Origin of the sequence: Mangrovibacillus sp. Mu-81 (assembly GCF_036867415.1) — a bacterium.
Taxonomy (GTDB): Bacteria; Bacillota; Bacilli; order Bacillales; family Bacillaceae_B; genus Rossellomorea.
The window spans coordinates 115,343-173,013 of the sequence record NZ_JBAJHU010000006.1 but is presented as its reverse complement, the minus strand read 5'-3'; the positions used below and the strand labels follow the sequence as shown (position 1 = coordinate 173,013).

The following is a 57,671-nucleotide window of genomic DNA, read 5'->3' as shown; positions in this document are numbered from 1 at the left end:
AAAGAGACAAACGAAATCTTTTCTTTCGTTTGCAGCGTCACTTCCTTTATCGCTTTTATGACCGCACGGAAAATTTCTTCAGGATCTTGCTCCGCTGTTCCCGGTGCAGGTGTATGTAAGGGATATTCCACTCCATGACGGCAGACGGCTTCCCCCTTTTCGTTAAAAAGGACTGCTTTCGTACTGGTTGTTCCGATATCTACGCCAATCATCTGTGACATGTTTTCATTCCTCCTAGTAGAGACAAGCATTGCTGTGACAAGTATAAAACGGGAAAGACCAAAAGTCATCCGTTACGAAATAAAATAGAGAAAAGGAAGAAGCATCACTGCCCTTCCCTTCCACTAGTATGAAACCTTTAGGTGATAAAAATACCCAGGATAAATGCGACCGCGAATCCGACAAAGCCAATCAGTGTTTCCATTACGGTCCACGACTTCAATGTATCTTTTACATCCAGACCGAAGTAGCGGTTAACCAGCCAGAAACCACTGTCATTAACGTGTGAGAACACCGTTGCACCGGACGCGATGGCGATGACCATCAATCCGAGTACAGGTCCTTCCATCCCCAAAGTTGAAATCAACGGACTCATCAGACCTGCTGCCGTGACCATTGAAACGGTCGCAGACCCTTGTGCCACACGTACGACCATTGCAATCAGGAAGGCAAGTGCGATTGGAGGAAGGCTTGATCCTGCCATCATTTCACCAAGGACCTCCCCGACACCGGAGTCAATCAATACTTGCTTGAAGACTCCCCCGGCGCCGGTTACAAGGATGATGATCCCTGCTGGCTCAAGGGCTTTTGTCGCGATTTCCTGTACTTCATCCCTCGTGTATCCCCGCTTCGTCCCAAGAAGAATGAATGTAAGAATCGTTGCAATTGTCAAGGCAACAAACGGATGACCAAGGAACGTCAACACTGAACGAAGTGTATTTCCTTCATCTAAAAGAACACCTGACAATGTATTAAGCAAAATCAACACTAATGGGATAGAAATCAATGATGCAATAAGACCGAAGCCTGGAAGTTCCTTATCATATTCAATTTCTTCGACTTGCATATAGTCAGGCACAACGGCATGAATTTTTTTCGAAATATATTTTGCGAATAATGGTCCTGCGATGATCATGGACGGAATACCGGCAATCACACCGAACAAGATAACCCAGCCAAGATCTGCCCCGATCAGATCAGCTACCGCGATTGGTCCAGGTGTCGGCGGGATGAAGCTGTGTGTGACGGCAAGTCCTGCCAGTAATGGGATACCATAATAAAGCAATGACTTTCCTGTTTTCTTAGCCAGCCCGTAAACGATCGGCACAAGAATGATGAAACCGACATCGAAGAACACGGGAATCGCAACCAGGAACCCTGTAATACCAAGAGACCACTGTGCTTTGTCTTCTCCAAATTTGTTAATCAGTGTCTGAGCAAGGCGCTCTGCGCCTCCGGAAACTTCAAGCATACGCCCGAACATCGCACCTAAACCAACGACAACTGCGACGAATCCGAGCGTGCCCCCCATCCCGTCTTGTATCGAGGTGACAACCTCGCCAAGCGGCATTCCGGCTGCAATCCCCACGATTAAACTTACAAGGAGCAGCGCAACAAAGGCATGAAGCTTTGTTTTAATGACTAAAAATAATAGTAGAAAAATTCCTGCTAACGCAACCAATATCAGCATTTGATCTGACATAATGACCCCTACCTTCTTTATTGAATGATTTTTTTCCTGCTTCCAACCGGCATCATTTAAGCGGTTACATAAATCGTTATGTATTCGGACACTCCGACTCTATTAAAATAAGAAAATATTTTCGGAATAATGATCTGTTGGGGAAAATTATTTTTTCTTGATATCTCTATTATAAAAAATATTTTTTTATTTGCAACCGTTTACAAAAAATATTTTTCTTTTTCTTTACTTTTAGTATAATAAAAGTATGAAAACCCTTACAGGAGTGTTGTCCATGATGAAAGAGCATCAGCATTGTCTGGCAAGCATCCGCTCTCATTATCCACAGTTTAGTGAGACGGAACGGAAAATTGCCGATTATATACTGGAAAACCCCACCCACATCATCCATTCCACCATCAATGGTCTGGCTGAAGATTTAGGTGTAGCCGATTCAACAGTCTTCCGCTTCTGCAAGAGAATCGGCTTTAAAGGCTACCAAGCTATGAAAATAGCATTGGCGTCTGAAATCGTCACCGGACTCAAAGATATTCATGAACGCGTAGATGAAGGCGACACACCACAGACGATTGCCTCCAAGGTATTCCGGTCCAACATCAAAACGATCGAAGACACATTGATGGTCGTTGACGAAAATAAACTTCAGGAAGCCGTGGATGCGCTAACCGGATCCGAATCGATCGAATTCTTTGGGAGCGGCGGGTCAGGCGTCATTGCTCTTGATGCCTATCACAAATTGATCCGTACCGGACTACGCGTCCGCGCCACTTCAGACAGTCATATCCAATTGATGACCGCTTCCCAAATGACCGAAAAAGATTGCGCAGTCTTCATTTCCCACAGCGGGTCCACCAAGGATATCCTCCAAGTATTGGAGGTCGTGAAAGAGAACGGCGCAAAGACAATCTGCATCTCGAATTTCGCGAAATCCCCACTGAGCCAAGGGGTCGATATCCCGCTCTACACCGTATCCGAGGAAACAGACTACCGCTCAGAAGCCCTGTCTTCACGAATCGCCCAGCTCACCCTGATCGATACCCTTTACGTCAACATCATGATGAGACGTGAAGCGACCGGACAGGAAGCATTGAAGAAGATGCGGAGCGCGATTTCGGTGAAAAGGATATAGAAACGAAAAAGAGGCTGTGACAAAACTAAAATACGATACTCTAAAGACGAAAAATCTCAGGTAAAATCTTTTTTTGTCGCTGTTAAATACCGCTAATGATTTCTGTGCAAGACTCCGCTTTCCGCGGGCGGGCGGTGAGCCTCCTGATATGAACGAAACTGTCAAGATACTCACCCCACAATGATTTGGTTTGTTTTTTAGGCAACCCTAAATAGAGAAGCTGATTTTGACTTCTCAATTAATTTGATTCCTTACATCACCGCTATTGATTTCCGTGAAAAACTTCGCTTTCCGTGGGCGGTTGGTGAGCCTCCTCAGTCGTACCTCCCTGTGGGGTCTCACCTAACTCGCTTCTCCCGCAGGAGTCTTCGTTTTGCACTCCAATCAACCGCTGGAATCGGTTTTGAATGTGGATAAGACTACACAAATAAACCCTGAAAATATGGGTGGTAGCTTATCATAGTTCGACTGGTTCCTCCTTTTTCTTTGATGGAACAGAAGGTAAGAACACGGCACGAAGGCAAAAATCTCTACTGCGGTTAGCACTCTGATATTCGTGGGTTTTCACATTTTATCTTTCCGTATAAAGGTCTGGTCCACTAACTCGTCGCGTGAGTTAATCTATTTAGATATATCACATAGGAGGCACGTGGATTTTCCTTTCCGGTTTTACTCTTTGCCTTCGAGCCCTGTTCTCAGGTTTCTATTTAATTTCTATTTATTTCCAGTATGATCTTATAAACAAAGCATTAATTATTAAGCATTTGGAGAACGTTCAACTTCCTGCATAACCGCCCAAATAAAACCGGCTAATTCTCTCGCTACCGCCGTTATGGCTTTTCCGGGATTTTTGCCTCGTGAAACTAGACGGTAATACTTTTGGTGGAGACGATTTTGTGCTTTCCAGGATATTGCTTGAATCGTAGGTGATTGCCCATGTATCCGTTTCTTAAGTTCTCCTTTTACGGCAGGTTGAAAACGATAGCTCCAAGCAGCTTCCACCAATAAACGTCTTACATGGCGATTACCTGTTTTCGTGATGTTTCCCTGCTTCCTGCTTTCTCCACTCGAATATTCACTAGGAATTAACCCAACATAGGCCATGAATTGTCGCGGGGTGGTGAAACGTTTGAAAGACCCAATCTCAGCTACAACACTTGTCGCCGTGATAAGAGCTACTCCTCTTAACGCTTGTAAGGCTTGAACCTTTGGAGCTTGTACACCTTCGGTGGATTGTAGTCTAATCTCTTTTTCCAATCTAAGAAGTCGTTGTTTTAGCTCTTTTAGCTGATGGTAATATTCTTGAAAGACGATTCTTAAATGGGAGCTTTCAAATTTCAATGTATCCAGCCAATTAAAATATTTTACTGTCCATTTGTTTACACCCGAAGGTGGCTTAATGTTATTTCGTAGTAAAAACTTACTTAAACGGTGCTTGATTCTGAGTTCATCCTCTTTTGCGTCTTCCCGGCATCTGACCAGATCTCTTAATGCTTCGTCCTCAGGTGTAGGGACATAAATAGAAGTTAGTTCGCCAGCTCGATATAACTGTGCCAGGCGAAGAGAATCTCTACGATCTGTTTTGATGCGTTCTCCCGGTCTTTGAGGAATCAAGGATGGCGCAATCACCTCACAGTGAATTCCTAAAGCCAGAAAAAGTCTGTATAACGGGTAGCCTGTTGGTCCTGCTTCATAACAAACTCGCAGATTTTCGGCAGTGCCCAGCTTCTTCATTAATTTTTTTACTGCCCCTGAAGTATGAGGAATCATTCCCCAGTATCGTGGTTCTTGTCGACCCTCTTCCGCAATAGCGACCGCAATTTTTTCTTTTGATACGTCTAAACCTACATATTTTATGGTATCCTTCATAATAACTAGCTCCTTCCGTAATGTAGCTCTGATTTGGTATTTGGTTTTCCTAAAAACAGTTTTACCAAATTAACCTACGATGTTACGGGTAAGGAGCTAGTTTCGTTCATGATAACTCGTCGCAAAAGCTCCTGCGGGTTAGAAAAGCGGAGGGGCTTTGCTCAGAGGCGGGTGGCATAAGGCGAATCGGCCACGAAGGCGTTCTTTTCCTTCTTGGACGAGTCGACTTATGACATGTGCCTCTAAGCCCCGGAGCTGGACAATTAGAAAAGCGGAGGCGGCTCGCTCAGAGGCGACAAGCATAAGACAAGCAAGCCGGAAAGGCGCTTTTTGCCTTTTTGGCTTGCTTGACTTATGACCTCGAGCCTCTAGCCGCCGGAGCTGGACAGGTCTCACCTGTCTCGCTTTTCCCGCAGGAGTCTGCGTCTTGCACTCCAATCAACCGCTGGAACAAGCTAAAATGAACAACAACCTTTAACAGGATCTATTAAAAAATCCGAACTAATTCAAATTCTAATTAAAGAATGTAAATTAAAGTTCGGATTTTATTCGGCTAAAACCCTTTTGTCCCAGCCTGTTTTCATCTTAATTGATTTCTTTCTTGTCTTTACTGTAAACAATGATGTTATAAGGATCATCTTTCACCTTGTCTTTGACGTCATCCGATTCAATAAACCGTCGCACTTCTATCTCAATTTTCACTTCATCATAGTATGCTTGCGTTCCCTCAATTCCCACGTGAATCGTCTTTGTTGTGTAGTCAATCCCAAAGTTGCTTACGTTTATATCCTTTTTCGGTCAGAACTTCCATTCCGAATTCTTCAAAACCCGGCTCTTCTGATTGGAATAATTGATTCAAGTATGGAATTTTGGATACCATTTCTGCCATCGTAGGTGATATAACAGTAGAGCCTGCAAGAAGCCCCAAGAAGAAAAGTCTGCTTGTTTCCTTTTTTTGCTTTTTTGATTTTTTTCTCTAAAGACATACCCTCACCTCATTTTCTCCCCGTTAGACTGCCAGGCTGTTTAAAACGTTTCAATTTATTTGTAATTATAAAAAGTCATGTACGGATTTCTATGAAACTTTCACATTCATATTTGCATGGTCAATATGTAGACGAACAATTATTTTACTATTCAAACCATTTCGATTATGATTTTTATAGAAAAAGAAATCTATAAAGGCGGGATCAAGATGTCACCGAAGCTTTCACTGAATCATGCAATAGAACTTGACAGGAGCGATAGCCTCGCTCATTTCAGAGACGAATTCTATATAAAAGACGGTCATTACTATATGGATGGCAACTCACTCGGGTTGTTATCGAAGCGTGCAGAGAAAGCGCTTTATACTTCATTGGAAGACTGGAAGCAGCATGGGATCGACGGCTGGATGGATGGCGTTGAGCCATGGTTCTATTATTCTGAAAAACTGGGTTCGAAGACGGCTCCTTTGGTCGGGGCCAAAAAGGAAGAAGTCATCGTGACCGGTTCGATCACGACCAACCTGCACCAGCTGATCGCGACATTTTATCAACCCGAAGGTAACAGGACAAAGATCCTTGCTGATGAATTGACGTTCCCTTCTGATATCTATGCGATTCAAAGTCAGCTTGAATTGAAGGGTTACGGTCATGAAGAGCATCTTGTTCAAGTGAAAAGCCGGGACGGATACACATTATTGGAAGAAGATATCATCGAAGCGATGACAGATGATATCGCTCTCATCCTCCTCCCTTCCGTCCTGTATCGAAGCGGCCAATTGCTCAATATGAAACGATTGACTGCCGAAGCCCACAAACGCGGTATTGTCATTGGATTTGACCTGGCCCACTCAATCGGCGCCCTTCCGCATACCCTCCATGAAGTCGGAGTGGATTTCGCTGTCTGGTGCAACTACAAATATCTGAACAGCGGTCCCGGCGGTGTCGGCGGCTTATTCGTCCATGAGGACCATTTTGGTAAAAATCCGGGGTTAGCAGGTTGGTTCGGTTCCCGTAAAGACAAGCAATTCGATATGGACCATTTCCTAACACCTGCGGAATCGGCGGGTGCTTTCCAGATCGGGACTCCCCATATATTAAGCAGTGCGCCATTACTTGGTTCTCTGGAACTGTTTGAAGAGGCAGGCATTGAGGAACTTCGCAAAAAATCCTTATCTCTGACAAGATTCTTGATGGATTTGCTGAATCAGGAGCTTCCCGAATGCGGATTCACCATTTGCAACCCGCTGGAAGATGAACGGCGCGGCGGCCACATAAGCCTCAAGCATGACGAGGCAGCCAGGATCTGCAAAGCCCTCAAGGCTAATAAAGTGACACCTGATTTCCGTGCGCCAAATAATATCCGCCTCGCTCCGGTCGCCCTGTATTCTTCTTATGAAGATGTGTGGAACACCGTCCAAATTTTAAAGAAAATCATGGAGAATGAGGAATATAAACAATTTGAAAACGTCCGTGACGTTGTAGCCTAAGGAGGGCCTTATGAAAATCATTGATATTTCGCAGCCGCTTCATGACGGCACACCCGTCTGGCCGGGTGATACCCCCTTTTCCTTCTCACTCAACTGGTCCATGGAGGAAACCGGATCCGTCAATGTCGGACAGCTGAACATGAGCGCCCATACGGGGACCCACGTAGATGCCCCATTCCATTTTGATAATGAGGGACAACGAATATTGGATCTCCCACTGGAACGATATATAGGTCCCGCGGTGGTCGTATCAGTTGAACATGCCGGGAGCATCGGTCCTGAACACCTTTCAGACATTGACTTAACCGCTGTAAAAAAAGTACTATTCAAGACGGATGCGTGGAAAGATCTTCAGGCATTTCCTGAATCCATCCCTCCGATCGAGCCGGAACTGGCACCTTTTCTAAAAGAGAAAGGAGTCCACCTGATCGGGGTGGACCTCCCTTCTGTGGATGAGTTGGACAGCAAGGAAATGGAAGCCCATCACGCACTGACTGAAAATGATATTCTGATCCTTGAAGGAATCGTATTGAAGGATGTAAAGCCCGGGTATTATGAACTGTACGCCATGCCGCTGCCGCTTAAAGAAGCAGACGGCTCACCGGTGAGAGCGGTTTTGATTGATCGGGAGTCATGATGATATTTGTATTTTGGTAAGAAGCAGCCTGCGGGCTGCTTCTTTCTTTGTGGGCGGGAGATGGTCCCTGTCTCAACATTGTACCTGTAACAATCCACACCAAATCCCTCCAAATGTACCTGGTACAATTCACATCAGTCGTACCAGGTACACACAAAAAGAATTCCTACCCACACCCCCACATAATTGATCCAGAAAAAGAAATATATTTCAAAAAATGTTCATAGACTTAACTTATAAAGGTTTAAATTCCTGAAGATATCCTCATAACTGGTAGGGTGGAAGGAGGAAGATGGATGGGTATATTGACGACTATCGGATTCATAGTGTTCCTGGGCATGATATTGGGTGTTCTCATTTATTTCTTAAGACAAGCACTGGATACAAATGATTCAAAACGGATTGATTCCCATAAGGACCACGATCACTTTTCACAGTAAGTGCGGCGTTTTCATCGGAGGAGAAATTTCTCTGGTGGAAACGTTTCTTTAGTGGAGATACAGGATGGTTTTAATTAAAAATAGACAAATTAGAACGTTTTAATGGTCTCTTAGAACTAATTACATGATCACATGAGCATTTATTTTCAACTTTTGTCAATTTATTTTTAACTTTTATTCTTTTATTTTCAACTTTAACCACTTTATTTTCAACTTCACCCCATTTATTTTCAACTCTAAAAATTCACCTTTCAAGCCTGATAACATCACCCTTCCACTCTCTCTGTGTACCGTATAATCCATACAAAAAGGCCCGCTCCCGCACAGGGAACAAGGGCCGATCATTCATTCACGAATTTCTTTCTCTCCAAGTTTCATCACACTCGAACACATCGGGCATTTCTTTTCATCCGATGCGGTTTCGCCGGCTTCGCGTCTCTGCCACGCTATACATTCCGTGCTTGTGCACATCCAGGCGGTGATTCGATTTAGTTTACCGCTCCGCTTCTCGCGGGACCCGCCGCTTTTTATGCGATCCTGATGCGGTTCTTTACTGAAAATATCGCTGAGAAAACGAGAACATTTCTTCGCCTCCCCCTGATAATAAGCAGGGGAGGAGATAAAGAGCTTTTCTTTCGCCCTTGTGATCGCGACGTAGCAAAGCCTTCTTTCTTCTTCAAGTGCACTCTGGTCTTTGTCCACTAAAGAGTCTTTGCTTACTTTGTCCTGAAGTTTATTGGCATTCAGTGCCGAGCTGTGGGGAAGATTCCCTTCTATTGCCCCAATCAGAAACACCACCGGGAACTCGAGTCCTTTCGAGCGGTGGATGGTCATCAGGGAGACGCTGTCACTGTGCTGCTGGTTATCACGGTTACGGTACACATCTTCATACTTGGCTTTCATTTCGTCGATAAACGTAATGAAGCCGGAAATCGTTTCGAACCGCTTTGCTGAGCCTTCGAGCTCATTCAGCATTTCCTTGATCAGTTCCTTTTGCTCGGTCACGACATGCGATTCCTGCGCATCGATGTATTGATGATAGAATTCTTTACGGATTTTTTTAATCGCTTTTTCAGGCGATTCTTCCTGCAATGATTTGACGAATGCCATCCTTGTCTTGATGTTCTTTAATTGAAACGGTTTGAGCCCGTTCATGGTCGTCAAATGGATAAGCGGATATTTCTTTCTCACCTGGGCGTCTTCCTGCAGGATATGTGCCATCCCCTTATCCCTTCTGATAAACATGGTCGGCAGGATGTTTCCGATCGCCTCGAAATTACGGGGAACGATGCATAATCGCAGATAATCGACGACCGGCTTCACCGTCCAATTTTCATAAAACAGGGAATCTTTCTGATTATAGGGATGAAAAGGGATTTCCTTCATCAGAAGCTGCTCGAACACCGCACGCCCGCTGCTCATCGTGCGGTGAAGGATTGTGATATCACGGTAGGCATATCCTTCTTCTATCAACCTTTCAATCTCGTTCGTTATCCAGACCGCTTCTTCATCAGCTGTTGCCGGTCTGGAATACAAAGGCTTAATACTCTCTTCTTTCGTCGCAATCAACCTTTTCTCCCGCCGGTGTTTATTGCGGCTGATGACCTCATTCCCCAAACCGATTATGTAGGCATCGGAGCGATAATTCTCTTTTAGTGTCACAATCTTTGCACTGGGAAACTCTTTATCGAATTCCAGGATGAACTCATTGCGCGCACCGTTAAACGTGTAGATTGTTTGATCATCATCCCCGACAACGAACAGGTTGCCATGGTCGGCGATCATTTTGATCAATTCATATTGAATGAGATTCGTATCCTGAAACTCATCTACCATGACATACTGAAAGCGGTGCTGAAGTCCCTTTAATAGATTGGGATTGTTTCTCAGCACTTCATAGCTCTCTGTCAAAATATCATCAAAATCCATTTTGTGATTCTTTCGTTTCCATTCCTCAAACCTAAGGAGAATATCACGAATTTCTTTTTCGGATTTTGATGATGCCGGCATATCTTTTACATCTATTTTATTTAATTTATAATGTGAAAGCTTCGCAAGTAATGTTTCGGAATCATACGGGTCATAAATGTTCATTTCCCTTTGGATCTGCTTCAGCAAAATCTGCTTGTATCGCTCATTCCCCAGGATTTCCTGTGTGAAATGGCGGGATCTCAGCAGGTAAAGAAACAACGCATGAAATGTGCTGGCATGGACGCCGTGACCGCCATCAGTGCCAGGCAGCGCCGTAATCCTCTGTTTCATTTCATCGGCAGCTTTTTTCGTGAATGTGACAAGCAGGATATTCTGTGGAAAAATGTTTTTCACCGACATTAAATAAGCGGCCCTGCATACAAGGACCGTCGTTTTACCCGTGCCCGCCCCGGCCAGCGTCAAACATGGTCCTGCGCCGTGCCGGACCGCTTCGATTTGGGCTTCATTGAGGTGAATGCCGCTGCCCTCAATCTTACGGAAAAAGAAAGCATCTTCCTCTTCCGGGGATACAAGGTCAACTGAGGTTTGTCCTTTATGCAATGAAGCAGCAGGCACTTCGTGTTTTTCCGCTTCAAATGGATAGATCGAGTAATTGGTCAGTACTTTATTCAACGCTCATTCTCCTTGCTTCACTCGCAAAAGTTTGCTTCTTACTATACGATAGGTAACCTTTCTATCATAACAAGGACCTTCCCTATCCCGCAATGGATACTTCACTGTCTCCCCGTTGGTTTGTTAAACAGTCGTTTAAACTCCTGAAGTATTGGTATATAAGGGTTTCTGGATGTTAATCAAACGTTTGTTTAACATTTTTACTCCAATCATTGATTTAACAGGATTTCACTTAAACACTTGTTTAACTCCTTCAGCTTGTATGGTTACAGGGTTTATAAAGTTTAATCAAACGTTTGTTTAAATCGCTATTTTCTATTGAAGGAGCTGCACTGTTAAAAATCGCTTTTGATTTCCATGGAAGATTCCGCTTTTCACGGGTGAACCCTTTAAAGTACGGATCACAATCTCTAACCTATCAATAGGATTAAAAGACGCCGGAAAAAGGTATAAACAAGTAGGTGATGAACGTGATGTTAACTAAATGGGGTTTTACGCGCCGCAATTCGGTCAAAGCTGAATTTGACCTATTTCCGCATTCACTGGTCATACTCAGAAAAATCAAGTTCTTCTATTTTGTCTACCAGGTGCACTGGTCCTCCCTCGATCCAATCGTCGAGACCCGCCATCTTGAAGAAATGGAGCTCTTGGTAAACAAGGAGCTTGGCTATGAACGGTACTATTTGAACAGAAGAAAAATGTAGATTTGGGAATGTGATTAAAAAAGTGAGAAAGATTACGAAAAAGAAAGATAACGTCCAAAATAGGTTTTGAAATCGCCTGAAATCGGAATATATGGACTTTTCTGAAGATTTGAATAAAGAAAGGAATTTGCTAATATAATCTTAACAAAAGATTTACACCATCTTTAAAGGAAGGCGTGATTCCGATGACGTAGGGAAAGCAAAGCATGTCAACATCACATCTCGCAACTGAAGTCGGCCCGTGAAAACTGATTTCAAGATGTGTGGATATGCGGGAACGCGCAAATCTTATTTCAGGAGATGATTCCAATGAAGAGTGTAAGCGAAGCATGCTAGGATCATGTTGCAAAAGAAGATAGCCCGTGAAAACTATCTTCGCAGCTTGTGGGCATGTGGGGATGCATAGCAAGAAAAAAATAAACTATATAACATGCAACACCATTAATTTAAATTAATTGAATGTTTGGTATGTGTATTAGTAAGAAAGGATAGAACGTGTAATTGAATAAGATTTATTTAAATTGAGGCGCTGTTTATGTGAAGTATACATAAGCAGCGTCTTGAGTTGTTTATATCGGTCAGACAGCCTTCATTGCAGAGTCCCCCTTCCAAAGCCGCTTTTCTTTCAATATGGATCCCTCCTTTTTTGCAAATAAAACTTCCTTCTTGAATATTTGAGTTTTTTCCCAATGATCGGTTTTGTATAATAACAGTAACGAGAATGAAAGGATGAGGCTCTTGAAAGCACAGAAAATATTAAAGAGTGAAGCAGTCTTTACCGGTACCTCTCCCTTCCCATCACCCGGATTTGTGGCTATACGGGAGGATAAAATAATCGGGTGCGGTCCTGTTTCAGAAATGGAAAGCTATCTTGATGCCTCGACAACGGTTCATGATATGGAAAATCGCCTGGTCATGGCCGGATTCCATGACTTTCACCTTCATTTCTTTTTAGGTGCAATGTTTGAAAGTTTCTGTCAGCTGACATTCGGTTTGACTGAAGACGACACAGCAAAGATAGCCGCAGATTATGCTATCGAGCATCCCGATGACGAATGGGTCCTGGGTTTCGGCTGGCATCATGTACGCTGGCCTGGCAGAAAGCTGCCTTCCCGTCATTCCCTGGATCGCTTTCTGCCCCATCGTCCCGCCATTTTATTAAATGAGGAAGCACACAGTGCGTGGCTGAATACCGCAGCTCTTCAGAAACTCGGAATCGACCGTCATACACCCGAGCCTCCATTCGGACGGATCGAAAAGGATGAAAGCGGGGAACCAACAGGGTTTCTATACGAAACTGCCGTAAAGTATGTGACGAGGGCCTTTCAATTTGATGAATGCCTGAAAAGTAAGTTGATGGAAAACATGTTGAAGAAAACGGCTTCCTTCGGGATCACTTCCGTTTCGGACATGCTGCCTCTCCCGGGTTACACCCTTGGGGACCCTGCTTTTTACCGAAGTTTTGAAGAACGGGGAAAATTGACGACCCGGATCCACTTCCTGGATGTATTGGACGGCAACCTGGAAAGAAGCGTTTCTTATAAAGAAACGTATCAGTCGGACAGGCTCCGGTTCTCAGGCTTGAAGCAATTCCTTGACGGTGTCCCTCTTACATATACCGGCTTCCTGCTTGAACCGTATGCTGACATGCCATTAGAAAGAGGAGGCACGATCTTTACGTTTGAGCAATATAAAAAATGGATCGAAGAAGCCGACCGGGCAGGGTTCAGGGTGAGGCTGCATGCTTGCGGCGATGCAGCCGTCAGAATGGGTCTTGATTTGTTCGAGCATGCCGCTGTCACAAATGGCGTGCGTGATTCGCGCCATACGATCGAGCATATTGAAGTGTGCCACCCCGGTGATTTTCATCGTTTTCATGAGCTCGGGGTCATCGCTTCCATCCAGCCCGAACATATGACTTCAGGTTCGATGGACACCCATGCTTATGTTGACCGGTTGGGAAGTGAACGCTCCCAATACACATGGCCGATCGGTTCGCTGCAAAAACACGTTGCCCCTCTTGCGTTCGGGACGGATTTTCCGATTGTGGATTTGAACCCGATGCTCGGCGTTTACCGGGCTGTCACCCGCATGCATGAAGACGGTTCGCCCCAAGGCGGGTGGAATCCAGTTCAGAAGATTTCACTGGGCGACGCACTGAAACACTATACGAAAAGCTCTGCGTACGGAAATTTTCGCGAAAACGAGTTGGGAACGATCGAAGCCGGTAAAAAAGCGGATCTGGTGGTGCTTGACCGCAACTTGTTCGAAGTGGAACCGGAGGAGATACTTGAGGCCGAGGCTGTGTTGACTGTTATGGATGGGGAAATTGTTTACTCAGGATGAGATGATTGGATATATTAAATGGATAGATTGTTTGTTGAAAGTGGCATATTGAATGAAGGCTGAATTTTTGATGATTTCAGCCTTTTTTGTCTTTGTGATGATTGTATGTTGTGTTAATCCGTCAAAGTGGCAGTCTTTCCTGCGAAATGGAAGTCGTTCCTGCCGTTATGGAAGTCGATCCTTTCGAAATGGACGTCGTTCCTTCCGTTATGGAAGTCGATCCTTTCGAAATGGACGTCCTTCCTGCCGAAATGGAACATATTCCTGCCGGTTTACGAGATAATTCTGCCAAAATCAGTATAAATAATGCTATTTAACATTAATATCCAATCCGTGATCCACTCCCAATCCTTTAAAGCAGTCCACAGAAAACGGAATCTTGCCGTTTTCGCTGATAATTTTTCCATTATCAATCATATTTTTGCCGTTCCAACCGTAATTCTTGCGATAATTTAAATAATCTTTCCGAAATCCATGATTTAATTGCCATTTAACATAAATTTCCAAAACAAAGCCCGTCCCTCGCTGCGTTATAGATAATGCATCGAGGGACGGGCCTTCAAAACCGGTGCCATTATTAACGTGGATCCTTCAATCCGCCGCCGTGGATAGTCTTTTCCTGGAATGGCAGGTTGAGTTCTTTGCTCAGTTTCTCGAGGAAGCTTTGTTCACGCTTGGATACGAGTGAAATGACCGTTCCTTCCGCGCCCATGCGTCCTGTTCTTCCAGAACGGTGGATGTATTGCTTCGTGTCTGTAGGGAAGTCGAAATGAATGACGTGTGAAACGTCGGTAATATCAAGTCCGCGTGCTGCAACGTCAGTGGTGAGGAGCATCGGCACCTTCCCTGCACGGAAGCGGTCCAGCGATTGTTTCCGTTCCGTTTTCTTCGATTCCCCTGCCAGCACTTCAAGTTCTACGCTCTTATATTTCAGCTTTTCTTCCGCCTCTGACAGCTTTTCAAGCTGATTGAAGAAGACAAGTGCTTTGATGTCTTTAAAGTAGGAAAGACTTCTCAATGCTTCGATCTTGTCACGGACTTCAGTATACACATAAGTGTGATCGACTTTCGGGTTATCAAGGTTGGCATCCATCTTGACGATTTCGTGATTTTGAAGGAGGTCTGCAGCGACTTCCTCTGTCCTGTCGGAAAGGGTCGCCGAGAAGAACAGTACTTGACGTTCTTTAAGCGTTGATTTGATGATGTCTTTTACTTCGCGGATGTGCTCGGACCCTACCATTAAATCAAACTCGTCGACAACGATCGTTTTGACTTCATGCATTTTCAGTTTCTTCAGTTTCATCAGTTCTATCATGCGCCCGGTCGTCCCTACGACGATGTGAGGCTTCTTTTTTAACTTTTCGACTTGCTTCTTGATGTTTGCGCCTCCGATGAATGCAGCACTTGTAACGTCGCTGCCTTTGCTCCATTTTTGAATTTCCTGATGGATTTGCATCACCAGTTCGCGGGACGGCGCAAGGATGACGGCTTGTGCCTGCTTGCCCTTCGGATCGACCGCTTGTATGATCGGCAGTAAATATGCCAGTGTTTTCCCCGTTCCTGTCGGTGATTCACATACAACATCTTTTCCGTCAAAAATGAGAGGCAGCACACGTTCTTGTACAGGAGTCAGCGCATCAAATCCCGATTCCTCCCAGTTTTTCTGCAGGAACGGTGTTTGAAGCAGTTCAGAGATTGAGTTCATTTGTTCATTTCCTTTCCCTTCGGCAATCGTCAGGATAGTCGGTATCCTTTATCCGCGGTAAGCAGATTTCGACGACTGTGCCTTTTTGTTTTTCACTATGAAAGACAATTTTGCCTTTATGTTTTTCGATGATTTTTTTACAGATGGCGAGCCCCAGCCCGGTACCTTTTTCCTTTGTGGAGTAGAAAGGCTCCCCGATTTTCTCGATTCTTTCCTGTTCCATGCCCGATCCGTTATCAGAGACGACCACGAGTGCGTGTCCCTCTTTTTTATTCAATGAAATGGATACGTTTCCGCTTCGCCCCCCGGGTATGGATTCAACGGCATTTTTTATGATATTAATGAATACTTGCTTCAATTGATTTGCTTCCGCCATAACATAAACCGGCTCAAAAGAATACGGTTTATATTGGATCATAACATTGTCGATGTTCGCCTGTGCTTCCATTAACACGATTACCTGCTGGAGGATGGTATCTACGTTTTCTCGTTGATAATGTAAGTCTTGTTGCTTTCCTAAGATCAGCATTTCCCCCGATATCAAATCGATCCGATCAACTTCTGAAAGCATAATGTCCAGATGATCACGATTCACTGTTCCGGTCGTCTGCATCAGCTGGATGAATCCTTTCAGGGATGTGAGCGGATTTCGGATTTCGTGTGCCACGGCAGCAGCAAGTTGACCGATCACCGACATTTTCTCGGAAGCGATCATCATTTCTTCATTTTTTCTGAATTGAGTGATATCCCTTGCAATGACGAAGACCCCGGTCACTTCCCCGCTGACAATGATCGGGATGAAGGAACACCTGAGAATCTTACTCTTCTTCTTCAAGTGAATGCTGGTTTCAAACATGGATCCTTTTCCTGAGAGCGTTTGAATAAAATGCTCAGTGACAATCTTCACATATTCTTCATCCAGAAATTCACCTAACCGGATATCTTCAAGCTCTTTCTGAGAAGATTCAAGAAGGGCTTCTGCTTCAGGATTGAGAGTCATGATTTTCCCTTTTAAATCCAGTTCAAAGACACCATCCGGGTTATGCTTGAACAATGAATGATAGTGCTCATGCTGAATATACAGCTGCCGTTCTTTTCGTTTCAACTGTTCATTGGATTCTAATACATCTTTCGTTCTTCTGAACACAAGGACATAAAGAATGATTCCCGTGACAAAAATAAAAAACCAGCCTTTGAAGCGCTGAAAGTAGATATACGCTTTCAGTTTTTCATGCGCCAGGATCACAGAAAAATAATCAGATAGGATAATCCACAATATACCGAGCAGAACATAAGCGATAGCGACTCTCAGGGCGATCTCTTTGGCTTTTTTCATATCGAGTGATTCACCTAAATTCACTGTAGTCTTACCTCTATACTTTCACAAATCCTGCCAATTTATCAGTTTTCTTTCTAACGTATACTCTTTTCCACATTTCTCATATATCCACAACCCCCATTATAATAACATAGCGGACCATCAAGGGTATGATAAATAAGAAGAAATCCCATCCCTTTAAGGAAAAAGATCAATATTTCTTCATTCCCTATACACTTCCTGCACTAAACGTCCTTCTCTGCCATATTTCCTATTTTTGCAAAATTCCGTTTAGTCTTTCCAGATTACGGGTTAAAGAGGAAGTATATACTGAAAGAAGGTGTTTCGATATGTTGAGCCAACTGTATGAAAACAAAACCTTCAGCAACAGCGGAATGATCACTTTGCCGAAAAAGTGGAGACAGCAATTCGGACTCATTCCCGGCAGAATGGCGGAGCTCATTTATCAAAACCATTCCATCTATATAAAACGCGCACGCAATGACTCTACAAATAACAAACGATACATCTCTGAAAAAGGAACCGTCCACATCCCCAAAGAACTTCGCGATGAAATGGGCATCACGCCCCAAGATTCTTACAACCTTCACATCAACGTAGAACATAACTGCTTCATCATCACCTATAAAGACCAGTGAACACAAAAGGCCCGTCCCTCGGGTTAAAGCGATGAGGGACGGGCCTTCATTTGATCAGTTTCAAGCAATTCAACTTTACTGCCGGTTGTGTTGATCGTGAGTTTGCGGACATCCATGGCCGGGAAGGATTGCTGCAGCTGTCTCAGTAGCCATTCACCAGCTTCCTGTTCCACGAAGCAGGCAATGGTCGGGCCTGCACCGCTGAGCGCAACACCGAACGCCCCGAATCTGCCTGCGACTTCTTCAACCGCACCGTAGTGAGGAATCAGCTTCTTCCGGTACGGCTGATGGTAGCGGTCCTGCTTCATCATCTTCCCTGCGAGCTCCCAGTCTTGTGTGAGAAACGCCGCCACCAGAACATTGGAAACCGCTCCCGCCGTCACAGCTTCCTTAAAGGTCATCTCTTCCGGAAGAACATTTCTCGAATCGGATGTCTTGAGCTCTGACTTCGGGATCACCGTCACCACCTCGATGGGCAATTGAGCCAGAGGCAGCAGCTTTACGCCTTTCTCCGTCTGACAACTAATGACAAGCCCTCCATACAGGGAGGCACCGACATTATCCGGATGCCCTTCATATTTCGCGGCAATCTCGAGCTTCTCATGTGTAGTAAGATTCAGCCCGCAGGATTCATCTGCAAGTTCAATTCCCGCCACAACTGCTGCTGCGCTTGATCCCAAGCCCCTAGTTAAGGGGATATCGCTGCTCACATAAAGATGGCACGGCTGGACCTTTTTCCCGTACATTTCTGCAACGCTTTGTGCAACCTCGACGATAAAATGCGTTTCATCAGAGGGGAATATCTCAAGCTCCGGTGTCAGGGCCGTCACCAGCCAGGAATCCGACTCTGCAGCTTCCACTGTTAAAAATAGATCAAGTGCCAAACCAAGCGAATCAAATCCCGCTCCTAAATTGGCCGTGCTTGCCGGGACGGTGATTCTCCAGGAACGTGCCCTCCGCTTCTTCATACGCCGATCGTTCCCTTAATGTAATCCTTCACTTTTTCTTTATCATTCGGAAGCTTGACCGGCTGTACTGGACTGTATTCCATGGCCGTCACAGGGTCCTTCAGGCCGTTGCCTGTCAAAACCGCCACGACCTTGCTCCCTTTTTCAAGAATACCTCTTTCCAGGCTCTTCTTAACGCCCGCGATCGAAGCGCAGGAAGCCGGTTCGGCAAATATCCCTTCCTTCTTCGCGAGCAGCCTGTAAGCGTCGAGTATTTCTTCATCTGTCACCTCGTCGATATGGCCTCTGGATTCTTCCAGGGCATTTACTGCATAATCCCAGCTTGCCGGGTTGCCGATGCGAATCGCGGTCGCGATTGTTTCCGGCTGCGGGAACACACGGTTATGGACAAGGGCTGCCGCGCCTGAAGCTTCAAACCCGAACATTCGCGGAAGCGTTGTTTTTTTGCGGAGATGGAACTCTTTGAAACCTTTCCAATAGGCAGATATATTTCCTGCATTGCCGACCGGGATCGCGAGTACGTCGGGTGCCTCCCCCAAGCCTTCGATCACTTCAAACGCTGCGGTCTTCTGTCCTTCCAGCCGATATGGATTGACCGAATTCACAAGCGTCATGGATTCTGTCTTGCTCAATTCGCGCACGATTTCAAGCGCTTCGTCAAAATTGCCCTCGATCGAGATGATCTCCGCTCCGTACATGACGGCCTGTGCAAGCTTTCCTTGAGCGATTTTCCCTTCTGGAATGACGACGATGCACTTGATACCTGCACGTGCAGCATAGGCAGCGGCAGAGGCGGAAGTGTTCCCTGTCGATGCACAAATCACCGTCGAACTTCCATCTTCAATCGCTTTCGCCACTGCGAGGACCATTCCCCTGTCTTTGAAAGAGCCAGTCGGATTTGCTCCTTCAACCTTGGCAAAAAGCTCAATCCCCCATTCATCGGAGAGAGTTTTCAATTCAATCAACGGCGTATTTCCTTCATTCAGGCTTAAAAGGGGTGTCCCGTCCGTGACGGGAAGATATTCACCGTATTGTTCCAGCAATCCCTTCCATTTCATCCCTTTTCTCCTCCTTCCACCCGGTAAGAGCTTTCGATCGAATGGATCGCATGATAATCCTTCAGCTCCATCAAGATATCTTCATAATGATCAAGCGAGGCTTTGTGAGTGATAAGGACGACTTCAGAATATCCTGCTCCATTTAGCGGATTTTGAAGGATTTTCTCAAAACTCACCCCGTGACTAGAGAAAATCGATGTCAGCTTCGCCAGCACTCCGATTTCATCTTGAACATGAAGGCGTAAAAAGTATTGAGACGAAATTTCTTCACGTTCCTTTAATTTTTTCGGGAACTGGGGATTTACTGCACTCTTTCCAGTTACGCCTAATCTCATATTTTTCATGATGCAGACCATATCTGAAACGACGGCTGTAGCGGTAGGAAGACTGCCGGCACCGGGGCCGTAAAACATCGTTTCCCCTACTGCTTCACCGTACACATAAACGGCATTATACTCGTCATTGACGGAAGAAAGCGGGTGCTCATTCAACAATAATGTCGGTTCCACACTCACTTCCACCTTTTCTCCGTCGCGGTGGGCATATCCGATGAGCTTCATTGTGTAACCGAATTGATCTGCATATTCAATGTCTTCTGCGGTCACACCCGTGATTCCCTTCACCTTCACATCGCCCAGATCCACATTCATCGAAAAACCCAATGTCGACATGATCGCCATCTTCCTTGCCGCATCCAGCCCTCCGACATCAGCTGTGGGATCTGCCTCTGCGAAGCCCAGATCCTGCGCTTCTTTCAATACATCCTCAAAGGAGCGCCCCTCTTTCGTCATTTTCGTCAAAATGAAGTTTGTCGTTCCATTGACGATTCCCATCATCTTCGTGATGCGGTCGGATGCCAGACCGTCTACTAAACTCCTTAGTATCGGGATCCCGCCTGCAACACTTGCTTCGTAGAATAAATCACATTCATTTGCCGAAGCAGCTTTCAATAGCTCCGGACCGTGAACAGCCATCAGGTCTTTATTTGCCGTCACCACATGCTTCTTATTCTTCAATGCCTGGAGGAGATGTTCCTTCGTTGCTTCGATTCCTCCCATTACTTCGACCACAATATCAATTTCAGGGTCGGTCAGGACATCTTCTGGATGAAGGGTCAATATTCCATCCTCAATGCTGAGTCCTCTATCCTTTTCCAGTTCCTGAACCAGGGCCTTTTTCACTTTCACAGGACAGCCGATTTGATGCGACAGTTTATCCTGATGGTTCTCAATGATTTTCACTACTCCGGCTCCCACTGTTCCGAGTCCCAAAAGTCCGATTGAAATTGATTCCATAAGTCGAAAACCTCCAATTGTTTATTTCTCGTGTACATTTGTGTTTATATAGAGGACATTATAGTAGAAATAATTTCCTATTACAATACCTAATTTCGTATTTTTTGAATGTAAGAGCTTTCTTGGCTGGTAGATTGGGAAAATAAAGTTCACTTTGAATGGAGCGGTAAACTCTCATAAAACAACTCATTTTAAAAACAGAGGACCGCCCCTGATCTCGGTTTAAGATCGGGAGCCGCCCTTCTTTTATCCGATATAATGAAGTTGACGGACCATCTTGGATAGTTCGCGGTAGACAGGGATTTTGCTTGGATCCGCATTGCCCCCTGAGATGACACATCCGACTTTCTTTCCGTGCACTTTCACTTTATGGCAGATCGCGGCAGCCAGGGATGCTGCCCCTGCGCCCTCTACCAATGTTTTCTCACGTTGCAGCATGAACATCATGGCATACGAGATTTCTTCGTCGGTGACGGTGACCATGTCGTCCACATATTTGCGGATGATCGGGAAGGTCAATTCACCCGGCTTCTTGACAAGGATGCCATCGGCGATTGTGTGCACATGGTTCAGGGATCCTTTGTTTTTGCCTGTGAAGAAATTATAGGTGGCAGGAGCTCCGAGAGCCTGCACTCCGATAATATTCACCTTTGGGTTAAAGGCTTTTACTGCAAGTGCCATGCCCGCAAGCAGTCCGCCTCCGCCTACCGGGACGAGGATCGTCTCCAGATCGCTGAGTTGTTGAAGCATTTCAAGCGCGACGGTTCCCTGGCCCGCCATCACTTTCGGATCATCAAATGCATGAACGAACGTCGAGCCTTTTTCCTTCATTTCTCCAACAGCAGCATGATAGGCTTCATGGTAGGTCTCGCCTTCTAATACGATGTTGGCTCCGTAATGCTTTGTTGCCTCCACTTTTGCAGAAGGAGTCCGCTTCGGCATAAAGATCTTTGAAGACGCGTTCCGCTGTGATGCAGCAAGTGCGACTCCCTGAGCATGATTTCCAGCAGAGGCGCAAATGATGCCCCTTGCTGCTTCCTCTCCGGTCAGCGACATCACCTTATTCATCGCTCCTCTCACCTTAAAGGAGCCGGTTCGCTGCATATTTTCCATCTTCATATAAATCGTCCCGCCTGTGAAAGCATTCAATGTGGAAGACTGCTTTAACGGTGTCCGATGCACTTGACCGCTGATTCTCTCCATCGCTTCTACAACTTCAGCACTGTTCATTAAATTCCCAAGACACTCACCTCATTTTGTTTTTCGTACGTCTCGATTTTTTCCCCGTAATGCATTGTCAGATCGATTTCATCGAGGCCCTTCATCAGCATCGTCTTCCAATATGGATCGACCTCGAACGATGCTATCAGCCCTTCAGAATCACATAACACCTGTGACTCCAGTGACACTTCAATTCGATAGCTTTCCGCTTTCTTCTCATTCTTAAATAGCGCATCCACCGTATTCTCAGGCAGCCGGATCGGCAGGATCCCGTTTTTCAGGCAGTTGTTATAAAAAATGTCTGCAAAGCTTTTGGCAATGACTACTTTAAAACCGAAATCCTGCAGCGACCATGGAGCATGTTCCCGTGATGAGCCGCAGCCGAAATTTTTCCCTCCGAGGAGGAATTCAGCGTCATTATATTGGGGTGTATCAAGCTGAAAGTCTTCTCTCAGTGTCTTGCCGTCGTCTTCAAATCGCCAGTGATAAAAAAGGAACTTCCCGAACCCTTTACGCTCGATTCTTTTTAAAAATTGCTTCGGTATGATCTGGTCTGTATCGACATTGTCACGTTGAAGAGGAAATACTTTTCCTTCAAGATGATTGATTGCCATTGGCCCGCCTCCTTTAGGATATTGTTGCTGCCTTTAATCTTCTTACATCAGTCAGTTTACCGGTCACCGCCGCTGCTGCTGCCATCGCAGGACTGAGAAGATGAGTCCGTGACCCGTTGCCCTGACGTCCTTCGAAATTCCGGTTAGATGTTGATGCACAGCGCTTCCCAGGCGGAACGATGTCATCATTCATCGCCAGGCACATGCTGCATCCTGCCTCTCTCCATTCAAATCCTGCTTCTTTAAAAATGTCATGAAGACCTTCTGCTTCTGCCGCTTGTTTGACTTTGAACGAACCCGGCACCACCAGTGCGGTTACTTCCGTATTCACTTTATGGCCTTTCACCACTTCTGCTGCCGCTCTCAGATCACTCAATCGTGAGTTTGTACACGAACCGATGAATACATAATCAACTTCGATGTCTTCAATCGGCATTCCGGCTTCGAGCCCCATATAGCGGAGAGCTCTTTCCGTGCCTTCCTGGTCGGAAGGATCCTGGAAATCTTCAGGATGAGGGACTGAGCTCGAAATGCCTGCCCCCATTCCCGGATTCGTTCCCCATGTCACATGAGGTTCGATGTCTTCGCCTTTGATGGTGATATGGTCATCGTATACGGCATCATGGTCACTTTGAAGGGAAATCCATTCTGCTTTCAGCTCCTCGTACGATTTGTGTTTAGGCAAATGCTCCCTTCCTTCAAGATAATCGAATGTCACCTCATCAGGAGAAATCAGCCCTGCTTTCGCTCCAGCTTCGATACTCATATTGCAGACAGTCATCCGTTCTTCCATCGTCAGATTCCTGATGACGTCTCCAGTGAACTCTATGACATAACCTGTACCGAACCCCACTCCATAAGCAGTAATGATATGGAGGATGACATCCTTTGCCGATACACCGAAACCAAGTTCACCTGAAACTTCGACCTGCATCGTTTTCGGTTTGGACTGCCAGAGTGTCTGAGTTGCCAGCACATGTTCCACTTCACTGGTCCCGATTCCGAAAGCAAGGGCACCGAACGCTCCGTGAGTCGATGTATGACTGTCTCCGCAAACGATGGTTTTACCAGGCTGTGTAAGACCCAGCTCGGGCCCGATGACATGAACGATCCCCTGATCGGGATGGTGGATGTCAGACAGTTCCACATTGAACTCTCCGCAATTTTTCTTCAGTGTATCCATTTGAAGTTTTGCAATTTGATCCCGGACAATATGCCGTTCCCGGGTCGGTACATTGTGGTCCATCGTCGCATAGGTCAAATCCGGCCTTCTTACCTTCCTGCCCTTAAGCCGAAGTCCCTCAAAGGCCTGGGGAGACGTAACCTCATGAACAAGGTGCAGATCGATATACAGTAAATCCGGCTTTCCCTTTTCTTCGTGTACAATATGTTTCTCCCATATCTTTTCAATGATATTCTTCCCTGCCATGATCTCCCTCCTGTGTTTGTTTTATTTATAGTTTCAGTAGCTGCATTGATCAATGAAGCTGTTTTTGATCGGAATTTCAGTTATATGATCGAAAATCGAAATATATGATCGATATTTCTGTTTTATGATTGAAATGATAAATTTATGATCGAATTACCGATTTGTCGACACAAAACGAACAATTTCGACATTCATACCTCTCGTCCCTACAAATAGGCAGCCAGGATCGAGCTCAACGCATGATCCGCTTCAAGACGCTCTACCACAAGCTGGCTCATCGCCCCTGTCCCGACAACGGTTCCTCGGCCCATTGTCCACAGGTCGCCGGTTCGGTAGCCTGCATTCAATACTTCCTGCACTCCCATTTCGATCATTTCTGCTTCTTCTTTCAAACCGAACGAGTGTCGGAGCATCATCGCAACCGATAGAATCATAGCGAGCGGATTGGCTTTTCCTTTGCCTGCGATATCCGGTGCAGATCCATGGACCGGTTCATATAATCCGAATGAATCTTCTCTTAAACTTGCAGAAGGCAGCATCCCCAGAGAACCGGTGATCATGGAAGCTTCATCGCTCAGGATGTCACCAAACATATTCTCGGTTACCAGTACGTCAAATTGCTTTGGCTGATACATCAGCTTCATGGCCGCTACGTCCACAAGCATGTGCTCGACTTCGACATCGGGATATTCGACTGCTACTTCATTCACGACTTCACGCCACATCCGGCTCGTTTCCAACACATTGGCCTTATCCACGGATGTTAATTTTTTCTTTCGCTTCCTGGCCAGCACAAAAGCTTTACGGACGATCCGTTCAATTTCGCTGCGTTCGTACACCAGTGTATCGACCGCTGTTTCATCGTTCTTGCCCTGACGGCCGGAGGGTTGACCGAAGTATAATCCTCCCGTTAACTCGCGTACAATCACCAGATCAACATCTTCCACTATTTCTTTTTTTAACGGTGAAGCATTCAGTAAGCTTTCGAATGCTTTCACGGGGCGTAGATTGGCAAATAGATTGAATTCTTTCCGGATGGCGAGAAGTCCTTTTTCCGGGCGCTGCTGCTTCGGAAGGTTCTCCCATTTGGGACCGCCGACCGCTCCAAGCAGGACGGCATCACTTTCCCTGCAAAGCTTGATGGTTTCAGGAGGTAAGGGTGTACCGAACCGGTCGACTGCCGCTCCGCCGATGTATCCTTTTTCCACTTCGAATTCATGGCCGAACCAGTCACCCACCGCTTTCAGTACTTCTAATGCACCATCCATGATTTCTTGACCGATTCCGTCTCCAGGCAACACTGCGATTTTTTTCTTCATTAGAACTACCTCCTGTTTTAGTGAAAACACCCGCCTGGCGACAGGTGCTTCCCATATTTTTTTATGAATCTATACGCCTGCTCTAACTGCCACTTTCTCTTTCAACGACGATTTCTGCTGCAGCAATCGATTCACTGCGTTCAGGTAAGCACGGGCGGATGCTTCGAGTACATCCTGCGCCGTTCCGCGGCCGCTTGTGTTTTCTCCGTCATATTCAAGGCGGACATATACTTCAGCAAGGGCATCACGGCCGCCGCCGACTGAGTTGATCTTGTAATCAAGAAGCCTGGATGGAGAAGGGAGCATCAACTCGATTGTGTTGTAGATGGCTTCCACGCTTCCCGATCCGGTTGAGGCAAGCTGCTTCAAGTTTCCGTTATCATCACGAAGCTCGATCGTTGCAGTCGGTATATTATCCATCCCGTACTGAACCTGCATTCTTTCCAGTTTGAAGCCTGCCCCTTCGGCAATTTCCGTCTGCTTGTTTGTCAGGATGCTGAAGAGGTCTTCATCGACGATTTCCTTCTTTTTATCAGCCAGTTCTTTAAAGGTCTGGAATGCTTCATTCAACTTTTCATCTGTCAGCTCGAAACCGAGTTCAACGGCTTTATTTTTAAACGCATGGCGTCCTGAATGCTTTCCTAGTACAAGTCTTGTGGAATTTACACCGATCAATTCAGGAGTAATGATTTCGTAGGTCGTCTTCTCCTTCAGCATGCCATCCTGATGGATACCGGATTCGTGAGCGAATGCGTTGTTCCCGACGACCGCCTTGTTGGCAGGGACCCTCATTCCGGTCAGTTTACTGACAAGTGCGCTGGTTTTCTTAATTTCATCAAGCTTCAGGCGTGTTGTTGCTTCGTAAAAATCTTCTCGGATCCGCAGAGCGACTGCGATTTCCTCGAGTGCTGCGTTTCCGGCACGCTCTCCAATCCCGTTGATGGTACCTTCGATTTGATCGGCCCCATTTTCAATCGCAGCAAGTGAGTTGGCTGTCGCCATCCCAAGATCGTCATGACAGTGGGCCGATAATTTCACTCCGTCGATATTCGGGACGTTCTCCCGTACAAACCGGAATATCTCCCCGTACTCCCGGGGTGACATATAACCGACTGTATCCGGGAGGTTGATGACAGAGGCACCTGCATCAATCACCTTTTCCATGATTTTTACAAGGAAATTCAAGTCCGACCTTCCGGCATCTTCTGCCGACCACTGGACGACCGGGAAGAACTTCTTCGCGTATTTCACCGTTTCGACTGCTTTTTCAATGACCTGATCCGGCGTCATCTTCAGCTTGTGGGTCATATGGATCGGTGAAGTAGCAATAAAGACGTGAAGCCTTGGCTCGGCAGTCGTTTTAAGCGATTCCCATACAGCATCGATATCGCGTATACTCGCTCTCGCCAATCCGGTCACCGAGCTGTTTTTAATCGTTTCACCGATTCGTTTCACTGCATCGAAGTCGCCTTTTGAAGCTGCAGGAAACCCAGCTTCAATCACATCGACTCCAAGGCGTTCAAGCTGCTTAGCCACTTCGATTTTTTCTACGGTGTTCAGGTTTACACCGGCCGATTGTTCCCCGTCTCTAAGTGTCGTATCAAAAATATCAATGGTTCGCACTCGCTACCACTTCCTTCTCCTCTTTTTTAGAAGACTTCGGTTGCACAAACGGCATCATTTTGCGAAGCTCTTTACCGACTTTTTCGATTTCATGCTGGCTTTCACGCTTATTGATGGCGTTGAATTCCGGACGGTTCGCCTGGTTTTCCAGGATCCAGCCTTTTGCAAATTTTCCTGTTTGAATGTCTGTCAGCACTTCTTGCATGCGTGCTTTCGTTTCTTCATTCACAACGCGGGGACCTGAAACGAAATCTCCCCATTGTGCCGTATCTGAAATCGAATAGCGCATGCCTTCGAGTCCTTGTTCGTACATTAAATCAACGATCAGTTTCAATTCGTGCAGACATTCAAAGTATGCAACTTCTTTCTGATAACCGGCTTCAACGAGCGTTTCGAATCCTGCTTTCACCAAAGAAGTCAACCCTCCGCATAATACGGCCTGTTCCCCGAATAGATCGGTTTCCGTTTCTTCCTGGAAAGTGGTTTCAAGGATTCCTGCACGACCGGCTCCGACACCTTTCGCGTAGGCAAGTGCTACGTCGCGCGCCTGGCCTGATACGTCCTGGTGAACTCCGAATAATGCCGGTACGCCCGCTCCTTCTTCGAATGTTCTGCGAACAAGATGACCCGGGCCTTTAGGTGCAACCAGGAATACATCGACGTCTTCAGGAGGAACAACCTGGCTAAAGTGGATGTTGAATCCGTGAGCGAATGCCAATGCTTTTCCGGATGACAGCGCTGGTTTGATTTCTGCTTCATACACCTTAGGCTGATGTTCATCTGGAAGAAGAACCATGATCACATCTGCCTGTTCGCATGCTTCGCGGACTGAATAGACGTCCAATCCATCTTCTACCGCCTGGTCCCATGATTTCCCTTTTCTTAATCCGACCACTACATCAAATCCGCTTTCTTTCAAGTTCTGTGCATGTGCATGGCCTTGTGAACCGTATCCTACAACTGCAACCTTCTTCCCTTTTAAAACCTCTTCCTTCACATCTCCGTTATAATAAACCTTTACCATTTCGCTCATCCTCTCCAATTTTTTTATTAAATTCACGCCGTTTAGCGATGTTTCCTTTAATTTACGATTGAATACTGCTTGAGGTCCGTAACCGATTTCCCATTGCCCCTTGCGAAGGCAGTGATTCCGGTACGGGCGATTTCTTTGATGCCATAAGGTCTTAGTAGATCGATGATGGCTTCAATCTTTGACGTTTCGCCCGTTACCTGGACGGTCACGCTGTCACGCGCCACATCGATGATCGAAGCCCGGAACGGTTCGACGATGCCGTTGATTTCGGATCTTGTCTGGCCGGTGCTCAACACTTTGATGAGCGCCAGTTCGCGGGCGACGACGCCTTGGTCGGTGATGTCTGTTACTTTCAATACGTCGATTTGTTTATGAAGCTGCTTCATCAGCTGTTCTATTTTCCGGTCGTCCTCCACGTTGACGACGAAGGTCATTCTCGAAATCCCTTCGACTTCGGTGTAGCCCACCGAGATACTTTCGATGTTGAACTGGCGCTTCGTGAATAATCCCGTTACCCGGTTGAGAACACCGCTCCGGTTATGCACCAGTGCCGTTACAATCCGCTTCATGGTTTCACCCCTAACATTTCGTGGATTCCTTTGCCTGGAGCGACCATTGGGTAGACATTTTCCTTAGGGTTCACCAGGCAGTCGATCAGGACAGGTTCGTCACTTGTCAATGCTTCTTTCAAAACACATTCCGCTTCTTCCTGGTTTTTCACCCTGTACCCCTTGATTCCGTATGATTCTGCCAGTTTCACAAAATCTGGCTGCAGGGAGAAGAGTGATTGGGAATATCGCTCTTCATAGAAAGTTTCCTGCCACTGCCTCACCATTCCGAGTGTGCTGTTGTTCAGGAGCACCACTTTCACAGGAAGATTGAGTTCTTTTAATAAAACCAGCTCCTGCAGCGTCATCTGGAACCCGCCGTCACCGACAAAGGCAACCACTTTGCTTGCAGGGTTGGCGAGCTGAGCTCCGATTGCCGCCGGAAATCCGAAGCCCATTGTGCCCAATCCTCCCGATGTGACCCAGTTATTCGGCTTTTTGAACGAATAGTATTGGGCTGCCCACATCTGATGCTGGCCGACATCGGTAGTGACGACCGCTTCGCCGTTCGTCATTTCATATACCTGTTCGATCAGCAGCTGGGGGGACAGCACATCATTCGTCTTGGTATACCAGAAAGGATTCTCAAGTTTATACGCCTGCAGATGCCGGTGCCATTCTTCCGTATCCCCTCTGACAGCCTCATGTTCAAGGATCTTCAGGAGTGCTTCCCTGGAGTCTGCCACGATCGGTATGTGGGTCGTCACGTTCTTCCCGATTTCGGCAGGGTCGATATCGATATGAACGACCTTCGCCTTCGGGGCAAAAGTGGCAAGATTCCCGGTTAGCCTGTCGTCAAACCTTGCTCCTATATTGATTAAGAGATCACATTCATAAAGGGCCATATTGCTTGTATAGCAGCCATGCATCCCGGCCATGCCCAGGAATAAAGGATGATCCGCCGGAAAACCTCCCAAGCCTAATAGTGTGTGAATAACAGGAAGTTCATAGAGTTCTGCAAAGTTTTTTAATTCTTCTGACGCTTTACCGTGCAAAACGCCAGCCCCCGCTAGGATCACAGGCTTCTTAGACACTTTGATCGCATCGACGAGTTTCCTTATCTGCAGCGGATTCGGATGCAGGTTCGGCTGATAACCCGGCAGGTCCATTTCCACCTCTTTCACCGGAGGGGCATCCTGTACCGTCAGATCCTTTGGAATATCCACCAGTACTGGACCCGGCCGGCCGGTGGAGGCAATGTGAAAGGCTTCTTTCACGATTCTCGGTAAATCCTTGATGTCGCGGACCTGATAATTATGCTTCGTAATCGGCATCGTGATCCCGACTACATCCGCTTCCTGGAAGGCATCGGTTCCGATGACGCCTGAAGCGACCTGGCCTGTAAAGATGACAAGCGGAAGCGAATCCATCATTGCATCTGCGATTCCGGTAACCAGATTGGTAGCGCCTGGTCCTGATGTCGCAATGACAACACCCGGTTTTCCCGACACCCTCGCGTATCCTTCAGCAGCATGGATGGCCCCTTGCTCATGCCTGGCGAGAACGTGCCTGATCGGGGCTTTGTACAGAGCATCATAGATTGGCAGGACTGCTCCACCCGGATACCCAAACAGAATATCAACTTGTTCCTCCCTTAAAGCCTTCATGAGCATGTCAGCACCGTTGACTTTTTCTGCCTGTGCCTGTGAAGCTGGTTCTGCCTCTAACTTAGCTCTCATTTTTAATCTCCTCCTTTTATTCGAAATGCGCAGCCGTTAATCTGCTGCTTCAACCCATCACTCAGCAGTTGACTCGTTCCAGTTGATTTCCATATAAAAAAGCCCTTCCACCCACTACGACAGAATACTATCTTTCGCAGGGGCGAAAAGGCTTTGATCCTTTCCACGGTACCACCCTAGTTCAGAGACAAGCGCGCAGGCTGTCTCCCTCAGCAGACTGATCTACTCTTTCATCAGTCTTTGTTTTTGTAACGAGTAACAACTACTCGATCGTTCCTACTCCTGATTTTCAGAACGATACTCAGAGGGGATGTCGGCATCGGGTGTATTACTGGTTTGCAGCACCACCAGCTCTCTGGAAATACACTTTCCGATCCTTTTACCTCTTCAACGCTTTAAACGTTATTACGTTTTCAAGATTCCACCTGTACTTGCGGATGTTACTAGCTTTGCGTATCTTGCAAGATATCCTTTTTTGATCTTTGGAGGGGGCTGTTCCCATTCCAGCTGTCTGAATTTCAGTTCTTCTTCCGATACCATCAATGATATGGTGCGGTTCGTTAAGTCGATAAAGATCGCATCGCCGTTTTCAACGACGCCGATCGGACCGCCTTCAGCGGCTTCCGGCGAAACATGCCCGATCGAGATTCCGCGGGATGCACCGGAGAATCGTCCGTCTGTCATGAGTGCCACTTTCTTTTCGAGGCCCCTTCCGGCAATCGCAGCCGTTGGAGCAAGCATCTCAGGCATCCCGGGACCTCCTTTCGGCCCCTCATACCGTATGACGACGACGTGTCCTTCTTTTACCTCCCCGCTCTCGATTCCTGCGAGTGCATCGTCCTGTGATTCATAAACGATGGCTTCACCCATGAATGTTTTGATCGAAGGGTCGACCGCCCCGACTTTGATGACGCCACCATCCGGGGCAATGTTTCCGAATAAGACGGATAACCCACCCACCGGACTGTGGGCAGTGTCTTTTTGACGAATCACATCTTCATTCCGGATGTGGGCTTCTTTGACATTTTCGTAAAGTGAATTTCCGGTGACGGTGATCCGGTCTTTGTGCACCGCGCCCATTTCACATAATTCCTTGATGATGGCACTGACGCCGCCTGCATTGTGAACATCCTGCATGGAATAGTCGGATGCCGGACTTATTTTGGATAAATAAGGGACTCGTTCTGCCACCTTATTGATTCTGTTAATGTCATAATCGATTTCTGCTTCGTTCGCGATCGCCAATGTATGAAGGACGGTATTGGTTGAACCGCCCATCGCCATATCCAGCGCGAAGGCATCGTCAATCGTGTCTTCCGTGATGATGTCCCGGGGCTTGATATCTTTCTTCACCATCTCCACTAAGTGCTTTGCAGCATCTTTGATCAATTGATGGCGTTCTGCTGAAGTGGCAACAATCGTCCCGTTCCCCGGAGGAGCCATACCGAGCATTTCCATCAGTGAATTCATTGAATTCGCGGTGAACATCCCCGAACATGATCCGCAGGTCGGACAGGCGTTCTGCTCAATATCCAGCAGCTGTTCTGCCGTCATCCTGCCTGACTGGTGAGCGCCGACCCCTTCAAACACAGATACGAGGGATAATGGACTTCCGTCACTCGATACCCCCGCTTCCATCGGACCGCCTGATACGAAGACGGAAGGGACATTCGTCCTGACGGATGCCATCAGCATCCCGGGGGTAATTTTGTCACAATTCGGAATGTAAAAGACTCCGTCAAACCAATGGGCGTTGATCACTGTTTCAGCTGAATCTGCGATGAGCTCCCTGCTTGGCAATGAATATCTCATGCCGATATGCCCCATTGCGATTCCGTCGTCCACCCCGATTGTGTTGAATTCGAACGGGATTCCGCCAGCTTCGCGGATGGCCTCTTTCACCACCTGGGCAAACCCATTTAGATGCATATGACCGGGAATGATGTCTATATAAGAGTTACAGACTCCGATGAATGGTTTTTCAAGGTCTTCCAGTTTGACCCCCGTCGCATAAAGTAAACTGCGGTGCGGGGCCCTGTCGATTCCTTTCTTGATCATGTCACTGCGCACTTCATCACCTCCAACTTATCCGACTTGGGCATTTTGTTTGTAAACTTTTCTTCCATCCTGCGTGACAGTATTTCTGAATTCCTGCAATAATTGATTTGTATAAGAACCAGGCTTGCCGTCACCGATGATGCGTCCGTCAACCTTGACGACCGCGATGACTTCTGCTGCCGTCCCGGTTAAGAATACTTCGTCTGCTGTATAGACATCGTGACGGGTAAATACCTCTTCTTTAATATCCCAGCCCAGGTTATCTGCAATTTCGATGATCGCATTCCGGGTGATCCCTTCAAGTGCCCCGACATAGCCTGGAGGTGTAAGGATCTTTCCTTTTTTCACGATGAAGATGTTGTCGGCAGAACCTTCTGCTACGTATCCTTGATCGTTCATCATGAGAGCTTCGCTTACCCCTGCAAGATTTGCCTCGATTTTTACTAGAATGTTATTTAAATAGTTCAGGGATTTCACTTTAGGGGAAAGGACATCTGCCCGATTCCGCCGGCTTGCGACCGATACGATTTCAATGCCTGTTTCATATAGGTTTTTCGGGAAAAGAGCCAGTTGTTCTGCGATGACGATCAGCTGCGGTCTGCTGCAGGAAAACGGGTCAAGTCCAAGGTTCCCTACACCGCGTGAAATGACTACCCTGATGTAGGCATTCTCAAGCTGATTCTTCTTTAATGTATCCACGATGATGTCGCACATTTCTTCTTTCGACACTTCGATATTGAGCATGATGGCTTTTGCTGAATCATAAAGGCGATCAACATGTTCTTCCAGACGGAATACATTTCCATCGTACATCCGAATCCCTTCGAACACTCCATCTCCATAAAGAAAACCATGGTCGTAAACAGATACGACTGCGTCTTCCTTTTTAACGTATTGACCGTCCAAATAGATCCATTGTTCGTTCATGTTAATCATTCCTTTCCCGGTTGAATTGGTTTTTTATAATAAAGAGATTTTTGCTGATTTGCAGCTTGTGTGGACTGCTGCAGTGGAGCCTTTTTTCAATAGCCTCGGTCTGCGTATACGAATCAGCCGATGACCGGTTTGTTCCGGCTCGTAAATTTATATTGAGGACAATATTACGCCCGTTTGTTGGGAAGGTCAACAGTATTTTTGTAAATTTTTTGACTATTTAGATTTATCTGATTTATAGTAACCGCTTACATCTTTGTCCTTATCATGTTTGTTTGAAATAAATTTTTTTGAAATTTTTTTAATGAGTCATTATTCATTTGTTTGGAGGGATGTTTGGGTGGATTTGACGGTTTTTATCCTTCTTTTTTATAGAAAGGGTAATTGGGACTAGATATTTTAGGAAGATCGGTTCTCATTATATTCAACTAATTGATAATGCCCTTTGAATACCGCAGTTGATTTCCGTGCAGGACTTCGCTTTCCGCGGGCGAGCGGGGAGCCTCCTCGTCGCACTATCTTAAGAGGTGCCAAGTGTCCAGCTGCAGGGCTTAGAGGAACATGTCATAAGCCTCTGAGCAAAGCCCTTCCGCTTTTCTGTTAGGAGTCTTTGTCCTGCACTCCAATCAACTGCTGGAACGGTTCTCAATAATATCTAGTTAAAATAAATCTCATAACAATTGTATTTTCTCACTCAATCGAGATCATTACATCTACTCCTCCCAAAATTAAAATCCCTCTAAATAAAAAACCAATTTAAAATGCTTAAACAGCACTTTAAATTGGTTCGTTTGCAGGATATTTTATGTCCAAGTGAACATGTACTTCTCATCTTCGATATCTTTTGCTTTTTTGACAATTTTCAATGGTTTGAATGTATCGATCATGACGGCAAGTTCCAATGTTTCTTTTTTGCCGATGCTTGCTTCCGTGGTCCCCGGATGCGGGCCATGGGGGATTCCGCTTGGGTGGAGGGTGATCGACCCTTCCTTGATCCCTTTGCGGCTCATGAAATTCCCCTCCACATAGTACAGCAGCTCATCGCTGTTTACGTTGCTGTGGTTGTATGGAGCCGGAATGGACTCCGGATGGTAATCATATAATCTCGGGACAAATGAACACACCACGAAGTTATGCCCTTCAAATGTCTGGTGGACCGGAGGCGGCTGATGGACACGCCCGGTGATCGGCTCGAAGTCCTCGATGTTGAACACCCAAGGATATAAATAGCCGTCCCAGCCGACCACATCAAGCGGATGATGATCCATCACATGTGAATGCAGGGCTCCTCTTGATTTCAGGATGATTTCGAACTCGCCTTTTTCATCATGGGTCTCAAGTTTCTCCGGCCCCCTCAAATCTCGTTCGCAAAATGGACTGTGTTCGAGTAGCTGGCCGTATTCATTGCGGTAGCGGCGCGGAGTGGTGATTTGACTGAAAGATTCCACAATCAGCATCTTTGTGTCTTCCTCAGGAACGACGCGGTATATCGTGCCGATCGGAATTACGACGTAATCCCCTTTTCCATATTTGATCGTGCCGAACATCGATTCTACTTTCCCTTTACCGAAATGGATGTATAGTATTTCATCTCCATCACCGTTACGGTAATAACCCTTCATTTCCTCTGTGACAAAAGCAGTGCCGATCAGCAGGTCGGTGTTACCTAGCAGGTATTCCCTGCTTTCCAGCGCATCGCCCTTCTTTTCCACCCCGTCCGTCATGAAGTGGCGGTGGCGGACCGCCCCATCCTTTTCGAATTCAGGCATATAGCTGCCGAGGTATTCTGTCTTGGTGACAGCTGTCGGCAAATGATGATGATAGAGGATCGATTGAGTACCCGAGAATCCTTTCGTCCCCATCACCTGTTCCCTGAAGAGGGTGCCATCTTCTTTCTTAAACATGGTGTGACGTTTGTGAGGGATTTCCCCCATTTGGCGGTAGAACATGGTTTTCCTCCTCTCTGGCGACCGCGACCTTGTTTCGCAGCACGCCCAGTCCGTCTATTTCCAATTCGACTTCATCCCCTGATTTCAGCCAGCGGTGGGTTTCCGTCCCAAGCTCCAGGATGCAGCCGGTCCCGACCGTCCCCGAGCCGATGACTTCTCCGGGATAGAGGGTCACGTCTTTCGAAGCCCTCTCGATCATGTCGGCAAACGTGTAGTGAATATCTTTGTAATTCCCTTTTGATAACAGTTTTCCATTCACTTTAGCCGTCATGGCCAGATCAAACCGGTCCCCATCACGGAAAGCGTCCATTTCATCCTTCGTCACTAAATATGGACCGAATGAAGTGGCAAAATCCTTCCCTTTTGCCGGACCGAGGCCAACCTTCATTTCATGCTTCTGAATATCCCTTGCACTCCAGTCATTCATGATGAAGTAGCCATAGATATGATCTTCTGCATTTTCCCTTGAGATGTTCCGGCCTTCCTTTCCAATCACACAGGCAATTTCCAGCTCGTAATCGAGCCATTCACAGCCGGCTGGTCCAATGACCGCTTCGTCTGGTCCTTTTACCGCCAGATGATTGGTGAAATAGAAGACTGGAATGTCATACCACTCCGGTACTACATCCATCCCCCTCCGTTTGCGTGCGGTTTTGACATGCTCTTCGAATGCATAAAAGTCCCGGATGCTGACCGGGCGGGGAATCGGAGCTTTCAGTGTAACTTCTTTAAGTGGATACACCCCTTTTTCCCCGCCGGAAGAAGTCCTGAGCCCAGTTATTTTTTTCAGTGCATCTTCTCCGCGTTCGATCAGCAGTACGATATCCTTCGGCAAGTCGCCGCCGGTTACTTCATGAAGATCGATGACGAATTCACCTTGAACGATACCTGCTCTGACTTCTTTTCCATTAAGAAAACTTACGAGTTTCATCTCTTCTCACCTTTTTCGAATCATTTCAAAAGAATCGGACAACGGTTTTGTATACAATTGCCCTGCAAGTCTTCCTACAGGCTTTAACTTATCGGAATCAATCTTCCCGTCGTAATGGAGCTCATCATCGATCCTGACGCATTCCACCTTACCGATGACAAGGCTTCCAGATCCCGGCTGATCTCCGAAGTGAAGTACTTGATGCAGTTTACACTCGAGTTGTACCTTGCTCTCTGCAACACCAGGGGGCTTCACGGTGATCGATTCTTTCTTCGTCAGACCGACTTGATCGAATTCATCCACACCCCGCTCGTATTCAATCGCACAGTTATTCATCTCCTCAACGAATTCCTCGCTCACAATATTGATGACAAATTCATTCGTTGTTTCGATATTGGTGAGAGTGTCTTTCTTGCTCCCGTCTTTTCCTTTCCTCATGGGTGAGAAACAGACCAACATCGGTTCAGCCGAAATGGCCGTAAAAAAACTGTAAGGAGCGAGATTCGCCCTTCCCTCCTCATCCAGGGAAGAGACAAAGGCAATCGGACGGGGCAATATACTGCCGATCATTAATTTATACGCATCCTGCCAGGGAAGGGTGTGAGGTTTGATATCCATTCACTCTCCTCCTTTTGCGTTTAAGATTTCTTCCAATGAAGAAACGAATCGCTTATTGTCGTCCTCTGTACCGATCGTGACCCGCACGGTCGTTGGATATCCAAGCAGGGTTCCCGATCGGACTACGATCCCCCTTTTGACAAGTTCGGTGGATACATGGTCACCGTTCAGACCTGTGTCCAACATGATGAAGTTCGACTGTGATGGAAAATAGCTGACTCCCAAACGGTGAAACTCACTTTCCAGGAATTCGCGGCCAATTTGGTTCTTATGAGTACATTCCCGAATGAATGCCTGATCTTCCAGCGCGATGACGGCCGATCGCTGAGCGACCATATTTACATTGAATACGTCCTTCACCTTTCTAAGTTGTTCAGCGATCTCTTCATTCATGACGCCGAACCCGACACGCAGCCCTGCAAGCCCATAAATCTTTGAGAAGGTTCGGAGGGTGATCAAGTTGTCAAACTGTGACATTAACGGCAGGGTTTCGAGATAATCATCTGTAGTGACGTATTCCATGTATGCTTCGTCGACGACCACTAATATGTGGGAAGGAATGCTTTCAATGAATTCCAGGAGCTCTTTTTTGCCGACAATGGTCCCTGTCGGATTGTTCGGGTTGCAGACGAATATGAGCCTTGTTTTAGAAGTGACCGCTTCTGCCATAGCTTTCAGGTCATGCGTTCCGTCAACCAAAGGGACGATAACGGGAGAGCCTCCCTCAATAAATACGTTCGTTTGATACCTCGGAAACGTCACATCCGCCATGATCGCTTCGTCTCCGCAGGTCATATACGCCCTCGTCAGAAGGCGGATGACTTCGTCCGATCCGTTGCCGAACACCAGCTTTTCTTTTTTCACTCCTAAAAAGTCTGCGACTTTGGTCGAAAGCTCGACGGCTGCCCCGTCCGGGTAAAGAAAAAGATCTCCGTCCTGTTCCTTGAACCATTTCTTTACATTCGGGGAACAGCCATAAATGTTCTCATTTTCAGAGAGCTTTCTGATCGTGCTCAAACCATGCTCTTTTTGCAGATCGGCTACTGTCTTCCCCAATACATAGGGAGCGATATGCGTCACCGCTTCTCTCGTTTTAAACTTAAGTGCCATACGTGATCCTCGCCTTCCTCATGGATGAAGGGGGCTGACCCGTTTCGAGTGAAAGCTCTCTTCCTCACCGAATACTGCCTATGGCGTATATTCAGCAGAAATCTGCTTTCCTCTCACGGGTCAACCCCCTGACCGGTCCCTTTGACCCCAATATCTCTCTATTCTCTTTATCTCTTTATGTCCCTATTTTCTTTATCTCTCTCTATTTATGATTACTTTATAGATTCCCGCGGCGCTCCTGTTCTCGTTCGATTGATTCGAAGAGTGCTTTGAAGTTCCCTTCACCGAAACCTCTGGCACCTTTACGCTGGATGACTTCGATGAACAGTGTCGGGCGGTCGACAATCGGTTTGGTGAAGATTTGAAGGAGATATCCCTCATCATCACGGTCTACCAAAATATTAAGTTCTTTAATTTTCGAAATTTCCTCATCGATTTCCCCGACGCGTTCTGAAAGCATCTCATAGTAAGAGTCCGGTGTGTTCAGGAACTCGACTCCGTTTTCTTTTAAAATGCTGACCGTCTTAACGATGTCTTCCGTCAAGATCGCGATATGCTGGACACCAGGTCCTCCGTAGAATTCAAGGTATTCTTCGATCTGGGATTTGCGTTTCCCTTCAGCCGGCTCGTTGATCGGAAATTTGATTCTTCCTCCATTGTGCATGACCTTGGACATAAGAGCAGAGTATTCAGTAGTGATATCTTCATTGGTGAAATGACGCATTTCCTTGAAGCCCATCACTTTCTCATAATATTCGACCCACTCTTCCATTCTCTCAACATTTCCAACCACATGGTCGACTGCAATGATTCCAGCATCCTCATTACTTAATGCAGAATCGTATTTTTCGAAGCCCGGCATGAATATACCCTTGTAATCCTTACGCTCGATCAGTGTATGGACCGTATCCCCGTATGTACCGATCACGGCTTTTTTCAGGGAGCCTTCATCATCTTCAAGGGATTGCGGAGGCATGATTTCTATCGCACCGCGTTCCACTGCACCAGTGTAAGCCTTTTCAATATCGTCCACCATAAGGGCGATGTCCTTGATTCCATCTCCATGCTTATGGATGAACTGTGCCACCCGGCTGCCTTCGTGCAGGCTGCCCGTCACAACAAGACGGACCTTGTTTTGCTGCAGCACATAGGACACAGTATCGCGGTTTCCTGTTTCAAGCCCTGAATAAGCAACGGTTTTAAAACCGTATGCCGTGCAGAAGAAATGAGCGGTCTGCTTGGCATTCCCTGCATAGTACTCTAAATAGTCAACATCCCTTACTGGAAATAGCTCTTCTGCTTGTTCTCTTTTCTTCGCCGTATTCTCTTGCATCCTAATCCCTCCAGATAATTTTATATATTCTGAATTCATCGTAAATAATTCCGCTCATCTTCTCAAGAGCGGCCGGTAAAGCTTAAACGCTTTTCTGCAGTAAAGTGCGTTATCTTCCCGCCGGTTCCTTTTTGCGCGGTGCGAGATGAACAGGCGTTCCCTTTAGTCCTTCCACCGCTTCCAACAGACTTTCTCCAAACCCTGGATGTGCATAGTGCGGAAAGATGAAATCCTCGTCCCTTGCCGCCATTTCAAGTCCAAGCACCCCGGATTGTATCAGTTCCACCGCTCCTGCTCCGATCATATGCACACCTAGAATCAGGTCGGTTTCCCTATCGCAGACGATCTTCACCTGTCCGTCGGAAGAACCGGTCACACTTGCATAGCCGTTTGCTTTTACAGGAAACGCGCTCGTTGAAACTTTATACCCCTCTTCTTCCGCTTCTCTTTCATTCAACCCTGCATACGCCACCGGCGGCGTGAGCTGGATGACTGTCGGAATATGCCGGAGGTCGACTTCCGGCTGGCCTCCCGTGATAGCTTCAGCAGCCGCTTTTCCCTGCTTGATCGCTTTTACTGCGAGTGACGGACCCTCTGTCACATCCCCGATCGCCCAGAGCGATCCGATGGAGGTTTGCCCCCTCCGGTCGGTTTGGATATATCCGTCCCCGGTCAATTCGATTCCCAATCGGTCTAGGCCAAGTTTTCCGAGGTTCGGCTTGACTGTTCCGCTCACAACAAAGTGACTGCTTTCAATCGAGATGATTTCATCATTTTCTTTTTTCAGGACGGTACGCACCCGGTCACCTGAACAGGTGACTTCCTGAAGAATACTCTTTTTCAGAACGGTCATTTTTTGCTTTTTAAAAAGCCTAAGGAGTTCCTTTGAGATGGAAGGATCAACCGGGAGATCTTCCGGTATGATGAGCGTCACTTTAGTGCCCAGCACAGCGAACGATGAGGCTATTTCAAGTGATATATAGTCCGCGCCATAGACGGCAAGTTCAACCGGCAATTCGTCCAGAGTGAAAATTTCCCGTTCATTGAGTATCCTTTCTGAGTCAAAATCAATGCCCGCAGGATAATGAAATTCCCCTCCTGCTGCGATGATCGCGTGTTTGAAATTAAACAGTGAGAAATCGTGTCCATTTTCCACACCGATTCGAGTTTCAGAGAGAAAAGACGCGGTTCCTTTCACTATCTCAACTCCATTAGTTTTACAAAGTGCTTCCACACCTTTTCGCAGCTGGGTGATCTTTTTGTCTCTATAGTTTTGGAGAGTGCTCATATTCAGCTTTGTTTCAGGAAATTCGATTCCCATCTCGGACAGGTGACCGAGCTTCTTATATTCCTGGGCAAAATGGGTGAAGATCTTGGATGGGATACAGCCTTTGTTCAGGCACGTTCCACCGAGTTCTTCTTTTTCTACGAGGGTGACACTCCGTCCCAGACCTGCAGCCCTGATGGCTGCATGATATCCGCCCGGGCCACCTCCGATGACGACGACATCTTTGTCTTCCGTGATTTCTCCGACTACCATTTATATCAACTCCAGAAGCAAGGTTTGAGGCTCTTCGATGAGATCACGAAGACGATTGGTAAAGCGTACTGCGGTACCGCCATCTACGATCCGATGATCGAATGCCATCGACACATTCATCATTGAACGGATGACGATTTCATCCTGATTGTTTACCATCGGCCGCTTTTTCGTTTTATGGAAGGCAAGTAAGCCGGCTTCAGGTTCATTGATGATCGGTGTCGCACCGATTGATCCGTTCAGCGGTCCCACGTTGCTGACCGTAAATGTTCCGCCGGTTATGTCTTGGATGGACAGCTTATTTTCCTGCGCTCCCCGTGTGAGTTCCTTCATTTCCTGTTGAATGTCCTTCATCGATTTCAATTCTACATTCTTAATGACAGGCACGATCAAACCATCTTCAGTATCAGTGGCAATTCCGATATGGTGTTCATTTTTAAGGTGAACACACTCATTTTCTTCATCCAGTACCGCATTGAAGACCGGGAACTCTTTTAAGCAGACCGAAATGACCTTGATGAAATATGCACCCATTGAAATGGATTGCCCGTTGTATTTCAACGTTTCTTTCCATTCCAAAAGATTCGTTACATCGATTTCTTCAAAGTGAGTACAATGCGCGATGGTTCGAAGGGAATGTGACATTTTGGATGCGATTTGCCTGCGTCTTCCTTTAAATGGAATCGTGTTTCGCCCCCGGTCGGAAGTGTTTGCCTGAACCGGCTTTGCTGTGAAGTCAGTCTCAACTATTATTGGTTCTTCATGTGAGGGTTGAACTCTCTCTCCTTGAATGAAGGAGTATACATCATCATCGAGAATGCGTCCGCCTGCCCCGCTGCCATTGACGTCACCCAGGTTGACCCCATTTTCTCTTGCGATTTTCCTGGTATAAGGGGAAGCAAGCACTCTTCTTGCCCGGATTCCATGAGGCATTTTAGGTGTTATGATTGCTTCGGTCACCCCTTCTTCCTTTTCCATCAGCAGGACGGTCGTTCCGACAGGGATCGTTTCTCCTTCCCCCACTTTTAACTCTTTGATTCTTCCAGAAAAAGGAGCAGGGATCTCAGCCGTCATTTTATCCGTTTGCACTTCCACCAGCGGCTGGTCCGCTTTGACGGTATCCCCTGCTTTGACAAGAAATTGATTTACATTCGCTTCTGTCATGCCTTCTCCGATATCGTGAAGCTTGACTTCCATAAACTCCCCCCTTTTTACTATTAATCTAATATTCTGCAACCCTTTTCACTGCCTCAAATACCCGTTTACGGTCAGGCAGATAAAAGTCTTCATATCCGAAGTACGGAACTGGTGTGTCAAAGCCCGTTACTCGTTCTACAGGTGCTTTTTGATATAAGAATGATGTATCATTGATGATCGCGATTACATCATTTCCTACGCCGCCCGTTGCATGTGCTTCATGGACGACGACTGTCCTGCCTGTTTTCTGGACGGAGCTTGAAATCAGGTCTTTGTCGAGCGGATAAAGTGTGCGGAGATCAAGCACTTCACAGGAGATACCCTGCTCCTCCGCTTCCCTGGCTGCTTCTTCCGCGACTTTCACCATGGCACCCCAGGCGATGATCGTGACGTCTTCTCCTTCACTCACCACCTTGCCCTTTCCGATTTCGACCTTATATTTTTCTTCCGGTACTTCCTCACGGGATGAACGGTAGCACCTCATCGGCTCAAGAAAGAGGACCGGGTCAGGATCTTCAATCGCAGCGACCATTAGACCCTTTGCATCATAAGGGTTTGAAGGACAAACCACTTTGATGCCGGGCATATGGGTGAAGATCGCCTCGGTACTGTCAGAGTGGATTTCCGGCGCCCTCACTCCGGCCCCGTATGGTGCTCTGATCACAATCGGACATGTATAATGACCAAGTGTACGGGAGCGGAGACGGGAGGCATGGGTCATGATCTGCTCATATGCCGGATAAATGAATCCCATGAACTGAATTTCCGCTACCGGCCTGAAGCCGTTCACGGCCATCCCGATCGCAGCACCGATAAAACCCGCTTCACTTAATGGAGTATCCATCACCCTGTCCTCACCGAACTCTGCCTGCAGTCCGTCGGTTGCCCGGAATACACCTCCGTTGGTACCGATATCCTCTCCCATCAGCAGCACATCATCGTGTTCTGCGAGCATCACCCTCATCCCATCCGTGATGGCTCCGACCATGGTCAGCATGTTTGTCTTCGTTAACGTGTTCATCGACTCACTCCTCCCATGTTTTTCAGGAACTTTTCTTTTTGTTCCCTGATTGTCCACGTAGGGGTTTCAAACACATAGTCAAAAATCACACTCGGGTCGGGGGAAGGATATGCCTCCAGGTCCTCGACTGCGAGATCGACTTCCTTAACACATTCCTTTTCCACGGAATTCATCCACTCTTCATCGATCCAGTCTTTTTTCTTCATGAACTTCACGAGCCTGCTTACCGGGTCATTGTCCCGTCGCCTCGCATCACTTTCAAGCTGGTCGCGGTACTTTGTCGGATCATCCGCAGTCGTATGTGCACCGTACCTCCATGTTACCGATTCGATCAAGGTTGGCCCGTCTCCGTTTCTCGCGCGCTCAAGAGCTTTTTTCGTTTCAAAATACACAGCAAAAATATCATTGCCGTCTATCCTGATTCCAGGGATATCATAAGCCAGCGCTTTCTGGGCAATGGTTTTTGTTTTCATTTGTTTATGCAGCGGAACTGAGATTGCATAATGATTATTCTGATTGAAAAAAACAACCGGTGCCTCCCATACGCTTGCAAGATTCAGGCCTTCATGGAAATCCCCTTCTGAAGTTGCACCGTCGCCGAAATAAACAATTGCGGCATTCCTCGTCCCTTTCCTCTTTTCGGCATAAGCCGCCCCGACCGCATGCGGGAGCTGTGTGGCAATCGGGATCCCCGGCGTGAAGATGTGCTTTCCTTCCGGAGGTACACACCCTTCATTTCTCCCTTTCCAGAATAGGAGGATGTGGAGCAGGGAATGACCGAATGTCATGGTGGCCCCGTGGTCACGGTAGGTCGGAAACAGCCAGTCTTTTTCATCTAAGGCAAGGGCGGTCCCGACCTGTGAGGCTTCCTGACCTTCAAAGGGTGCATAAGTTCCGATCCGGCCTTGCCGCTGAAGGCTCACTGCTTTGCGGTCAAAGGTGCGTATCCTGATTAAATGTCTGTAAAAGTGACGGGCCATTTCTTCAGAAATCTCGTTTTCATACTCGTTTCGAATAAGTTCTCCCTGATTGTCCATCACCTGGGTTATTGGAAAATCCTCGATCATTTCATCACCTCGTGTGGTGGTTTATTTTTATTGTCCAGCTCCGGCGGCTAGCTCCTCGAGGTCATAAGCCATGGCTGCCATAAAGGCAAAATCGCCTTTTTGGCACCCCTGTCTTATGCTTGTCGGGGCTGAGCAAGCCGCCTCCGCTTTTCTTTTTGTCCAGCTCCGGCGGCTAGAGGCTCGAGGTCATAAGCTAAATGGTCCATGAAGGCAAAAGACGCCTTCATGGCACATTCATCTTATGCTTGTCGCCTCTGAACGAGCCGCCTCCGCTTTTCTTATTGACGTACTGCCCATTTCGGCCGTTTCATGTGGGAGAAGAAGCTGTTTCTTCTGGAGCGGGAGTGGATGCGGTCTTCACAGAACCGGTCCGCTGCTTCCATTGTCGTCATCTGCTGGTTCTCTGCTTGAAGGTAGATATTCTGCAGGGTGTTGTAGATGGCACTTGTTTTTTGAAGGACACGTTCTTTATTCGGTTCGTATAATTCATCCGCTACCTGAATCAATCCGCCGGCATTGACGATATAGTCAGGGGCGTAAAGAATTCCTTTCTCATGGAGCTTCAGGCCGTGGGACAAATCCAGCAGCTGATTATTGGCAGAACCTGCGACTGCTTTTACCTTCAATTGATCGACCGTCTCATCATTGATGATCCCGCCGATTGCACATGGGACGAATACATCGGCATCGACTGAGTAAATTTCATCGCCTGTCACCACTTTGATGGCAGCTCCCATATTTTTCGCTTTCGTCACCAATTGGTCGATGGAGTTTTGATTGATGTCGGTCACATACAAATCAGCACCTTCATCCAGCAGTCGCTCCGCCACTTTATAGCCTACTTTACCAAGACCCTGGATGGCATAGCTTTTCCCGTGCAGGTCCCTGGAGCCCCAAATGGTCTGGTTGGTTGCCTGCAGTCCATAGATAACACCCATCGCAGTCGGAATCGACGAGTCGCCGCTTCCTCCGTAAACTTCGTCTACCCCCACGATGCAATTTGTCTCCTTAAGGGCATAAACAAAGTCCTCGGGTTCAGTCCCCATGTCTGTGCCGGTATAGAAACGGCCGTTCAATGATTCCACGAACTGACCGAATGCACGGAACAGCTCCGGATGTTTATCCTTCGCGGGATCCCCTATGATGACGGCCTTCCCTCCTCCAAAATCCACATCCGCTGCCGCGCACTTATAGGTCATCCCTTTTGAGAGACGCAGCACGTCGTTCAATGCTTCATCCACTGATGCATACGGTCTCATCCGGCATCCGCCCAGAGCCGGTCCCAGTGTTGTGTTATGTATGGCGATGATGGCTTTGAGTCCTGTATCTTCATCATTACAAAAAACGACTTGTTCATGGTTCTTGATTTGTTCAAACATATCCATATCTCTTCCCCCAGACATTTTTGTAAACGCTTACAGATTAGAGCTCAAAAAATTATATACGTTCGATTCTTCGTTTTATTCTTTCTTTGGGCAGGATAACCTGTTTGACCTCTCCCCTGCCGATGATCCTATCATTCTTGAAATCTCTCACAATCACTTCGGTGAGGATGATGTTTCTTTCATATTTACTGACCGAAGCTTTGATTTCAAGCTTGGAACCTGTTCCTGCTGGCGCCATGTGCTCTACGGTCACTTTGGCTCCCATGCCTTCTTCGTCCTCCTCAAGGTAAGGGAGAATGATCTTTCTTGAGGCCCATTCCATATGGTACACCATCGATACCGTTGAATAGACGGGATGAACCACATCTCCTTCAAACTGGGCATGCATGGCCGGGGTCACTTCCGTCATGATTGTGGCGTTATGCCCTTCTGCTAATCCGGACTTCATTGCTTTCCCCCTTTAAACCAACGCATTATACATATTCATATAACGTTAATTTAACGATATAATAACATTCAGTATTATAAATAGTCAATATATTGTTAAAATTTAAATAACTATCAAAGAATACCCTGAAGGCCCACCCCGCGGTGCTTTAACGCAAAAAAGCAGCGGGATGGAACCCCGCTGCTTTTTAGGATAATAGTGCGCGGTCGCTTGCCAGCTTGCTTCCGCGGATTCGTTGAAATTCATTAAGGAGCCCTTCGACAGTCAGTCGCTTCTTTTCCTCTTCATTGACTTCGAGGATGATCTGGCCTTTATCCATCATGATCAGACGGTTACCGAGATCCAATGCCTGCTGCATATTGTGGGTCACCATCAGGGTTGTCAGATGATAGTTTTCCACTATCTCTTTTGTCAGGTTTGTGATCAAATCGGCCCGTGCCGGATCAAGGGCAGCGGTATGCTCATCCAGGAGCAGGATCGATGGTTCCGTGAACGTCGCCATCAATAAGGAAAGCGCCTGCCTTTCTCCTCCGGACAGCAGTCCCACCTTGGCATTCAACCGGTTTTCCAGTCCCAGGTGCAGAGTTTCCAGGACTTCCCGGAAAAACTCTTTCCTCTTCTTCGTCACACCGAGCCGGAAAGTCCTCGTCCGGTTTCTCGAATAAGCCATGGCCAGGTTTTCCTCGATTGTCATGGACGGGGCAGTACCCGCCATAGGGTCCTGAAAGACACGTCCGATCAACTTCGATCTTTTGTATTCAGATACCTTGGATACGTCGTGATCATCGATCAGCACGTTCCCGACATCTGGCAGCAGCACTCCTGATACGATATTCATCAACGTCGATTTCCCTGCCCCATTACTTCCGATTACCGTAACGAAATCTCCCGGCTTCATGGTCAGCTGAATATCGTCAAGGGCGATTTTTTCATCCGGTGTCCCTTCATTGAACACCTTATGAATTCGATTTAATTGCAGCACCGTCATCACCCTTTCCTTCAGAAGTCATAGAAACCTTGTTCAGCCTCTCGTTCATACGCTGCGCCTTGCGTTTCTTATCTTTATAACGGTCCATCACTTTAGGCATGATCAATGCCAAAATGACGATGACGGCCGTGATCAGCTTCATATCTCCCGTTTCCAGGAACTCCACCCGGAGCGCCATACTGACCACGAGGCGGTAGATGATCGCTCCCCCAATGACAGCGAGCGTAGTGCGGGCGATTGTCTTTGTCCCGAATAACGCTTCCCCGATGATGACCGATGCTAGACCGATGATGATCATCCCGATTCCCATGCCGACATCGGCAAAACGGCTGTATTGGGCAATCAATGCACCGGACAAAGCGACCATGCCATTCGAGATCCCCAATCCAAGGATGATCATTAAGTTGGTATTGGCGGAGAAACTGCGGATCATGCGCTGGTTATCGCCAGTGGCCCGCAAAGCCAGACCGATTTCGGTTTTCAGGAAGGCGTCCGTCAGGAATTTGATGGCAAGCGTAATGATCACCATGATGAATAAAATGCTCCATGTCCCCGGCATCGGTTCACCGAGACCCATAGCCATCCAAAGGTTATTCATGGCCGCATCGATTCCGAGCGGAGCCCATATTCCTTCAATTCCACTAAAAGCCGTTTCCTGGTTCAATAAAGGTACATTCGATCTTCCCATGATCCTCAGATTGATCGAATACAACGCAATCATCATGAGAATACCCGATAGCAAAGCATTGATCTTTCCGAATGTGTGAAGCAAACCGGTTATACACCCTGCTGCAAATCCAATCACAATCGCAGTGAGTGTAGCGGCAACGGGATTGTAGCCACTTACAATCATGGTGGCGGCGACAGCAGCCCCGGTAACGAAGCTGCCATCCACCGTTAAATCAGGAAAATCCAATATCCGAAAGGACAAGTAGACTCCAAGGGCCATAATCGCGTATATGATTCCAGATTCAAAGGATGCAAATATTGCTGTTGGCACGAATCATCATCCTCCCTTTATTCTGCTTCGATAAACTCTCCCATTTCGGACCATGCTTCCTTGAATTCCACACCTTGCTCTTCTGCTGCTTTTTTGTTAAACATCAATTCGAAGTTTTGCGGCGCTTGAACAGGCAGTTCAGAAGGTTTCTTCTCGCCTTTTAATATTTTGACTGCCATAAGGCCCGTTTCATAACCAAGATCTTCATAGCTGAAACCACTCGCAGCAATCGCACCTTTTTTCAGTGAATCCAATTCTCCCACAAATAGAGGGATATCCTTTTCATTCGCTACACCGATGACAGATTCCAGCGCAGATACCACTGTATTATCTTTCGGGATATAAATGGCATCTACACGGCCGGTAAGTGATTCAGCTGCCTGCTTCACATCAGCTGAAGTGGAAACTGAAGCTTCTACGACCTTTACTCCTTTTTCTTTAGCGAACTTATTGATTTCTTCTGCCTGAACGACAGCATTTTGTTCTCCAGAATTATAAATGATACCGATTGTTTCCGCTTTCACTTCATCCGTGACGAAAGAAAGTGTCTTAGAGATCGCTTCCGGATGAGTATCCGTCGTACCCGTAATATTTTCACCTGGTTCATCGAATGATTTCACCAATTCAGCACCGACTGGATCCGTTACGGAAGTAAACACGATCGGGATATCCTTTGTCGCATTCAATGCATGTTGAGCACTCGGGGTTGAGTTGGCGAAGATGAGATCGACACCGTCACCCACAAGGTTCTTGGCTGCAGTCTGGGAGTTGCTTTGGTCTCCTTGCGCAATCTGAACATCATATTCGACATTATCGCCTTCTTTAAATCCATTTTCTTCCAAAGCTTTCTTAAAGCCTTCGAAAGCTGCATCCAAAGATGGGTGTTCAACAATTTGGGTGACTCCGATGACATATTTCTTGTCACCTTTATCCGCCGACCCCTGCTCGCTTCCTCCGCAGCCGGATAACACCAACATACCTAAGAGCATTGACATGACACCGTATAACAAACTCTTCTTCTTCATTGATATCCCCCTTTTTCTCTTGAAAATTTTTTATGATTAGTAGTCTCAAAGACTAAAAAACCCTTTTTTATGATAAAAATAGCGACCAACGTTACCACAACGTTATATTATCATCCTTGTCACAAAATAGTCAATAATATTCCGAAAATTTAAAAATTAATACTAGTATAGTCGGTTTGGGTAGAAATATCTATAGTTTATGGAAAATGAAAGAGAGAATTTTAAGAGGGCGCCCTGCGGTTTGATCCGGTCTACTTTCACTTTCCGCTTTCAAGTATGCACAGAAAAAAGCATGCCCTTAAAGTACATGCTTTCCCTTTCTATCAATCTATTCTACTCTTCGCAATCCCGCAAAAATGTTCTCAGCATCACTCACCATTTTCTCTATCAATTCTTTCACTGAAGGAATATCAGTGACCAATCCCGATACCTGGCCGCCATTGATGAACCCCTGATCCAGCTTTCCTTCCAATGCCCCGATCCGGTGATAGGTTTCTGAGGTAAGTATACCGAACTCCTCAGCCGGAACACCTTCCTTCTCTTTTCGGATCAATTCAGCTGAGTAAGGCGTCTTCATGACCCTTCTTACTTTTCCGACTGAACGGCCGACAATCACCGTGCTGTCATCGATTGCCTCCAGTAAGGCAGCTTTATAGTGATCATGAAAAGGTGCTTCCCGTGTCGCGATGAAACGGGTACCCATTTGGACGCCGCCTGCTCCGAGTGCAAGCATACTTGCAAGTCCCCGGCCATCGCCGATTCCGCCTGCGGCTGCAACCGGGATGCTTACGGTATCAACGAGTTGCGGAATCAATGCGAGCGTCGTCGTTTCCAGATTGGAATTAATACCTGCCGCTTCATATCCCTCACCTACAATGATATCAGCCCCGGCCTCCTCCGCTTTCTTCGCTTGCTTTCTCGATGCCACCACACAAACCACTTTTACCCCATGTTCATGAAAATAGGGAATGAGCGGCGCAGGATTCCCTGCTGAGAGGGAAACGACGGGTACTTTATGTTTAACCACTAAACGAACCATCTCTGGTAAATGAGGTGTGATGGCAATCGGAATATTTAATGCAAAAGGGTTTGATGTGCGTTTCTTTGTTTCTATAATGATACTTTCCACTTCTTCCGTACCCATGGTCCCGACCCCGATGGTGCCAAGCGCACCAGCTTCGGAAATGGCAGCGGTCAAGGGAGCATTGCTGATATTTCCCATACCGCCTTGAAGAATAGGATATTTTATTTCGAGAGTCTCCGTTAAATTATTCATAAAAATCCCCCTTCGTTAAATTAATGTTATACTGTTAGAAATATTTAGACAAGTCCTTTTCAACGTTATGTCAGGAAAATGATAATGGTGCGGATTGTGATGTGTCCATATGAACTTTAGCTTCCGTGCGCAGTCAAAAACCCCTGCTTTTCAACAGGGGTTTCACTCAATCAAGTAATAAAGGATGGGTCATGATATCATAGCTTCGATCCTTATTTTTCAATTCGTTACCGTCTTCGAATACACTTTCGAAGAAACGTGATGCCGGTTCTGCGAGCTCTTTATAGTATTCTGCAAACAAGGAAGCAGCGTGGGCGCCCAGCCATTTATCAGGAAGCAGGTCTTCCGGGAGACCCGGATCTACGAATAGGAATTTCCGATATTCATGGACGAGCTTTGTTCTCTCCACGAAGCATTCCGCATCGCTCATGTCGCCTTTTTTGATTTTATTTTTATCAATCATGTACTGCTGGCTGTAGCGGGTGATGAATTCCTGGTACCGCTCATTGATCTCCTTCAAGTCCCAGCTCTTTTCGACCAGGCGCTGATTTTCATTCGGTCCTTGGTATTCTGCAATAAAGAAGTCTACATATTCTTTGATGTTATACTTCTTGATCAGGGATTGGACCTGTTTTTCCAAATTGTTCGGGGAAATCCAGGTTGAGGTCGATAGCGTCCCGAATCCGCTCCACACTAATTCTTTGCGGAGCTCGTCACGGATGCTGCGGATTTCTTCAGGGATATTGTACATGAAAATTCTCCACTTACCGTCCCATTCCTGGGGCTTGAGTTTGAAGATCCGGTTTGCCGCCTCTTCCATGCGGTCGACACCCGGTTCGGTCAATGAATAATAGCTTTTATTCCCCTGCTTCTCTGCCTTGACCCATCCCTGTTTATTCATTCTTGAAATCGCTGCACGCACAGCCTGATCGTTGTGGCCGAATTCATTCAGCAGGCGGATGAGACTGCCAATCCATATTTTATTGCCGTAGTGGCGTATATAATCTCCGTAGAGTGTAAAGATCATTGATCTGGTATTCATTGATGCCTCTCCTTTTTGCACCATCACTTTTGTGAAAAAACTTTTTTGTGACGTTCATTTTACGTTTGATTAATATATTATCACAAACAAATAGAAGAATTAACTATTATTGCTCAATTTGTCACAGCTTTCACTCTACCCCGAAAACAATGGCAGTACAATAAGAGGTCCCGTAAACAGCACCCTCTCTCTTTCCTTATTCTATATTTTCCACAATCGTCGCAATACCCTGGCCCACTCCGACACACATCGTTGACAGACCGTACCGTGTCCCGCGCTTCTTCATTTCATGCAGGAGTGTTGTAAGGATCCTCGCACCGCTCGCTCCAAGCGGATGGCCGAATGCAATCGCCCCGCCGTTGACGTTAACGATTTCCTCGTTCAGTCCAAGGTCCCTTACACATGCAATCGATTGGGCGGCAAACGCTTCGTTCAACTCGACCAGCCCGATTTGATCCAGGGAAAGCCCGGCACGTTTTAACGCTTTACGGGTTGCATAGATCGGGCCGAGTCCCATCACTGACGGTTCGAGCCCTGCAGTCGCAGAAGTAACATAACGGGCAAGGGGTTTCAGTCCTAACTCACCAGCTTTGTCCCTGCTCATCAATAACAGTGCCGATGCTCCGTCATTGACACCGGATGCATTTCCGGCCGTGACTGTTCCTTCATTGAATATCGGTGAGAGCTTGCCCAGCTTTTCCATACTTGATTGGGGGCGGGGATGTTCATCTTCTGTCACGACGGTTTCATTCCTTTTTCGATCCGTGATTTTCACTGGAATGATTTCCTCTTTAAATCGTTCTTCTTCCATGGCCTGCTTTGCTTTCATTTGGCTTTGAAAGGCAAACCGGTCTTGTTCTTCCCTGGTGATTTCATACTGCTTAGCGACATTTTCAGCGGTTTCGGGCATGGAATCCGTTCCATATCTTTGTTTGAGGCGGGAATTGACGAATCGCCACCCAATGGTTGTATCGAACATTTCCATATTGCCTCTTGGGAAGTCTTTAGAAGGTTTCGCCATGACGAAAGGAGCCCGTGTCATACTTTCGGTTCCGCCGGCAATGAATATGTCCCCTTCACCGGCAAGAATCGCACGGGCAGCATAATTCACCGCATCCAGACCAGACCCGCACAAGCGGTTGATCGTGGATGCACCGACTTCTACCGGAAGACCGGCAAGGAGTGCGGCCATGCGGGCTACATTCCGGTTGTCTTCTCCCGCTCCATTGGCATTGCCCAGCACGACCTCCTCGATCTCTTCAACAGGCATTCCTGCATTGCGTTCGACCAGCGCCTTGATCACAAGAGCTCCAAGGTCATCGGGGCGAACGTCTTTCAGGGCACCTTTATACTTCCCGATCGGGGTTCTCAATGCATCGACGATAACGACTTCCCTCATGGCCGGCTCTCCTTTTCCTTCGGTTCTGAATAGTCATAAACACCCTTGCCTGATTTCCTGCCAAGCCTTCCAGCCTTGACATATTGCTCTAATAGTGGAGCAGGGCGGTATTTTTCTCCAAGCTTTTCATGCAGATATTTCAGATTATTCAAGCGTGTATCGAGACCGACAAGATCCCCCAGTTCAAATGGTCCCATCGGATAATTCAAGCCAAGCTTGATCGCTTTGTCTATTTCTTCAGGACTTCCGAGCCCTTCTTGCAGCATATAAAAGGCTTCGTTTCCGACCAGCGCACTGATCCTGCTCGTGACGAAACCAGGAAATTCATTGATGACAACTGTTTCTTTACCCATCAATCTGGCAACCTGTTCAATGACTTCAGCTGTCTCATCACTCGTCTCGAGTCCACGCACGATTTCGACGAGAGGCATTTTATGTACAGGATTGAAAAAGTGCATGGCGATGACTTTATCAGGCCGCTTCGTAAACGAACCAATTTCAGTCGGACTCATCGTTGACGTATTGGTTGCCAGATAGCAGTAATCAGGAGCATGCGCATCCAACACCTCGAAAACTCCGCGTTTAATATCCGTTTTCTCCGGAACTGCTTCAATGACAACATCGGCATCACGAACCGTTATGGAAAGATTGGTTGAATAGCTCAGCCGTTCACGCGCCTCCATATACTCCTGATTCGTGATTTTCCCTCTATCCATCCCTTTTCCAAAAATGGCTTGGATCTCTTCCTTGGCATGGTCCAACTGCTCTTGCCTGATATCAACCAGTGTTGTTCTGAAGCCTCCCACCGCACTTACATAGGCGATGCCTCTTCCCATTACACCTGAGCCCACTACAACAATATGCTGTGTCATGTTCGTTTCCTCCTTTATTGCAATAAGGGGTTGACCCCTAAAAGGACAACCCCTGTATCAAGCTGATATCTTTATAAGCCGAATGGATTCAGCGGGCGTTTTCCGAAGTATGAAATGATACTCTTTGTTTCTGTATATAAATCCAGTGTCTCCACACATAGTTCGCGCCCGAATCCGGACTGCTTGTAGCCTCCGAACGGAGTACCCGGGAATGCCGAGAATGGGCAGTTCACCATGACGATACCTGCCTGAATGGCTTTGGATACCCTAGTCGCACGTCCATGATTTTGTGTCCAAACTGCTGAGCCAAGACCATATTCACTGTCATTGGCCATCTTAATCACTTCTTTTTCATCCTTGAATTTCATCACAACGACGACCGGTCCGAAGATTTCTTCTTTCACAACCTTCATGTCATGATGAACGTCTGTGATGATTGTCGGTTCGTACCAGTACCCTTTTTCAAAGCCTTCGACATTCGCAGATTTTCCGCCTGTCACAATCGTGGCACCATCCTGTCTGGCAGATTCCACGTAGCTGTGGATCGTATCCACCTGTCCCTGGTTGATGATCGCACCGATATGGGTTCCTTTATCGTGAGGATCTCCCAGTGAAAGCTTCTTCGTTTTTTCGACGAATTTTTCCATGAACACTTCGTAAATATCTTCGTGAACATACAATCTGGAGCGAGCTTCACAAGACTGTCCTGTATTATAGAAGATTCCAAATAGAGATCCGTCCACAGCAGCTTCTACGTCTGCATCTTCAAATACGATATTAGGAGATTTCCCGCCCAATTCCAATGTTACTCGTTTCAGTGTTTGTGACGCCTTTTCCATGATGTTTTTACCAATAGGGGTCGAACCTGTGAATGCCACTTTGTCTACTTTTTCATGCTCAACCAGATAGTTTCCTACAGAAGAACCAGCTCCTGGTACGATGTTGACCACACCTTCTGGGACTCCCGCTTCGATACAGATTTCACCCAGCACGATGGCTGTCAGCGGAGTCAGAGTTGCTGGTTTTACAACTACCGAACATCCTGATGCAATCGCAGGTGCAATCTTCCAGGCTGCCATCATCAATGGATAATTCCAGGGGATGATTTGTGCACAGACACCGACAGGCTCTTTTTCTGCTGTATTTGTGAATTGACCAGGAACATTATTTACCGTTCCGCGGTGGCCGACAATTGCGCCGGCATAGAATTCGAAGTCTTCGATTGCCTGCATGACCTGGCCTTGCGCTGCTGATAGAGATTTTCCACTATCCATAATCTCCAGCGAAACCAGTTCGTTAAAGCGGGAGCGCATAATACCTGCAATTTTATTTAACACCCGGGAGCGTTTGTTGATAGGTAACTTTTTCCATTTGCCATGATCAAATGCATTTCTTGCAGCCTCAACGGCTTTTTCAGCGTCTTCCACTGAAGCAAGTGAAACGGTTGCGATCGGTTCACCAGTGGCAGGATTATACGTCGTGAACGTTTCCCCGGCGTCACTTTCCATACGCTGTCCGTTGATCACCAATGAATAATGCTCTCTTTTCATTTCAAGTACTTCAAAGCTTTGTTCTTTTACTGTAGACATAGTTCCATCTCCTTTTTCTTTTTATTTTCCTTGAAAGGCTGGTCTTCTTTTCTCCATAAAAGCGCTGACGCCTTCGCGGTGGTCTTCGGTACGGCCCGCGATCCGCTGAGCGTAAGCTTCTTTTTCCAGGTATTCATCAAAGTTTACGTCATGGCTTCCCTTCAGCAGCCTCTTCATCAGTCCGATGGCTTTAGTCGGCATGGACGCAATCCGTTCAGCAAAGGCGGTTGTTTCTTCCTGCCAGCCTTCAACCGGTATCAGCTTCGTCACCAATCCGAGCCTCTCAGCTTGTTCTGCCTTGATTTTTTCACCAAAAACAGCAAGTTCCAGCGCTTTTGCATAGCCTACCAGATTCGTTAAGTAATAGAGGTTGCCTGAATCAGGAACCAGTCCGACGTGGACGAATGCCTGGACGAAGCTGGCTTTTTCCGACACAAGCCTGAAATCACATGCGAGCGCCAGCGAAAAACCGGCTCCTGCCGCCACCCCGTTCACCGCTGCGATGACAGGCTTCTCACAGCTTTCTATTTCCTTCACCATAGGCCCGTAGTTATTTCGCAGCACTTCACCGTGGTCCATCGATTCGTCCACTTCACTCAAATCCTGACCCGAACAAAAGGCACGGCCAGACCCGGTGATGGCGATGGCCCTTACTTCTTCGTTACGGGAAGATTCTTTAACCGCCTTCGCGACTTCAAGGTTGAGCTGGCGGATGAACGCATTCAATTTATCCGGGCGGTTCAAGGTGATCCAGGCTACATGATTTTTCACTTCGTATTGAATCGTTTCGTACATAATGCGGCCCCCTTACTTTCCTTTGAAATGTGGTTTGCGTTTTTCGACGAACGCTTTCATGCCTTCTTTTTGATCCTCCGAGGCAAAAAGAAGATAGAAATTCTTCCGTTCATACTGCATTCCTTCGTAAAGAGAATAATCAACCGCTTTATGGACGGATTCTTTGATTAGTCTTATGGACAGCGGCGGCTTTGTGGCCAGTTTCTTCGCGAATTTCTCTGTTTCTTCCATTAATAGTTCCGGTGCGATTGTACGGTTTATGATACCCCATTCGAGTGCCTGTGCAGCCGTGAACCGGTCTCCTGACAGAAGCCATTCCATCGCCCTCGATTTTCCGATGAGCTTGGTCAGACGCTGCGTCCCTCCTGCTCCCGGCATGACTCCAAGGTTCACTTCCGGGAAGCCGAAGCTTGCATCTTCTGCCGCAAACAGCATGTCACAGCACAATGCGAGTTCAAATCCGCCGCCGAGAGCGAAGCCCTGGACGGCACCGATGATCGGCTTTTTGATCCATGCGAGACGGTCCCACTCGGTGAACTGATTGAGCAGTTCAAGATCAATCGCCCCGTCTTCAGACATTTCATCAATATCGGCACCTGCGGCGAATGCCCTTCCTTTGCCGGATAAAATAATTATGTTTACATTGTCATTCCGGTCAAGCTCTTCAAACGCTTCAACGATTTCTGAAACCATGGGACGATTGATGGCGTTCAGTACCTTGGGACGGTTCAGCTCGATGAATCCGAGCCCGTTCCTTTCACTGACTGCAATGTATTCGTGCTTACTCATTCACTTCTTCACCGATCATGAGCGTGACCAGTTCAGCAGCGAAGCCCATCAGATCTTTTCCGGAAGCTTTCCCTTCATCGGATTTCAATCCTGCTTTCAGTGCTTCGTGGCTTTCATAATACATTTCACACATTAAGTAGTACTTGACTTCCCCGCCCATGGGTGATCCCGTGATTCTGGTAACCTTCATTTCTTTCAATCCCGGGATTTTTGCTGTGATCGGGGCATGGGTGTTGAAGTAGTGCTCGTCGAATTGTTCCTTGTTTTCAGGATGCTTGTATAATGCGATTAGTTTTACCATTTGGAATCTCTCCTTAAATTTTGTTTTTTCAGTTGGGACTTTCAATACCGCAGTTGATTTCCGTGGAAGACTTCGCTTTCCGCGGGTGACCCGTGATCCTCCTCGGTCGTACCTTCCCTGCGGGCGGAAAAGCTCTGGTGGCTTGCTCAGAGGCGACAAGCATAAGACAGGGCAGCCACAAAGGCGCCTTTTGCCTTTTTGGATGCCTTGACTTATGTCTCGAGCCTCTAGCCGCCAGAGCTGGACAGGTCTCGCATTGGCCACTTCTCCCGCAGGAGTCTTCGTCTTCCACTCCAATCAACAACTGGAACCGGTTAATACTGATTCAAGTCCAATTTATGGACTCAAAGAACCACATCCACTAATCTTGTTACACCATGGTCGAAATGGGCTTCATCGCCTCGAACGGGTTTTTGCATTGCTTGCAGTAGAGAATGCTTCTGCAGGCGGTGGGTCCGAAGAGGTTCTCCATGGATGTGTAGGGAGAGTCACAGTATGGGCAGTGAATCTGCCAGTCTTCTTCTCCCGTGAAGTGCTTCGGGGGAGGTGCGATGCCGAATTCCTTCAAGCTT

The 57,671-nt window shown here is 46.9% G+C and carries 52 protein-coding genes (2 of these 52 running past the window's edge); 8 read left to right on the top strand and 44 right to left on the bottom strand.

Annotation, left to right across the window (positions count from 1 at the left end; genetic code table 11):
* Positions 1-212 carry the start of a gluconokinase gene (gntK, locus tag V6B33_RS14180; protein WP_334218454.1) on the bottom strand. It extends 1,309 nt beyond the left edge of the window, so the window shows 212 of its 1,521 coding nt (coding positions 1-212); its start codon is at positions 210-212; the stop codon falls past the left edge of the window.
* Positions 213-358: 146 nt separating this feature from the next.
* Positions 359-1,702: a GntP family permease gene (locus tag V6B33_RS14175; RefSeq protein ID WP_334218404.1), complete on the bottom strand. Its 1,344-nt coding sequence runs from the start codon at positions 1,700-1,702 to the stop codon at positions 359-361.
* 274 nt (positions 1,703-1,976) lie between these two features.
* Here V6B33_RS14175 and V6B33_RS14170 point away from each other — a divergent pair, with 274 nt between their 5' ends.
* Positions 1,977-2,831 (top strand): MurR/RpiR family transcriptional regulator, encoded by an 855-nt coding sequence (locus V6B33_RS14170; protein WP_334218403.1) that lies wholly within the window; start codon positions 1,977-1,979, stop codon positions 2,829-2,831.
* Positions 2,832-3,587: 756 nt separating this feature from the next.
* On the opposite strand, the gene V6B33_RS14165 is transcribed toward V6B33_RS14170, so the two are convergent.
* From V6B33_RS14165 to V6B33_RS14155, 3 genes are all read right to left on the bottom strand, one after another.
* Positions 3,588-4,700, bottom strand: a complete 1,113-nt coding sequence (locus V6B33_RS14165; protein ID WP_334218402.1) for an IS110 family transposase — start codon at positions 4,698-4,700, stop codon at positions 3,588-3,590.
* Positions 4,701-5,285: 585 nt separating this feature from the next.
* Complete coding sequence (locus V6B33_RS14160) at positions 5,286-5,438, bottom strand: hypothetical protein (RefSeq protein WP_334218401.1); 153 nt, start codon at positions 5,436-5,438, stop codon at positions 5,286-5,288.
* A gap of 22 nt (positions 5,439-5,460) precedes the next feature.
* Complete coding sequence (locus V6B33_RS14155) at positions 5,461-5,628, bottom strand: DUF4179 domain-containing protein (protein WP_334218400.1); 168 nt, start codon at positions 5,626-5,628, stop codon at positions 5,461-5,463.
* Positions 5,629-5,895: 267 nt separating this feature from the next.
* Here V6B33_RS14155 and kynU point away from each other — a divergent pair, with 267 nt between their 5' ends.
* From kynU to V6B33_RS14140, 3 genes are all read left to right on the top strand, one after another.
* Entirely contained in the window at positions 5,896-7,173 is a 1,278-nt protein-coding gene (kynU, locus tag V6B33_RS14150) for a kynureninase (protein ID WP_334218399.1), read from the top strand.
* Positions 7,174-7,183: 10 nt separating this feature from the next.
* The gene (gene kynB, locus V6B33_RS14145) at positions 7,184-7,810 is read left to right on the top strand and encodes an arylformamidase (RefSeq protein ID WP_334218398.1); all 627 of its coding nucleotides are present in this window, start codon (positions 7,184-7,186) and stop codon (positions 7,808-7,810) included.
* A gap of 296 nt (positions 7,811-8,106) precedes the next feature.
* Complete coding sequence (locus V6B33_RS14140) at positions 8,107-8,250, top strand: hypothetical protein (protein WP_224876811.1); 144 nt, start codon at positions 8,107-8,109, stop codon at positions 8,248-8,250.
* Positions 8,251-8,595: 345 nt separating this feature from the next.
* Here the strand turns inward: V6B33_RS14140 and V6B33_RS14135 are convergent, their stop codons facing one another.
* Entirely contained in the window at positions 8,596-10,854 is a 2,259-nt protein-coding gene (locus V6B33_RS14135) for a UvrD-helicase domain-containing protein (RefSeq protein WP_334218397.1), read from the bottom strand.
* Positions 10,855-11,327: 473 nt separating this feature from the next.
* Here V6B33_RS14135 and V6B33_RS14130 point away from each other — a divergent pair, with 473 nt between their 5' ends.
* From V6B33_RS14130 to V6B33_RS14120, 3 genes are all read left to right on the top strand, one after another.
* A complete protein-coding gene (locus tag V6B33_RS14130; protein ID WP_334218396.1) occupies positions 11,328-11,558 on the top strand; it encodes a hypothetical protein in 231 nt (76 codons plus the stop codon).
* Between the two features lie 729 nt (positions 11,559-12,287).
* Positions 12,288-13,904, top strand: coding sequence for an amidohydrolase (locus V6B33_RS14125; RefSeq protein WP_334218395.1), 1,617 nt, complete (start codon positions 12,288-12,290; stop codon positions 13,902-13,904).
* 110 nt (positions 13,905-14,014) lie between these two features.
* Positions 14,015-14,221, top strand: a complete 207-nt coding sequence (locus V6B33_RS14120; RefSeq protein WP_334218394.1) for a hypothetical protein — start codon at positions 14,015-14,017, stop codon at positions 14,219-14,221.
* A 260-nt stretch (positions 14,222-14,481) separates the two neighbouring features.
* Here the strand turns inward: V6B33_RS14120 and V6B33_RS14115 are convergent, their stop codons facing one another.
* Together V6B33_RS14115 and V6B33_RS14110 are read right to left on the bottom strand one after the other, a co-directional pair.
* The gene (locus V6B33_RS14115; RefSeq protein ID WP_334218393.1) at positions 14,482-15,609 is read right to left on the bottom strand and encodes a DEAD/DEAH box helicase; all 1,128 of its coding nucleotides are present in this window, start codon (positions 15,607-15,609) and stop codon (positions 14,482-14,484) included.
* Positions 15,610-15,613: 4 nt separating this feature from the next.
* On the bottom strand, positions 15,614-16,945 hold the full coding sequence (locus V6B33_RS14110) for an ATP-binding protein (protein ID WP_334218392.1): 1,332 nt from the start codon (positions 16,943-16,945) through the stop codon (positions 15,614-15,616).
* A gap of 332 nt (positions 16,946-17,277) precedes the next feature.
* On the opposite strand from V6B33_RS14110, the gene V6B33_RS14105 reads away from it, so the two are divergent.
* Positions 17,278-17,586 carry an AbrB/MazE/SpoVT family DNA-binding domain-containing protein gene (locus V6B33_RS14105; protein ID WP_334218391.1) on the top strand — a complete coding sequence of 103 codons (309 nt, stop codon included), beginning with the start codon at positions 17,278-17,280 and terminating at the stop codon, positions 17,584-17,586.
* A gap of 23 nt (positions 17,587-17,609) precedes the next feature.
* On the opposite strand, the gene thrB is transcribed toward V6B33_RS14105, so the two are convergent.
* The 36 genes from thrB to paaD all read right to left on the bottom strand — a co-directional run.
* Positions 17,610-18,554 carry a homoserine kinase gene (gene thrB, locus V6B33_RS14100; protein WP_334218390.1) on the bottom strand — a complete coding sequence of 315 codons (945 nt, stop codon included), beginning with the start codon at positions 18,552-18,554 and terminating at the stop codon, positions 17,610-17,612.
* The gene (thrC, locus tag V6B33_RS14095) at positions 18,551-19,612 is read right to left on the bottom strand and encodes a threonine synthase (protein ID WP_334218389.1); all 1,062 of its coding nucleotides are present in this window, start codon (positions 19,610-19,612) and stop codon (positions 18,551-18,553) included. Before thrC ends, thrB begins: the two co-directional genes overlap by 4 nt.
* Complete coding sequence (locus tag V6B33_RS14090; RefSeq protein WP_334218388.1) at positions 19,609-20,907, bottom strand: homoserine dehydrogenase; 1,299 nt, start codon at positions 20,905-20,907, stop codon at positions 19,609-19,611. The genes thrC and V6B33_RS14090 overlap by 4 nt, the downstream gene beginning before the upstream one ends.
* Before the next feature lie 246 nt (positions 20,908-21,153).
* Complete coding sequence (ilvA, locus tag V6B33_RS14085) at positions 21,154-22,137, bottom strand: threonine ammonia-lyase (RefSeq protein WP_334218387.1); 984 nt, start codon at positions 22,135-22,137, stop codon at positions 21,154-21,156.
* The gene (gene leuD / locus V6B33_RS14080) at positions 22,137-22,742 is read right to left on the bottom strand and encodes a 3-isopropylmalate dehydratase small subunit (RefSeq protein WP_334218386.1); all 606 of its coding nucleotides are present in this window, start codon (positions 22,740-22,742) and stop codon (positions 22,137-22,139) included. Before leuD ends, ilvA begins: the two co-directional genes overlap by 1 nt.
* A gap of 13 nt (positions 22,743-22,755) precedes the next feature.
* Positions 22,756-24,171, bottom strand: a complete 1,416-nt coding sequence (gene leuC / locus V6B33_RS14075; protein ID WP_334218385.1) for a 3-isopropylmalate dehydratase large subunit — start codon at positions 24,169-24,171, stop codon at positions 22,756-22,758.
* 206 nt (positions 24,172-24,377) lie between these two features.
* Positions 24,378-25,490: a 3-isopropylmalate dehydrogenase gene (gene leuB, locus V6B33_RS14070; protein WP_334218384.1), complete on the bottom strand. Its 1,113-nt coding sequence runs from the start codon at positions 25,488-25,490 to the stop codon at positions 24,378-24,380.
* 69 nt (positions 25,491-25,559) lie between these two features.
* Positions 25,560-27,113 carry a 2-isopropylmalate synthase gene (locus V6B33_RS14065; RefSeq protein ID WP_334218383.1) on the bottom strand — a complete coding sequence of 518 codons (1,554 nt, stop codon included), beginning with the start codon at positions 27,111-27,113 and terminating at the stop codon, positions 25,560-25,562.
* The gene (gene ilvC / locus V6B33_RS14060; protein WP_442915530.1) at positions 27,100-28,146 is read right to left on the bottom strand and encodes a ketol-acid reductoisomerase; all 1,047 of its coding nucleotides are present in this window, start codon (positions 28,144-28,146) and stop codon (positions 27,100-27,102) included. Before ilvC ends, V6B33_RS14065 begins: the two co-directional genes overlap by 14 nt.
* 47 nt (positions 28,147-28,193) lie before the next feature.
* Positions 28,194-28,715, bottom strand: coding sequence for an acetolactate synthase small subunit (ilvN, locus tag V6B33_RS14055; protein WP_172251437.1), 522 nt, complete (start codon positions 28,713-28,715; stop codon positions 28,194-28,196).
* Complete coding sequence (ilvB, locus tag V6B33_RS14050; protein WP_334218382.1) at positions 28,712-30,433, bottom strand: acetolactate synthase large subunit; 1,722 nt, start codon at positions 30,431-30,433, stop codon at positions 28,712-28,714. Before ilvB ends, ilvN begins: the two co-directional genes overlap by 4 nt.
* A gap of 405 nt (positions 30,434-30,838) precedes the next feature.
* Positions 30,839-32,503 carry a dihydroxy-acid dehydratase gene (gene ilvD, locus V6B33_RS14045; protein WP_334218381.1) on the bottom strand — a complete coding sequence of 555 codons (1,665 nt, stop codon included), beginning with the start codon at positions 32,501-32,503 and terminating at the stop codon, positions 30,839-30,841.
* Between the two features lie 15 nt (positions 32,504-32,518).
* On the bottom strand, positions 32,519-33,418 hold the full coding sequence (gene ilvE / locus V6B33_RS14040) for a branched-chain-amino-acid transaminase (RefSeq protein WP_334218380.1): 900 nt from the start codon (positions 33,416-33,418) through the stop codon (positions 32,519-32,521).
* A gap of 809 nt (positions 33,419-34,227) precedes the next feature.
* Positions 34,228-35,373: a homogentisate 1,2-dioxygenase gene (locus tag V6B33_RS14035; protein ID WP_334218379.1), complete on the bottom strand. Its 1,146-nt coding sequence runs from the start codon at positions 35,371-35,373 to the stop codon at positions 34,228-34,230.
* The gene (locus V6B33_RS14030; RefSeq protein ID WP_334218378.1) at positions 35,321-36,304 is read right to left on the bottom strand and encodes a fumarylacetoacetate hydrolase family protein; all 984 of its coding nucleotides are present in this window, start codon (positions 36,302-36,304) and stop codon (positions 35,321-35,323) included. The genes V6B33_RS14035 and V6B33_RS14030 overlap by 53 nt, the downstream gene beginning before the upstream one ends.
* Positions 36,305-36,310: 6 nt before the next feature.
* Positions 36,311-36,922 (bottom strand): flavin reductase family protein, encoded by a 612-nt coding sequence (locus V6B33_RS14025; RefSeq protein ID WP_334218377.1) that lies wholly within the window; start codon positions 36,920-36,922, stop codon positions 36,311-36,313.
* The gene (hisC, locus tag V6B33_RS14020; protein ID WP_334218376.1) at positions 36,923-38,032 is read right to left on the bottom strand and encodes a histidinol-phosphate transaminase; all 1,110 of its coding nucleotides are present in this window, start codon (positions 38,030-38,032) and stop codon (positions 36,923-36,925) included.
* 217 nt (positions 38,033-38,249) lie between these two features.
* Positions 38,250-39,365, bottom strand: a complete 1,116-nt coding sequence (gene hppD / locus V6B33_RS14015) for a 4-hydroxyphenylpyruvate dioxygenase (protein WP_334218375.1) — start codon at positions 39,363-39,365, stop codon at positions 38,250-38,252.
* A gap of 109 nt (positions 39,366-39,474) precedes the next feature.
* Entirely contained in the window at positions 39,475-40,905 is a 1,431-nt protein-coding gene (locus tag V6B33_RS14010; protein ID WP_334218374.1) for a dihydrolipoyl dehydrogenase family protein, read from the bottom strand.
* Entirely contained in the window at positions 40,906-42,102 is a 1,197-nt protein-coding gene (locus V6B33_RS14005; RefSeq protein WP_334218373.1) for a dihydrolipoamide acetyltransferase family protein, read from the bottom strand.
* A 25-nt stretch (positions 42,103-42,127) separates the two neighbouring features.
* Complete coding sequence (locus tag V6B33_RS14000; RefSeq protein ID WP_334218372.1) at positions 42,128-43,123, bottom strand: alpha-ketoacid dehydrogenase subunit beta; 996 nt, start codon at positions 43,121-43,123, stop codon at positions 42,128-42,130.
* Entirely contained in the window at positions 43,120-44,190 is a 1,071-nt protein-coding gene (gene pdhA / locus V6B33_RS13995; RefSeq protein WP_334218371.1) for a pyruvate dehydrogenase (acetyl-transferring) E1 component subunit alpha, read from the bottom strand. The genes V6B33_RS14000 and pdhA overlap by 4 nt, the downstream gene beginning before the upstream one ends.
* Before the next feature lie 278 nt (positions 44,191-44,468).
* Positions 44,469-45,575: a Leu/Phe/Val dehydrogenase gene (locus V6B33_RS13990; RefSeq protein ID WP_334218370.1), complete on the bottom strand. Its 1,107-nt coding sequence runs from the start codon at positions 45,573-45,575 to the stop codon at positions 44,469-44,471.
* Between the two features lie 52 nt (positions 45,576-45,627).
* Entirely contained in the window at positions 45,628-46,023 is a 396-nt protein-coding gene (locus V6B33_RS13985) for a thioesterase family protein (protein WP_334218369.1), read from the bottom strand.
* A 187-nt stretch (positions 46,024-46,210) separates the two neighbouring features.
* Complete coding sequence (locus tag V6B33_RS13980) at positions 46,211-47,005, bottom strand: ABC transporter ATP-binding protein (protein WP_334218368.1); 795 nt, start codon at positions 47,003-47,005, stop codon at positions 46,211-46,213.
* A complete protein-coding gene (locus tag V6B33_RS13975; RefSeq protein ID WP_334218367.1) occupies positions 46,980-48,011 on the bottom strand; it encodes an ABC transporter permease in 1,032 nt (343 codons plus the stop codon). The genes V6B33_RS13980 and V6B33_RS13975 overlap by 26 nt, the downstream gene beginning before the upstream one ends.
* 17 nt (positions 48,012-48,028) lie before the next feature.
* Positions 48,029-49,036 carry an ABC transporter substrate-binding protein gene (locus tag V6B33_RS13970; RefSeq protein ID WP_334218366.1) on the bottom strand — a complete coding sequence of 336 codons (1,008 nt, stop codon included), beginning with the start codon at positions 49,034-49,036 and terminating at the stop codon, positions 48,029-48,031.
* A 328-nt stretch (positions 49,037-49,364) separates the two neighbouring features.
* Complete coding sequence (locus V6B33_RS13965) at positions 49,365-50,312, bottom strand: NAD(P)H-dependent flavin oxidoreductase (protein ID WP_334218365.1); 948 nt, start codon at positions 50,310-50,312, stop codon at positions 49,365-49,367.
* Positions 50,313-50,478: 166 nt separating this feature from the next.
* A complete protein-coding gene (gene paaX / locus V6B33_RS13960; protein WP_334218364.1) occupies positions 50,479-51,354 on the bottom strand; it encodes a phenylacetic acid degradation operon negative regulatory protein PaaX in 876 nt (291 codons plus the stop codon).
* A 196-nt stretch (positions 51,355-51,550) separates the two neighbouring features.
* Positions 51,551-52,753, bottom strand: coding sequence for a thiolase family protein (locus tag V6B33_RS13955; protein ID WP_334218363.1), 1,203 nt, complete (start codon positions 52,751-52,753; stop codon positions 51,551-51,553).
* Positions 52,750-53,625 carry a 3-hydroxyacyl-CoA dehydrogenase gene (locus V6B33_RS13950; protein ID WP_334218362.1) on the bottom strand — a complete coding sequence of 292 codons (876 nt, stop codon included), beginning with the start codon at positions 53,623-53,625 and terminating at the stop codon, positions 52,750-52,752. Before V6B33_RS13950 ends, V6B33_RS13955 begins: the two co-directional genes overlap by 4 nt.
* 71 nt (positions 53,626-53,696) lie before the next feature.
* Positions 53,697-55,214, bottom strand: coding sequence for an aldehyde dehydrogenase family protein (locus tag V6B33_RS13945; protein ID WP_334218361.1), 1,518 nt, complete (start codon positions 55,212-55,214; stop codon positions 53,697-53,699).
* A gap of 21 nt (positions 55,215-55,235) precedes the next feature.
* Positions 55,236-56,009, bottom strand: coding sequence for an enoyl-CoA hydratase-related protein (locus V6B33_RS13940; protein ID WP_334218360.1), 774 nt, complete (start codon positions 56,007-56,009; stop codon positions 55,236-55,238).
* Between the two features lie 12 nt (positions 56,010-56,021).
* On the bottom strand, positions 56,022-56,798 hold the full coding sequence (locus V6B33_RS13935; protein ID WP_334218359.1) for an enoyl-CoA hydratase/isomerase family protein: 777 nt from the start codon (positions 56,796-56,798) through the stop codon (positions 56,022-56,024).
* The gene (locus V6B33_RS13930; protein WP_334218358.1) at positions 56,791-57,099 is read right to left on the bottom strand and encodes an EthD family reductase; all 309 of its coding nucleotides are present in this window, start codon (positions 57,097-57,099) and stop codon (positions 56,791-56,793) included. The genes V6B33_RS13935 and V6B33_RS13930 overlap by 8 nt, the downstream gene beginning before the upstream one ends.
* Before the next feature lie 370 nt (positions 57,100-57,469).
* Positions 57,470-57,671 carry the final stretch of a 1,2-phenylacetyl-CoA epoxidase subunit PaaD gene (paaD, locus tag V6B33_RS13925; RefSeq protein ID WP_334218357.1) on the bottom strand. Its footprint extends 278 nt past the window's final position, so only the last 202 of its 480 coding nucleotides appear in the window; its start codon lies off the right edge, out of view — the gene reads right to left on this strand; the stop codon is at positions 57,470-57,472.

What these genes read in the sequence shown, in the direction of transcription:
- V6B33_RS14125 (WP_334218395.1), top strand. Translation starts at nt 12,288, where the DNA reads ATGAGGCTCTTGAAAGCACAGAAAATATTAAAGAGTGAAGCAGTCTTT.
- V6B33_RS13990 (WP_334218370.1), bottom strand. Translation starts at nt 45,575, where the DNA reads ATGGATATGTTTGAACAAATCAAGAACCATGAACAAGTCGTTTTTTGT.
- ilvN (WP_172251437.1), bottom strand. Translation starts at nt 28,715, where the DNA reads ATGAAGCGGATTGTAACGGCACTGGTGCATAACCGGAGCGGTGTTCTC.
- V6B33_RS14035 (WP_334218379.1), bottom strand. Translation starts at nt 35,373, where the DNA reads ATGTTCTACCGCCAAATGGGGGAAATCCCTCACAAACGTCACACCATG.
- V6B33_RS13940 (WP_334218360.1), bottom strand. Translation starts at nt 56,009, where the DNA reads ATGTACGAAACGATTCAATACGAAGTGAAAAATCATGTAGCCTGGATC.
- kynB (WP_334218398.1), top strand. Translation starts at nt 7,184, where the DNA reads ATGAAAATCATTGATATTTCGCAGCCGCTTCATGACGGCACACCCGTC.
- thrC (WP_334218389.1), bottom strand. Translation starts at nt 19,612, where the DNA reads ATGAAATGGAAGGGATTGCTGGAACAATACGGTGAATATCTTCCCGTC.
- hisC (WP_334218376.1), bottom strand. Translation starts at nt 38,032, where the DNA reads ATGGCACTTAAGTTTAAAACGAGAGAAGCGGTGACGCATATCGCTCCC.
- V6B33_RS13950 (WP_334218362.1), bottom strand. Translation starts at nt 53,625, where the DNA reads ATGACACAGCATATTGTTGTAGTGGGCTCAGGTGTAATGGGAAGAGGC.
- ilvC (WP_442915530.1), bottom strand. Translation starts at nt 28,146, where the DNA reads ATGAGCGAAATGGTAAAGGTTTATTATAACGGAGATGTGAAGGAAGAG.
- V6B33_RS14165 (WP_334218402.1), bottom strand. Translation starts at nt 4,700, where the DNA reads ATGAAGGATACCATAAAATATGTAGGTTTAGACGTATCAAAAGAAAAA.
- V6B33_RS14010 (WP_334218374.1), bottom strand. Translation starts at nt 40,905, where the DNA reads ATGGTAGTCGGAGAAATCACGGAAGACAAAGATGTCGTCGTCATCGGA.
- V6B33_RS14175 (WP_334218404.1), bottom strand. Translation starts at nt 1,702, where the DNA reads ATGTCAGATCAAATGCTGATATTGGTTGCGTTAGCAGGAATTTTTCTA.
- ilvE (WP_334218380.1), bottom strand. Translation starts at nt 33,418, where the DNA reads ATGAACGAACAATGGATCTATTTGGACGGTCAATACGTTAAAAAGGAA.
- V6B33_RS14115 (WP_334218393.1), bottom strand. Translation starts at nt 15,609, where the DNA reads ATGAACTCAATCTCTGAACTGCTTCAAACACCGTTCCTGCAGAAAAAC.
- ilvB (WP_334218382.1), bottom strand. Translation starts at nt 30,433, where the DNA reads ATGAGAGCTAAGTTAGAGGCAGAACCAGCTTCACAGGCACAGGCAGAA.
- leuC (WP_334218385.1), bottom strand. Translation starts at nt 24,171, where the DNA reads ATGGCAGGGAAGAATATCATTGAAAAGATATGGGAGAAACATATTGTA.
- V6B33_RS14025 (WP_334218377.1), bottom strand. Translation starts at nt 36,922, where the DNA reads ATGGATATCAAACCTCACACCCTTCCCTGGCAGGATGCGTATAAATTA.
- kynU (WP_334218399.1), top strand. Translation starts at nt 5,896, where the DNA reads ATGTCACCGAAGCTTTCACTGAATCATGCAATAGAACTTGACAGGAGC.
- ilvA (WP_334218387.1), bottom strand. Translation starts at nt 22,137, where the DNA reads ATGAACAGTGCTGAAGTTGTAGAAGCGATGGAGAGAATCAGCGGTCAA.
- V6B33_RS14000 (WP_334218372.1), bottom strand. Translation starts at nt 43,123, where the DNA reads ATGAACACGTTAACGAAGACAAACATGCTGACCATGGTCGGAGCCATC.
- V6B33_RS14090 (WP_334218388.1), bottom strand. Translation starts at nt 20,907, where the DNA reads ATGGAATCAATTTCAATCGGACTTTTGGGACTCGGAACAGTGGGAGCC.
- V6B33_RS13945 (WP_334218361.1), bottom strand. Translation starts at nt 55,214, where the DNA reads ATGTCTACAGTAAAAGAACAAAGCTTTGAAGTACTTGAAATGAAAAGA.
- leuD (WP_334218386.1), bottom strand. Translation starts at nt 22,742, where the DNA reads ATGGCAATCAATCATCTTGAAGGAAAAGTATTTCCTCTTCAACGTGAC.
- V6B33_RS14105 (WP_334218391.1), top strand. Translation starts at nt 17,278, where the DNA reads ATGTTGAGCCAACTGTATGAAAACAAAACCTTCAGCAACAGCGGAATG.
- V6B33_RS14005 (WP_334218373.1), bottom strand. Translation starts at nt 42,102, where the DNA reads ATGGAAGTCAAGCTTCACGATATCGGAGAAGGCATGACAGAAGCGAAT.
- V6B33_RS14170 (WP_334218403.1), top strand. Translation starts at nt 1,977, where the DNA reads ATGATGAAAGAGCATCAGCATTGTCTGGCAAGCATCCGCTCTCATTAT.
- paaX (WP_334218364.1), bottom strand. Translation starts at nt 51,354, where the DNA reads ATGAATACCAGATCAATGATCTTTACACTCTACGGAGATTATATACGC.
- V6B33_RS13930 (WP_334218358.1), bottom strand. Translation starts at nt 57,099, where the DNA reads ATGGTAAAACTAATCGCATTATACAAGCATCCTGAAAACAAGGAACAA.
- pdhA (WP_334218371.1), bottom strand. Translation starts at nt 44,190, where the DNA reads ATGATCGAGGATTTTCCAATAACCCAGGTGATGGACAATCAGGGAGAA.
- thrB (WP_334218390.1), bottom strand. Translation starts at nt 18,554, where the DNA reads ATGAAGAAGCGGAGGGCACGTTCCTGGAGAATCACCGTCCCGGCAAGC.
- V6B33_RS13965 (WP_334218365.1), bottom strand. Translation starts at nt 50,312, where the DNA reads ATGAATAATTTAACGGAGACTCTCGAAATAAAATATCCTATTCTTCAA.
- V6B33_RS14130 (WP_334218396.1), top strand. Translation starts at nt 11,328, where the DNA reads ATGTTAACTAAATGGGGTTTTACGCGCCGCAATTCGGTCAAAGCTGAA.
- V6B33_RS13955 (WP_334218363.1), bottom strand. Translation starts at nt 52,753, where the DNA reads ATGAGGGAAGTCGTTATCGTCGATGCATTGAGAACCCCGATCGGGAAG.
- V6B33_RS14030 (WP_334218378.1), bottom strand. Translation starts at nt 36,304, where the DNA reads ATGAAACTCGTAAGTTTTCTTAATGGAAAAGAAGTCAGAGCAGGTATC.
- V6B33_RS14140 (WP_224876811.1), top strand. Translation starts at nt 8,107, where the DNA reads ATGGGTATATTGACGACTATCGGATTCATAGTGTTCCTGGGCATGATA.
- V6B33_RS13985 (WP_334218369.1), bottom strand. Translation starts at nt 46,023, where the DNA reads ATGAAGTCCGGATTAGCAGAAGGGCATAACGCCACAATCATGACGGAA.
- hppD (WP_334218375.1), bottom strand. Translation starts at nt 39,365, where the DNA reads ATGCAAGAGAATACGGCGAAGAAAAGAGAACAAGCAGAAGAGCTATTT.
- V6B33_RS13935 (WP_334218359.1), bottom strand. Translation starts at nt 56,798, where the DNA reads ATGAGTAAGCACGAATACATTGCAGTCAGTGAAAGGAACGGGCTCGGA.
- leuB (WP_334218384.1), bottom strand. Translation starts at nt 25,490, where the DNA reads ATGAAGAAAAAAATCGCAGTGTTGCCTGGAGACGGAATCGGTCAAGAA.
- V6B33_RS14110 (WP_334218392.1), bottom strand. Translation starts at nt 16,945, where the DNA reads ATGAAAAAAGCCAAAGAGATCGCCCTGAGAGTCGCTATCGCTTATGTT.
- V6B33_RS13970 (WP_334218366.1), bottom strand. Translation starts at nt 49,036, where the DNA reads ATGAAGAAGAAGAGTTTGTTATACGGTGTCATGTCAATGCTCTTAGGT.